Consider the following 57,671-nt stretch of genomic DNA (forward strand, 5'->3'; position numbering starts at 1 on the left):
AGACCGCAGAAAATCACGACTCCCGCGTATGAGATAATCCAGTAAAGACCTTCGCTCTGCAGAAACAGGTTGACAAGCGATGCGACGATCAAACCGATCAAACCCATGAACATCATGCTTCCCATTCCAGTCAGATCTGCCTTGGTGAGATGTCCATAAACTGCCATTGCGCCGAACATGGCCGCAGTGACAAAAAAAGTGGCTGCAATCGAACCGGCTGTATAAATGTAGAAAATCGGAGCAAGCGTGATGCCGTTGAGCGCGGAATATACCAGAAACAGAGCTGCTGCAGTACTATAGCTCAGCCTGGTGACAGCACCGGAAATCGCGAACACGATTCCCAGTTCTGCGATCATCAGGATCCAGACGAAATTCGAGAGCACCATTGTCTTCATCAGTTCCGGATTCGCTGCGACAAAGAACGAGACCAGGGCAGTAATCAGAAGGCCCAGAGACATCCAGTCATAAATTTTAGCCATAATTGACTGAATCCCCTGCCCTCGGGTTTCGTCGATTACTTGATATTCCGGAACATATGCAGATCCATATTTTCTGAATTCCATCGATTCCTCCTGTTGTTTTATATTTAAAAGCCCTTTACAAGTTCCTTCTAATTATATCTCCATGGAATTCTATGTCAAATCCCGATCTCTATCCTGCGGCTATCGCCGAAAAAACGGAAAATCACTTCATGGCAGGAAGTTATGAAAAGTTGTGAACCGGAAAATTGCGCTTTAAGAATGCCGGCTTTTTCTTCATCCAGGGATTCCAGAAATTCATCGATCAACAGGATCGGGTTTGTGCCAAGCTCTTTTTTAATATATTCGGCCTGCGCCAGTTTCAGCCAGAAAACAGCCAGCTTCGTTTCTCCGGATGAAGCAAAAAATCTCGTGTCACGCCCCTCATATATCAGACGGAAATCATCCAGTTGAGGCCCGATCAGAATCTTCTTTTTTTCACGCTCTTCCCTCTCCTTCTGCCGCCAGCAGTTTTCAAACCCGTCTGCAATCTGTTTCTGATCCACACTCTGCGGCTGTCCGGCTGTAGTTGCATACCCAAGCAGCAGCGGATAGCCTCTTTTACGCAGAATCCGATTCAGTTCATTAAGATAAGAAATGCGTTTTCTTACGATTGACGAACCAAGCCGCATCCATTCCGCCAGATAAATTCCGTCGTCTTTCTGCTGATACATAAGAAAACGCCTTGTTCTGCATACTTTATCATAATCGATCAGCATCTTCTCATACTCGGAATCTACTTCCTTCAGACTGCGGTCAAAAAAAAATCTCCGCAGCTTGGGCTCATTCCTGAATACTGCTTTGTCTTCCGGTAGAATCGTCAGTAACGGATACTTCCGCTGAAAATCGGATTTGATCACCCGTTTTCCGTTCCTGAAAAAGTTTTTTTCCCCTTTTTTCAGGTGCATTCCGATTTCTTCTGAAAATCCTTCCGGATTTGTAAATTCAAGCATTGTCTGGGAAGATCCGGCTCCGTTCTTTATCAAGGGCTGACTGTACTGATAAAAACTTCTTCCCTTGTAGATCGTTGCATAGACTGATTCCAGCAGATTTGTTTTACCTACACCATTAGGTCCGAATATCACATTTGTATTTTCAGAAATCTCGAACTCAGCCTTGTCGAAATTTCTGAAGCTTGTCAGCCTGATCCTGCGGAGAGCAGCCATTGAGAGCACCTTTTAGATAATCATTATTAGATTACAGACAAACACTTTTTCATACATAGGTATTTTCAGACTTATTCACATTTTCCACAGAGTTATCCACAGCCGCCTTCTGAAAATCACCCGTTGAACTGTTTAATGATGTTTTCCAGCTCCTTCTTGAACTCCAGGTCTGTTTTCAGCATTTCAGAAATCTTACTGCAGGCATGCATTACAGTGGTATGATCTCTTCCCCCGAATGATTTGCCAATTGCAGGCAGAGATTCATTGGTGAATTCTCGTGACAGGTACATGGCAATCTGTCGTGGAAACGAGATGTTCTGACTGCGGTTTTTTTCCTTCATGCCCGTCAGTTTGACACCAAAATAACTGGCAACTGCTCTCTGGATCTCCTCGATGCTGATCCTTTTCTGATTGGTAGTCACCATATCGCGCAGCACTTCATCCATCAGCTTGGTGGTGATCTTTATATTATTCATCGAAGCATAGGCGCAGACTCGGATAAAGGCTCCCTCGAGTTTCCGGATATTGGAAACAATTTTCTTGGCGAGGTGCACAACACATTCATCTTCTATCACTACACCTTTTTTCTCAGCCTCTCTCCTCAGAATGGCCTCTCTTAACTCCAGATCAGGCGTCTGGATATCAGCGATCAGGCCGGATTCGAATCTTGAAATCAGCCTCTCTTCAAGATTGCCAAGCTGGATCGGAGGGCGGTCTGAAGAAACGACGATCTGCTTTCCATGTTCGAAAAGATCATTGAAAGTATGAAAAAATTCTTCGATCGTCCCTTCCTTTTTTTCCAGGAATTGAATGTCATCAATCAACAGCAGATCGATCTGCCTGAATTTGTTTTTGAACTCATACTGTTTCTTTTCCATGAGCGACCTGATGAACTCATTGGTGAATTGTTCCGAAGAAACATAGACAATCCTGGGTTGAGGAGTTTTTTTTATCACTTCGCTCGCGATGGCTTTCATCAGATGTGTTTTACCCAGTCCGGCCCCTCCGTATAGAAAAAGAGGATTATAGGTTTTTCCTGGATTTTTAGCTACTGCAACGCAGGCTGCATCGGCAAATTCATTGCTCTTACCAGTCACAAAATTTTCGAATGTGTATTTCTGGCTAAAAGTACTGTCTTCTGAAGGTTTAAAATCAGGGACATTTTTTTCTTCTTCTTTAATTGTTTCGTCTATTTCTTCGTCATACTCTTCATTTACCCTGAAATCCAGATTATCGACATTAGCCCATTCAGGAATATCCCTGATGTAATCCAGAATCAGATCCTGATGCTTCTCCCTGATCCGCTTCAGGACAACATCATTAAACACACCGATCAAAATGGTGTTTCCCTTTTTTTCCAGGAACTTCATGTTGCGCAGGTAGCCTTCAAATGCAGCTGCACTTGTTATGTTTTTCAACTTTTCCAGTACCTGATCCCAGTTATTCATATAGCCCCCGCAGAAAATAAATAGTTTCCCACAAAATTATCCACAAGTTGATTCTCCTAACGATTTTAACAGAAGAGCTTCTTTTTTCAAAGCAAGTTGTCCACACAATCCACAGGTTTATCCACAAGCTGTTTGGTCTGGATTCTCCCCTTAGCTCTAATAGTTTTGACTGATTCGAACTGCTGGTTGTGGATAGAGGAGGATAAAGGTCTGTGGAAAAGACATTGTTTGTCATTCTATGCACCTGGCTCCACCAGTTATCCACAAGAAATCAACTTGTGCTTGTGCTCTGTATTGCATTCACCTGCAGTCTTAAAAGACAGGTTATCAACAGTTCCAACAACCCTTATTACTATTACTTCCTGTTAATTCCTGTATTTTATCCTTTTTCTTTCCGCTGTCCAGACTTTCCTTGACGACCTGTAACCTTGTGGGATAATATTTAAATGAAGGAAGCTCGTGCAGAATTTTCAAACAAATGAGAATTTTATCCACTTCCTGACCCTGGAGGAAAAGTGACTGCTGCGTTATTAACACTTGGAGTGCTGGGACTGCTGTTTGGCTTACTGCTTTCGCTTGCTTCTATTGCTTTCCATCAAAAAAAAAGTGACAGACAGGAAGCAATACTTAACTTACTTCCTGGATCCAATTGCGGGGGATGCGGTTTTGCGGGCTGTTCCGGTTATGCAGAAGCCTTGTCAATCAATGCAGCATCAGCAGGGTTATGTCTTCCAGGAGGAGAAAAGACGATTTCTCGGATTCAGTCTCTACTTGGACTTACAGGTGGAAAAGCTGCTGCCAGGAAGGCTTATGTATTCTGCTATGGGAGTAATGAATCTGCGAAAAAAGAATGTATCTATTCAGGAATTCCAGATTGCATGGCAGCAGACCTGATCTCTGGCGGAGAAAAAAGCTGTCAATCTGGCTGTCTTGGTTATGGGAACTGTGCCAAGGTCTGCCGATTCTCAGCAATTACGGTTTCCAGTGAAGGGCTGGCTGAGGTGAATCCTGAAAAATGCACTGGTTGTGGGAAATGTCTTCCAGTCTGTCCCAGACAATTGATTAAAATGGTTCCTGCTGGGAAAAAGGTATTTGTAGGCTGCAATTCACATGAAAAAGGAGCACAGGTAAAAAAAGTCTGCGATATAGGGTGCATAGGATGCAAAGTCTGTGAGAAAGTGTGCAAAGTACAGGCGATTAAAGTCTTTGATAATCTGGCTGTAATTGATTATGAAAAATGTACGGAATGCATGCTCTGCTGCGAAAAATGTCCGGTCGGAATGATCAAGGGAATTCCTAAAGTCAGGTCACAGGCCATTATCGGCAACGACTGTGTTGGTTGCGGATTGTGCATAGTTGAATGTCCGGTTAAAGCCTTGTCAGGGGAGAAGAAACGCAAACCGGCAGTAGACCCGACCCTCTGTACAGGATGTGGAATCTGTGTAGTCAAATGCCCTAAACAGGCCATTTCATTAAAGAGACAAGATGCCTAAGGAAGCTCTACATTATCGGCGTGGAGATGTGATCTGCCTTCTCTGCCCGCATGAATGCAGGTTGAAAAACGGACAGACCGGTAATTGCAAGGCAAGGACTGCCATCGACGGCAGACTATACTCTGATAATTACGGAAGTGTGACCGGAATCGGCATGGATCCGGTGGAAAAAAAACCGCTTTATCATTTTTATCCGGGATCCGAAATTCTTTCAATCGGCACTTTTGGCTGCAACCTTCATTGTTTTTTCTGTCAAAATTATTCTATTTCTCAAGCGGTAGCGCAAGCAAAGGAAATACAGCCTGAGGATCTTGCTGATCTATTGAGGGAATATGGCGGGATTGGAGTGGCATATACTTATTCGGAACCGCTGATCTGGTATGAATTTGTATCGGATTGCTGCAGGATAGTCAGGAAAAACGGCAAGAAAAACGTACTGGTAACGAACGGATTTATCAAGCCAGAACCTCTTGCCGAGCTGCTGCCGTCTATTGACGCAATGAATATTGACTTGAAAGCGTTCAGTGATGAATTCTATCGGAAGCACTGCGGCGGACAACTGGCGCCTGTGCTGGAAACCATTCGAATTTCAGCCAAGTCCTGTCATGTGGAGTTGACCAATCTGGTGGTCACGGACTTGAACGACAATGAAGAAGAATTCATGGAACTGGTTGAATTTGTGGCAGAGATTGACAGAGAGATTCCGCTGCACATTTCACGTTATCATCCCTCATATAACTGCTTGAATCCAGCAACCAGTCAGGTGACGCTGCAGCGGTTTTATCAGATTGCCAAAGAAAAACTTCAATTCGTTTATCTTGGCAATCTGATGGATAAGGAAGCCTCTTCCACTTTCTGTCCTGGCTGTGGTAAGATGGTTGTTGAAAGATTAGGCTATAATGTCAGAAACCGGTTGAAAGGGAGAAACTGCCCTTTCTGTGGAACCGGGGTCAAAGGAGAGTATTTTGGCTAACTCCTCCTTCGAATGGGAAGGCCACAGCAGGAAACCCAAGACTACCGACAGGATGATTGTTTATATCATCTGGTTTGTTACACTCGCCCTGATCGTGAGCGTGGGAGTGCTGATCAACAAAAAAATCGAAAAGAATGAGCAGGCAAAGCAGATACTGTTTTCGGCTCATTACAGGGAAGAAACTGTTAAAACACCCGAAAAAAAACAGGACAGACCGGATCTGAAAACCCCTGAAAAGACGGTTGCTGAGAAAACCGAAGACTTCGGGGATTTAAAAAAGCCCTATTCTCTAAGAATCCTGGAAAGCTTTGACAGCTTCCGCCATGCAAATCAGAGAGCGCTGGAGTTTGAATCAAAAAACTTCATTGTGCAGATAGTGCCCGATGAATCAAAGTATTTCCTGGAACTGGAATCATTCAAAGAAGAAAAGGATGTGCTGGCTTTGAAGGAAACGCTGCAGACTGGTAATATACAGAGTAAAATTGTTTCAAGGAGCACGAATGGATTGAATCCCCAGCGTGACCTGGAGGATGAAATTATAAAGCTCAAGGAAAACTTGAAAACAGAAAAAACTGCGGAAGTTGCTGCACAGGCTGATGTCAAAACCACAGAAGAGTTGAAAACCACAAAGGAAGTGGTTTTGGCGGGTGAATCTTCCAGGCCAGGAAAAACTTCCGAAGCGGTTGTAGGGAAGCCAGCCAGAGAAATGACAGCCGAAAAGAAAGAAACTGCCTTGGAAAAGGTGGCTTCTCCGTCTAAATCCGCAGATAAGATAGGTTCAGACAATGAGAAGGCTATAGAAAAGAGCGTGAAGCACACTGAGACTTTAGAGAGCTCCATTCTAGCGAAAACCGTGGAAACTTTTGTCAACAGCGTGCTGATTGATAAACCGACGGCAGCTGAAACTCCAGTGAGCGGATACACACTTCAGGCTGGGGCATATTCTGATAAGATCGGTGCAGAGAAGCTGAGAGATTTTTTAAATGGCAGAGAAGGACAGAACGCCTTTATCCAGGTTCGTGGCAGACTTTTCAAGGTCTGTCTGGGTCAGTTCATGAGTTATGATCAAGCTAAAACCTTTTCTCAGAAGCTGGATTCGATCAGTTTCGAAGGCTCTTTGCTAGGATTCTTTGTGCTGAAGATCAGTCAACCCTGAAGATTTTTTTCTTGATATTTAACTTAAATCATGTAAAATCAGTTCAAAAAATCATTGATTTGGAGGAAGTATGACCAAAGACAAGAAGGAAATCGGCAAAGAATACAAGCCCACCAGCAACTACATGATTGACGATGTGATTTTTCATCCTGTGTTCAATGAATCCGGCGTAGTGGTGGAGGCCGGAATGACCACTGACGGAATCAAGAAGATTACAGTTGATTTTCCTAAAGTCGGAAAAAAAAGGCTTGTTTACGGAAAACAGGATAAATAGCTGAATCTCAAAGAATGGATATTATCCGGGAGCTGAAAAAGCGCATCCTGATCGGGGATGGCGCCATGGGGACCGTATTGCAAAAATACGGACTTCTTAATGGACAGGCCCCTGAATTATTGAATTTGCAGCGTCCGGATGAGATTGAGGGGATTCACCTTCGTTATTTAAAATCCGGCGCAGATCTGATTGAAACAAACACATTTGGAGCTAATTCCGCCAAACTTGCCGGCTATGGACTGTCGGACAGAGTTCGCGAATTAAACTTGGCGGGAGCCAAACTGGCAAGAGCTGCCGCTGGAACCAAGGCTTTTGTAGCAGGCTCAGTCGGTCCAACCGGGTTGATGGTGAACAGCAATCCGGCGATTCTCGATGAAATTTCAGGTATTTACAGGGAACAGATCAGGGCTTTGTGCGAAGGCGGGATAGACCTGATTCTTTTTGAAACATTCAGCGACTTGTCGGAACTTAAAGCCGCAGTAGTTTCCGCCCTGGAGTTCGTTAAAATCCCTGTTTTCGCTCAGATGACTTTCGACAGGGACGGGAGGACCTTGACCGGAACGGATCCATCGACTTTCGCCTCCACCATGGAAACACTGGGTGTTTCAGGAATCGGAATTAATTGCTCAGTAGGTTCAGGGGACATGATTCGGATTATCGAAGAAATCTCAGATAATACCCGTCTGTTTATCTCTGTCTTCCCGAATGCCGGAATTCCATCTGTCAGGGAGGGAAAGACGATTTATCCCGAATCTCCGGCGACATTTGTAGAAAACGCACTGGTTTTTGTAAAAAAAGGCGCGAATCTGATCGGCGGATGCTGTGGAACAGACGAATCACATATCAGGGAGTTGAGTCTTAGACTGAAGGATAAACTGCCAAAGTCTCGAAACAGCAATGTTTGCAGTTCGGTTTGCAGTATTTCCAAAACATACCGCTTCGGTTCTTTTGGGTTACCACCACTTCTGATCGGGGAGCGGCTGAATCCCACCGGTAAAAAGAAACTGGCTCTGGATATCGGCAATCGGGTTTTTTTCAGATTGAGACAGGATGCTGTAAAACAGGAGCGGGAAAAAGCCCAGGTGCTCGATCTGAATGTCTCTGTTCCTGGAACAGATGAACTGACTTCGATGAAAGAAGCTGTCAGGATTGTACAGACCACCAGCAAGTGCGCTCTCTGCGTGGATTCCCCAAATCACCAGGTGCTTTCAGCGGTGCTGCCTTATCTGACAGGCAGGGCGATCGTGAATTCAATTAATGGAGATCAGGATGTACTGGAGCTGATACTCCCGCTTTTGAAAAAATGGGGATGCATGGCAATCGCCCTGTTGCTTGACAAGCAGGGTATTCCTGAAACCGCCGGCAAGAGAGTTAAGATAGCGGAACGGATTCTTAAAACAGCAGAGAGATACGGGCTTGATCAAAGGCATTTTCTGTTTGATCCGCTGGCTTTGACGATAGGAGTAAACCGGAGTTCAGCTCAGACCGCCTTGGAGTCCCTCAGAATTTTAAAAAATTTAGGTGTGTTTACCAGTCTTGGAGTCAGCAATGTTTCGCACGGACTTCCCGGTAGGTCTGGATTGAACGCAGCTTTTTTATCTCAGGCCATTGACTGTGGTGTTTCCGCTGTGATCATCAATCCGGGTGATTCCGAAGTCATGAAGGCATACTGGTCGGCATCCGCTCTTTCCGGCCGGGATGAAGGATTTCTGAATTTATTCCGGAGTGTTGAAATCCCCATGGATGGAGTGAATAGAGGAAAGTTGCATCTGGAGAAACCCGAAGAAAGAAATCTCGAGGAAGAACTTGCCGAAGCAGTGGTCAATGGAGCAACCAAGACCGCGAATGATCTGGTGGAATTTCTAAGCCGCGAGAAAAAACCGCTGGAAATTTTGAATCAGATACTGATGCCGGCAATGACCCGGGTGGGAAAGCTATTTGAGGAAAAAGAATTCTATTTGCCTCAACTGATCGCGGCTGCAGAAACAATGTGTTCCTGCACCGGATTTATTGCCAAACTGATAGCTGAGGATGGAGTTCAGCAGGTCGAAAAAAAGATCTTACTTGCCACAGTAGAAGGTGACATCCACGATATTGGCAAGAACATCGTGTCAGCGTTGCTTCGGAGTAACGGATTTACCGTAATAGACCTGGGGAAGGACGTAAAAAAGGAAATCATTTTGGAGCGGTTACAAAGGGATCAGCAGATCCGGGTGCTTGGATTGTCCGCACTGATGACAACCACTATGGTTAAAATGAAGGAAGTCATTGAGCTCGTAAAGAGGGAAATTCCGGCAGGATCAGTCAAGATCGTGGTGGGAGGAGCAGTGCTGACTCCGGAATACGCGAGTGAAATTGGAGCTGATTACTGTGCTTTGGACGCCCTCCATGGAGTGAAACTGATCAAGGAGATTTTTGAATGATTATAACCCGTCCGAAAGATTGCTCGGAAATCATCGTTCATATTGAAGGCAAAAAACTGGCATTGATCGGTTGTGATGTCTGCGCTAAGCTTTGCCATACTGGCGGAGAAGAAGAAGTCAAAGGTTATGCGGAATTTTATGCGGGACTCGGGTATCAGATCGTGACCTGCGCACAGGTGGAGGGTGTCTGCAACGAACTTCTGACTGGTAAATTCGTCAGAAGCAACAAGCTGCTTGGTCAGGCTGAAACGATTCTGCTGGCTTCCTGCGGCAATGGAGTCCAGGTTTTGAAGGATTTCCTGCCAGGAAAAAATGTGCTTCCGATTCTGGACACGCTTTTCCTGGGTTCCTTGAAAAACCACCATCTGTTTCAGGAACGTTGTTCATTGTGTGGGAACTGCATTCTCGGCCGGACCGAAGGAATCTGCCCCCTTACGCAATGTGCCAAGTTCATCCTGAATGGCCCCTGCGGTGGTTCCATGAACGGCAAATGCGAAGTCGACCCTGGAAAAGACTGCGCCTGGTACCAGATATATGAACGCATGAAAAATCGGGGAAAAGAGCATCTTCTGGAAGGAATTTTTCTGCCCACAAACCATTCTGAAGAGCTGATCCCTAGAAAGTTGAATACTAGAAAATGAATGAGAGCAGACTGGAACAGAAATTACGGAACAGAGAATTTCCAATTACTGCTGAACTTTTTTCAATTAGAGGGACAGATGTTTCCACGATTATGAAAAAAGCGGAGCTCCTGCGGGATTATGCCGATGCTTTCAATATTACAGACAATCACAGAGCCACGATGAGGGTCTGCCCTCTGGCTGTCTGCTCTAAACTGGTCCAGACTGGCCTGGAGCCAGTCTTTCAGATCACATGCCGCGACCGGAATCGCCTGGCTCTCCAGAGCGACACACTCGGCGCTTATCTGATGGGTATCAGGAATATTTTTGCTGTCACAGGAGACCATTTATCAGTGGGAGATTACCCGATGGCTTTTCCGGTGTTTGATCTGGATTCAGTCCAGTTTCTGAGGAATCTGACAGAATTGGAGCGGGGCAGGGACTCGGCAGGGAAAAAGCTGAGAGGGGCACCCAAATTTTTCAAAGGGGCAGCGGTAAATATGACAGCAACCCCTGAGTGGATACATCTGGCGAAGCTCAGAAAAAAAATCGTGGCAGGTGCGCAGTTTTTTCAGTCGCAGCTGATATTTTCTCCTGAGCTTGCACTGAGCATGCTTGAAAAAGTCAAAGGTCAGGCTTATTTCATTGCCGGGATCACGATCCTGAAAGACTTGACATTCACCAGATTTTTAAAGGAGAAAGTTCCTGGAATTTATATCCCGGATGAAATGATCAGACATCAGGAAAAGGCCGGAGACGAACTGAAAGCTGGTTTGGAAATCGCAGTCAGCGTAATCAGGGAACTCAGGGATCATTTTGACGGCTTGCATGTGATGGCACTCGGCCTTGAAGAATACATCCCTGAAATCCTGAAAAAATCAGGGGTTCGATGAGAACAGTAACGATTCGCTGATCATTTTCCCTTTTTAAGCAGTGATCTGCTTTTTTCCAGGGAAAGATTTTGGAGTATCTCAGCCGCCTTCTTATCTTTCATTTTCGAAATAACATCTGAGAGAAGTATGGGATCAAGGGTCTCCAGTATTTTAGCTGCTGAAGCAGACTCCATTTTTTCAAAGATCTTTGTCATCCGCAACACTTTGTTCTGATAGTCCAGCAGAGATTGTTCAGATTCGGAAAGGGCTTTTCTTTTCGCATCGATTTTGATTTCCTGTGACCTGAGTTCCTGCTCTTTGCAGTTGATTTCAACTTCCCTGGATGTCAGATTTCCCTGGTTTTTTTTGAATTGTTCCTCCAGAGCCAGCAATTGATTTTTTTTGAGCTCAATCTCCTGTTCCTGCAGCTTAAGTTTTGAAATTTTTTCATCAAACAGCTGCTGCTGCTCATGCATAATTTCTTTGAGCTGGTCCGGGTCTGACAGGGAGAGCAGGGTAAGATTTTTCAGGTATCTTTCCACAGTGTGATTTTTTTTTACGGAATCCGGAAGGAATTGATGCAGGTTGATAAATCCCGTGGAATCGAAGAAAAGTCCGAGAACTCCCAGCAGCGCAATAAAAATGAGCAGCAGGAGCAGTGTAGTAAAAGGACTCTGGAAACGGCGGGATACCTTTGTTATGACGCGCCTCCTTCTAAGTTATCGTCAATATCGAATGGATCGTCCACACGCATCCGGAAAAACGGTGTATCCGCAAGTGATCAATCATTGCGCAGGAATCTTTGCGTTCCCTGCTCATCCAGGGTTTTCTGCTCAGTACGGCCGCGCGATTTTTCGAATTCCCGCAGTTTCTTATCCCGTAAATTTTCCATGATTTTCAAGTCTCTCATTGCCTGCATGAATTTAGTTCTGACATTTCCGATCTGCAGTTCAAGATTCTGCAGTTCGAGCTCTGCCGCTTCTTTCGCCCCCTTCAGGGACAAAAGGCGCTCCTGCCTGTCGCGGATGTCGCTGATCGTCATCCGGTCCACTTTTTTCAGATCTGAAAGAGAAGAGAAAACCAGTGAATTGAGAGATTCGATTTTCAAAATGAGGGTGGCTTTCTGTGAGAGTAATCTGGCCATTTCCGTCTTGATTTCGTCGGATTTAGCCTGCCTCAGTTTCAAAATATTGTCCGGTTTGAATTTGAATTTATTCATTTTTAATCAAACATTCCCACCAGCTGTTCGAGAGTTTCGTCATAATCACACTTCTCAAAGATCCCCTGGATCAGGAATTTATTGAATCTGTCCTTCATCGCTACAGCCTGGTCTATTTCGGCGTTTGATCCTTTGACGTATTCGCCGATATTGATCAGATCTTCCGCTTCACTGTATGTGGCGAGCAGGGCTTTCAACCTGTTTGCAGCCTTGAGATGGGATTCATTGACTACCTCTATCATCAAGCGGGATAGGCTCTGCAGAATATCGATTGCCGGATAGTGATTGAGTGAGGCGAGTCTTCTGGATAAAACAAGATGGCCATCCAGGATCCCTCTGACGGTATCTGCAACCGGTTCGTCCAAGTCATCCCCTTCAACCAGTATCGTGTAAAGACCTGTGATGCTGCCCTTTTCCGAGGTCCCTGCGCGTTCCATCAGGCGCGGCATCAAGGCGAATACTGAAGGTGTATAGCCTCTGGTGGCTGGAGGTTCGCCGACGGCCTGGCCGACTTCACGCTGCGACATTGCAAATCTGGTTACTGAATCCATCATCAGCATTACATCCAGGCCCTGGTCACGGAAGTATTCAGCCAGTGTGGTGGCAACAAAAGCAGCCTTGATTCTGCATAAAGCCGGCTGCTCGGAAGTGGCGACAACCAGCACCGAGCGTTTCAGCCCTTCTTCGCCAAGATCGCGTTCAATGAATTCACGCACTTCCCTGCCTCGTTCACCGATCAGGCCGATGACATTGATGTCGGCCTTGGTGTTGCGGGCAATCATTCCCAGGAGTGTGCTCTTTCCCACGCCGGAAGCTGAAAATATTCCGATTCTCTGGCCTTTACCCAGGGTACAGAGCCCGTCAATGGCTCTGATGCCGACACTGAGTGAATCCTTGATGCGAGTGCGCTTTAGAGGGTCAGGGGGTTGATTGTATATTTCGTAATACTTAGCGTCTTTGAGAGGTGGCTTGCCGTCGATTGGAAATCCAAGTCCGTTCAGGATTCTTCCTCTGAGCTGGTTGGATACAGCTATCTTCAAAGGCCCCCCCGTGGCGGCAACCCTTGCGCCGGACCCGATCCCGCCCAATTCTCCCAGAGGCATCAGCAGAACTTTGTTATCACTGAAACCTACCACTTCGGCCCTGATGAACTCCTGGCTGTCTTTAGGGAAAATGCAGCACAGATCTCCTACAGAAACCTGGGGTCCCAGTGATTCGATTCTAAGGCCGATGACTTTAGTGACCCGGCCATTCTGGATGATCGGATTAAAATTAGTCAGAACCTGGTCAAAAGGGGCCAGAATTTCTGTCTGATAAGGGTCAGAAGTCACAGTTCCTCCCTGGCGGGAGCAATGTCCTTGTCTAGAGCCTTGTAGATTGTTTTCTGCAGTTCGTGGAACTGACCTTCGATGGTGGCGTCGATTGAACCATAATCGGTTTCCACTATGCAGCCACCGCTTTTGAGATTCGGCTCCTTGAGGTATTTGATGTTCAGGATGCCTTTGACTATTTTTCTCAGTTTCTCCGAGTGATTCAGGATCAGATCGTAATCTTCTTCCGAAAGTATGACGGTAATGTTTTCCTTTGAGTTTGTTTTTGCCAACGCTGCTGAAATGTTACTGATGATGATCTCTGGCTGCAATTTCAGCTCGATTTTGATAATCCGGCGGACATAGCTTGTGATCAGTCTGCAGAGATCGTCTTTGAGACTAAAGATGATCTGATCTCTGGAATTGTTGATGGATTCCAGAAGCTTACCCGCTTCTTCAATCAGGGCTGCGGTTTTGGCTATTCCTTCTTGGTAGCCTTCTTCCTGTCCTTTTAAAAGTCCATCAGCATAAGCTTTTTTTTGGGCTTCATCAGAGGACTGTTTAATGAGTATGGTGGATTCTTCGCTGGCTTTTTTCCGGAGAGCATCGCTGTTTTTCAGCTGCTCTTCCGCAAACTGTCTGGCTTTAGTCACAATCTCCCGGGCTTCTCTTTCCGACTTTTCCTTAAGCAGAGAGCTTTCGGAACGGAGCTTTTCAAGTTGCCTCTCGGCTTCTTCCAGCTGCCGGTGGAGGTGATTGAGCTTCTCTTCTTCGCTGAACATTGGCCTGGCCAGTGAGCCGGAACCAACCAGAATCCTCTGGTTTATGATGTTGTCCAGCTTGATTACCTTAGGTGCCAATCAACCTCCTCAGGATACCAGTTCTTCTTCGCTGCCGCGGGCAATGATGATTTCGCCGGTTTCTTCCAGGCTGCGGATTACATTTACGATTTTCTGCTGTGCTTCCTCTACATCCCGGACACGCACAGGACCCATATATTCCATGTCTTCCTGCAGCATCGCGGTAGCGCGCTTCGACATGTTGTTCCGAAACTTTTCCAGCACGTCATCATTCGTTCCTTTTAGTGCCACGGCAAGTTCTCGCATGTCGATCTCGCGCAGGACTCTCTGAATGCCGCGGTCGTCTATGGAAACGACATCTTCGAAGACGAACATGCGCTTCTTGATTTCCTCCGCCAGTTCAGGGTCCTGCACTTCGAGGGCTTCGATGATGGTGTTTTCTGTGCCGCGGTCGACTTTGTTGAGAATCTCCACAGTGGAATCGATACCGCCCACACTGGTGTAATCTTCCGGCAGTATGGAGGAAAGTTTCTTTTCCAGCAGGCGTTCAACTTCGCGGATGACCTCAGGAGAAGTGCGGTCCATAACAGCCAGTCTTTTGGTCACATCCGCCTGTACTTCTTCGGGCAGGGAAGCAAGAACAACTGCGGCTTTCTCCGGTTGCAGATAAGCCAGGATCAGCGCGATTACCTGAGGATGCTCGTTCTGGATAAAATTGATCAGCTGGGATGGCTCAGTGGCGCGCACAATTTCAAAGGGGCGGACAGGGAAACTGGAAGTCAGCTTGCTGAGGATTTCAGCAGCCTTTTTAGAGCCGAGAGCTTTTTCCAGCACGTCTCTGGCATAGGAGATACCTCCTGAAGACAGATATTTCTGAGCTTTCAGCATAGAATTGAATTCTTCGATCACCTGGTTTGTAGTTTCTGAATTGACGGTCTGCATTCTGGCAATTTCAAGAGTGAGCATCTCGATTTCATCGTCGCTCAACTGCTTGAAAATGTCCGATGAAACATCAGGACCCAAAAAAATCAGCAGGACTGCAGCCTTCTGGCGGCCGGTAAGTTCAAGTTTTTTTCCTTTGACCATAATTTATTGTGACTCCTCCATGATCCAGAGCCTGAGTAAATTAGCCATGTCTTTAGGATTTTTTCGAGCCCGTTCGCGGATGTCTTCTTCAGTCTGTTTCCGCGTGCGCTCTTCGTTGGACAGGGTATCTTCGAGAATATCTTCGATTACAATATTTTCATCGTCATCGGCTTCGGAGAGGATTTCTTTTTCTTTTCTCTTACGGATCAGCCATAACAAAAGGAATATAGTGACCGAGATCAGCAACACTGATACCAGGATTTCGATGGTAATCAACAGCTTTTTCTTCTGGTTTGATTCCCAGTTTTTGAAGGTTTCATTCATAAGTTCCTTAGAGAAAGTCATTTGGGTGAACTGGATGCTGTCTCTGTTTTCAACAAAACCGACAGCGTTTTTAACATTGTTGGTGAGGGCGGCGAGATTTTTTTCGTCCAGCGAGACGTCAGCAATCACTGAAATTGACAGGTGTTTGATGGTACCGGGAGCATGCACTTCCCTCTTTTCGGTCTTGTTATAATCATAGTTGCTGACTGTGCGGTTACGGTTGTAGTCCAAGTTTTCCCCGTTCACCACTTTATTTACAGCCGGATTGCCTTTTATTCCAGGAGCTCCTGGTACTGCACTTCCTTTATACTGTTCTTTCTCGGTTTCCTCGGAGGTCTTGACCCCGGTGTCTTCACCGGCAATCGGGGGAGCCAGTTCAGTACTGGTGGTTTCCCGTTTGTTGAAATCCAGTTCCACCACCACCCTGACCACAGCTTTTCCCGGTCCCAGTACTTGCTCCAGCATGCTCTGGGCTTTGGCTTCAAGCTCTTTTTCAGTTTGCTTCTGAAGCTTCATGGCTACAGTGGTCCTGCCTTCGTCCGTCTCTTCATATACAACTGAATCGGAAATGATCCGTCCCAGCATGTCAATGACCTTGACGTTCTGCGGTTTCAATCCTTCGACTGCGTAGGCCACCAGATTCTGGATTCCCTTCACCTGGTCCGGCTTGATGTCTTCAGTGAACGGTTTGAATTTAAGCACCACAGAGGCTGTAGGCTGCTGCTGGTCTTCTTTGAACAATCGCTGCTCGGGAACTACGATCAGGACCCGAACCTGATCCACTATGTCGATTTCGCTGATCGTACGTTCCAGTTCTCCTTGAAGGCCGCGGAGAAAATTGAGACGCTCTTTCTCCCGGGTTTCTGTCCAGATACCGGATTCCTGAAAGATTTCCTTATAACCTGAGGAAACTTCGGGAAGGGAATTGCTGTTGGCAAGTTCGATCCGGATCCTGGCTTTATCTTTGATCGGAACATAGATCATTCCGGTGGTTTCGTCCACTTTGTAGCGATATGACGGCAGTTCTTTCAGTTTTGCGATCACTTTACCTGCGGACTTGGCATCCAGTTTATCGAAGAGAGGGGTCCACTCTGTTTTGAAAGACCAGGCCAGCAACAAGGAAAAGGTTACTGTAATCAGTGCGAAAATCGCAATCAGGAACAGGCGCTGCTCTTTTTTTAATTTCAAAAAATGATCACGGATCTGTTTCCAAAACTCCAGCATGAACTCTTACCCTCTCTATTGTCGGGATTTATTATCCCTGTCCTAATCTATAATTCGCCAAAGATAATCACCTTAAACGGACATGCTCTCTAAGGTTTGATAGGCTTCCAGCAGTTTGTCCCGGACTTCGACCGTGAGATCCAGCACGATCCTGGATTTTTCCGCGTCCAGCATCATTTCATGGGCTTTTTCAAGTTCGCCGGACAGAGAAAGTTTTTCTTTCTGCTCTGTGGTTTTCTGAAGAAAATCCACTTTGTTCAGGGAAGCAGAAAAAATTTCACCAAAACTGGTAGGTGGATGTTGGTTAGCTGTCTGGCGCGACTTTTCGGGTACGATCTCTTTGGGCTGCAAGTCCCAGGCGTTGATGGTTATCACCCTGTCACCTCGTAAAGTCACGCCCGCTTGAATTTCTTAAACCGTCAGCCAAAATTCCTATTTATTATATCCTCAGCAGTATGAATAGTAAAAAGCTTCCCAATACCTCATGACCAATTTTTTCACGATCTGCAGTGATTTAAGGATTGGCAGAAAAATCGGGTCGAACGAGCGAAAGCCTGGAAAACATCACGACATCAGTCTCTCAAGATATGCTTTGGTATCGATTTCTTCTTCTGTGGCATGGCCAGCCAGAAAATTCTGAATCCTGGAATCTTTGCTGTCCCTAAGCTCTTCCGGTCTTCCGGTGACCAGAATTTCTCCCTTGAAAAGCAGGGTGATCCTGTCAGCAATCTTGAAGGCGGATTTGAGATCATGAGTCACAACGACCATGGTGGTCTTGAAGGCTCTGGAAATCTTCAGGATCAGGTTGTCAATGCCGTCGGCCACGATCGGGTCTAAGCCGGAAGACGGCTCGTCGAAGAAAAGAATTTTAGGATCCATCGCCATGGCTCTCGCCAGACCTGCCCTTTTTCTCATGCCTCCGGAAAGTTCACCAGGCATCAGCTCTTCGAAACCGGCCAGGCCAACTGATTCCAGTTTCATTTTGGTCATGATCTGGATTACTTTCTCGTTCAATGCCGTATGTTCTTTCAGCGGCAAAGCCACATTTTCTCCGACCGAGATTGAATTGAAGAGAGCGCCACTCTGGAACAACACGCCCATTTTAAGTCGTACTTTGTCTATTTCCTCTTCCGGAAGCTTTGCGATGTCTGTGCCGTCGACCACGATCTGTCCTTCTGCAGGACGCAGTAAGCCTATGATGTGTCGCAGGAGGGTGGTTTTACCGCAGCCGCTGGCCCCCAGGATCACCATCCTCTCTCCTTCCAAAATCTCCAGATTGATTTCCGAGAGAATTTTCCGTTCTCCGTAATAGGTGGACAGATTTCGGATGCGGATCATCGGATTCATTTTCTGGCGCTCCTCAAAAGGCGAAGTAAAACAGGGCAGTAAAGAAACAGTCCGCAGCGATGATCAGGAAGATGGATGCTACCACGGAATTGGTAGTATTGCGGCCGACACCGGCAGCGCCATTTTCCACGGTAAAACCTTGAAAACAGCCGACGAATACAATTATCAACGCGAAAAAGAAGCTTTTGATCAGTCCTGTGATGATATCCTTGAACACCAGGGCGTTTATCACTCTGTCCCAGTAGATTGCAGAAGAAATTCCCAGGTTGTAATAGGAAATGAAGAATCCACCCAGGATTCCCATGATGTTCCCAAAAATGGTGAGGCAGGGAAGCATCACGATCATCCCCAGCAGGCGGGGTGAGACCAGGAACCGGATCGGATTGAGTGCCATGCTGCGCAGGGCATCGATTTCCTCGGAAACCTTCATAGTACCGATCTCGGCAGCGTACGATGCCCCGATTCTGCCTGCCACTATAATAGCCGTGATCAGTGGTCCCAGTTCCCTGGTGATGGATACTGAGACTAAATCTCCGACCCGCTGGACTATCCCGTATTTTTTCAATTGATAGGCTGTCTGCATTGCCAGAATCATGCCGATGAAAGTGGAAATTGTAAGTACGATCGGTGTTGAATCCAGGCCGACATTTATCATTTGCGAAACCGTGTCAGTGGCAGAAGGCTTCTTCTTGCCGGATAAAGGAGCAAGAAAAGTGTGGTAAAAGCCATCCCTGATGAAACAGTAAAATTCGTTCACTTTTCCCAGTAAAGAAAAGAAGACAGATCCGATTTTACCGGGCCATTTGACTAGAAGAGTGTTCAAAGACAGTTTGCGCTTCCAGCAGGAGTCATCATGAGGTTCTCGCTTTCATTTTTCAGGGGGAGCTTTGGAAATTTCGTCGAATTTCTGATCTTCGTAAATCGTGAAGACTTTTTCCAGCCGGGCCAGGCTGAATACATCTCTCACTTTAGCGGTGAGATGGACCAGGGAGAATTTTTTGGAAAGTTTTCCCGATACCTGCAGGCCTTCGACAAGAGTGGCAATTCCTGAACTGTCTATGTAATTCACTTCACCCAGGTCGATGATGATTTCCCGGAAACTCTTGCTCTTGAGCTGTGACTGTATTTCTTCCCTCAATTCCGGTGAAGAATAGAGGTCGACTGTCCCCTGCACCTTAATCAACAGTTTGTCGTTCAGATTTTTCAAGATGATTTCCATGTTTCCTCAAATGCCTTTAAATGTATTTTGTCATCAGAAGTTCAGTCCCTGTGTCCAGGGGGTTGAAATTTACTTCGTCCATGATCTGGTAAATGAAATTCAACCCCAAGCCTCCAGGTGAGACATCGTTCAGATCTTTCAATTTCAACTTTGCGGTATCGACGGGTACTCCAAAATCCCTGATCTGAAATTCAATTTTATGTTTCAGCGCAGTCAGGGTGAGTTCAATCGGCATCATGCTCCGATTCTGGTAACTGTATTTTATTATATTGCTGATGGCCTCGTCAACAGCAAGTACAATTCTCGCGACAGTCATTTCAGGCAGTCCGTTTCTCCTCAAAAAATTTTCGATGGTTGCCCGCAGGTCCCTGACAGTGGTTGCTGAAGATACGATGTTGAGTTTGCAGAAATCCGGTTTCAAACAGTTGGAAAGAGCGAACAGTGTCACATCATCGTGAAAATGTTCGGACTGGCAGAAAATCAACAACTCTGAATAAATCTTCTCTACCATCTCCTGGGATGTGAAGTTCCGCTTCGGCAGTAACGAGCAAAGCTTCCGCAGGCCAAATTCTTTGCCTTTCCGGTTTCTGGCTTCAGTCACACCATCCGAAAACATCAGGATCATGTCTCCCTTTTCAAACTCGATTTTTTCGCTGTGGAAAAGAGTGTCAGGCAGTATCCCGAGCGGGATATTCTGTTGTGTTGAGAGCAGTTCCCAGCGGTGTTTTTTTGACTGAAAATATCCCAAGGGAAGATGTCCGCAGTTCATGAACTGGATCTGCCTTTTTTCCAGATCAATGAATCCTGCCACCAGAGTTGTGAACATGCCGCGCTGGCTTGTCTGGTGGATTTCGTTATTCAGGCAGCTCACAAAATCCGATAATTCCTGATATCTGTAAACCAGATAGCGGATTTTCGAAACAAGGTTTGCCATGAAGATTGCGGCAGGTATGCCTTTGCCTGAGATGTCGCCGAAGATGAAGAATTGTTTTTTCTGGTTGACGTGAAAAATGTCGAAGAAGTCTCCGCTGACGTTGAAGGCACCTTTTTTCATGATCCCGACATCGCATTCTTCGCAGAGATTATCCTCGATCCTGGGCAGGAAGCTGTTCTGGATCAGTTGCGCCAGGTTCAGTTCCTGTTCGATCAACTGCACTTTGAGAGTTTCATTGTGCAGTTTGGCGTTTTCCAGGGCTATCGCCGCCTGATTGGCGAAAGTACTGAAGACTTCGACATCTTCTTCAGTGAAACCGCCTTTTTTTTTGTTCAGAACCTGGGCTACTCCAATCAGCCTTTTCTGGTATACCAGGGGAACACAGGCGACAGAGCGGGTTATAAAGCCGGTTTCCCGGTCTACGTTGGAAAAAAATCGGCTGTCTTTGCTGGTGTCGGATACCACAAGTGGTTTCCGGTTTTCTCCGACCCACCCGGCAATCCCCTGACCCAGCTCGATCGTGATTTTTCCCTTTATTTTGTGGCTGACCCGGCCATAGGCGATTTCAGCGTTCAGCTTCCCTGAGACCTCGTCATATAGGAAAAGAGTTGCCGCTTCAGCCATCATGACCTTTTTTGCCGACCGCATGATGATGTTCAGGATTTTGTCCAGGTCCAGAGTGGAATTCAGAAGGGCGCTGATCCTGATCAGGCTGGAAAGGCGTTTAATTTTTTGATTGAGCTCTGAGATTTTGCAGGTGTTTTTCGTGGCCATAATTTTTTATGTAGTTTTCAACGCTCATTACACAGCGGAAACCGATATCTATATTTTTCAGGTCCGGCTTGCCGCATTTTCTGCTTGAACAGAAGGTTTCCAGGTGACCATAGAGAAAAGAACCTCCCCGGATTACGTAATAGTTCCGGCCATACTTGCGGTTGAATACCCCATTGCCGGGATATTTGAGGTAAAAACTCCCGGTCCATTCGCAGGCATTGCCTCCCATATCATAAACACCATAAGGGCTGATGTCCTTTTTAAACATTTCCACAGGCACCAGTCCGTTGTAACCCGGAACAATCAGGGATTTGGTATGGGCTGACTGAAAATCAGGCTCATCTCCCCAGGGGAAAATTCTGCCGAATGAGCCGCGAGCTGCCTTTTCCCATTCTTCCTCCGTGGGCAGGCGCTTGCCGGCCCATTTGGCGTATTCGCTGGCATCGTACCAGGTAATGTTGGTCACAGGCATGCCCGCTTCCTGATCCCTGTAATAATGATTCGGTTCAAAAGCCTTGTATTCAGCACGGGTCACTTCATACCTGTCGATATAGTAGGAAGCTAGATAAACTTCGCGCTGCGGGGTGCAGTTGGCGGTCCAGGTGATGTCCCCTCCATTCTGGATTAAAAATGAGGCCTTAGCATCAGAAAGGCCCTGCTTGAAGTTTCCTTCAGGGATGTAGATCATCCTTGATTCAGCGTACAGGGAAACAGCCAGGGACAGGCAGAAAAAAAGGATAATCTTCATATCACCTCCGCAGCAGATTGATCAGTTTTCATCGATTCCTGCAAAAATCTGCGGAAAAACGCAGTAGAATTCGCAGGCTGACAGCACATGCTCTACAGGCACCTGATCCTTCGGACTGTGTGCATAAATCTCATTGGCAGGGCCGAAACCGATGCAGGGGATTCCATGCATTCCCATGATGGCGACTCCGTTGGTGGAGAAGGTCCATTTGTCGACAAGGGGCTGTTTTTGGAAGATCAGCTCAAATGCGGTTCTGGCCTTGGCAAGGTAGGGGTGGTCGTCAGGAAGGGTCCAGGTCGGATAATATTTTTCCGTAGGATAAACGAGGCCAGTGTAGGCTGGGTTCTGGTATTTCAGGATTTCCACGCGGCCGCCGTGCTTTTTGACTGACTGGAGAGCCTGGATTTCAGCTACTGCCGTGTCTTTCGTTTCGCCTGTGGTCAGGCGGCGGTCCAGCTGGATCGTGCATTCATCAGGGACTGCGCACTGGGAAGGGGAGGAAAAAAAGATCTGTGTGACTGTGACTGTACCCTTGCCCAGAAAATCATTCTGTCTGAGTCTGCCGTTCAGCGCTTCGATTTCCTTGACAATGTCGGCCATTTTATAGATGGCATTGTCCCCGCGTTCAGGTGCAGATCCGTGGCAGGACAAACCTTTCACAACCACCCTGATTTCCATCCGTCCACGGTGGCCGCGATAGATGTTCAGATTTGTCGGTTCTGTGATCACAACCAGATCCGGTCTGAGTTTTTCTTCATTGATGAGATACTGCCAGCAGAGACCGTCGCAATCCTCTTCCATCACGCTGCCAACGAGATAAAGGGTATAGTCGCCGGACAGCCCCAGCTCCTTGATGATTTTGGCGGCATAGACAAAAGACGCGACAGGCGCTTTCTGATCCGATGCCCCCCGGCCGTAAATGATGCCGTCCTGAAGCTTTCCCTTGAAAGGGTCCATTGAGTCCCAGAGAGAAGGGTCTCCGACTTCCACGGTATCTATGTGGGCATCATAGGCTAGAATTTTCGACCCGCTGCCCAGACGGCCGATAATATTGCCAAGGCCGTCCACTCTGATCTCGTCCAGACCGACTTTCTTCATTTCCTTCTGGATGCGCTGCACGACTTTTTTCTCTCTGCCGCTGTGAGAAGGAATCGAGATGATATCTCTCAGAAAAGAAACCATGTCTTTTTCGTATTCGTGAACTTTTTCTTTGATTAATCTTACTTTTTCCTGCATGAATCCCCCATTAGAGAATCTAATAAAACAGTAGTTTTAAAGAGTCTCTTAATCATCTCACTATCCTTGTACCCGACTTTCCTTCGATGGCTTCTTCCATTTTTTCCAGCGAGGTGATAATGGCCGGTTTCCCGGTTTTTTTGACAAAATCGCAGGCCGCAATGATTTTCGGCCCCATTGATCCTTTGGGAAATTCACCCTGTTCAAGATAGTGCATGGCTTTATCCACACTCAGTTCGGAAAACAGTTCCTGATTTTTTTTGCCGAAATTGATGGCAACCTGATCAACGCCTGTCGCGATCAGCAGGAAATCCGCCTCGATTTCCTGGGCGAGGAGCGAAGAGGCGTAATCTTTATCGATTACAGCTTCCAGTCCGTCCAGGATCCCGTGATCGAGCTCGATTACAGGAATTCCCCCACCTCCGCATGCAATCACGATCACATCATCTGCCAGCAGCCTTTTTACCACAGAAGCCTCCACGATCCGGAGCGGTCTTGGCGAAGGCACAACCCGCCGCCATCCTCGCCCCGCATCTTCGACCATGATCCATTTCTTTTCCCTGATCATGGTTTCTGCTTCCTTGGCCCTGAAAAAACGGCCGATCGGTTTGGTGGGATTTTTGAAAGCCTGGTCATTTTTATCGATAATGACCTGTGTAATGACAGTTACAACATCTTTCGGGGTAATCTTCTGCTTCAGAAATGTATTTCTCATTTCCTGCTGAATCATGTATCCCATTCCACCTTCGGTGTCAGCAACACAGATTCCCAGGTCCAGCGGATAAATTTCATTTTCTGCCAGTTCCACTCTCCTGAGGGCGTTTCCAACCTGGGGGCCATTGCCATGGGTCAGGCAGAGCTGAAACCCTTTTTCCATGAATTTGAGCACATGCAGACAGGTTGCTCTGGTATTTGCAAATTGCTGTGGGATGTCGCCGATTTCGCCAGGTTTACTGAGCGCATTTCCCCCAAGCGCAATCACTGCGATTTTCTTTTTCCCCATGGAGTCCTCCTATGCAAAATCTGAAATTATTGATCTTGAACGTATTATCCCTGAAAAAAACATAAGATTCAAATTCAGAGCGTGATTCATTACTGGATCGGTGTCACATTAGATCCGTCTTTATTCATGAGAACTATACCCTTGCTGCCTGATGCAGCCACCAGCTTTTCCCCTTCCTGGAAATAAAAGCCGCTGGAGAAATCCCCTCCGTCAGTGAGCTGGGTGAGATTATTCCCATCGGCTGATACCAGGAACAGATTGCCTCCCCTGGTAAAAATGATGCTGCTGCCATCCGGAGAAAATGAGGGATATGTATTTTCAACATTGGTATATGTAATCTGAACCTGGTTGTTCCCATCAGAGTCCATCGTGAAAATTTCCCAGTTGCCGTCCCGGTCTGACGTGAAAGTTACGCGGTTGCCAAGCGGGGAAAAGCTGCTGTATTTATCGTTGTAATTATTGTTTGACAGATTTTTTTCGCCACCCCCGGCCGAGTCAACCACATATAACTGGTAATTCGAACCGCTAGAACGGGTGAAGATTATTTTTCCGTTATCCGGACTGCAGCAGGGATAATTATAATCTACTCCCGCTGGAGCGGAAGTCAGGCGCTTCAGATTGCTCCCGTCCGAACTTATGCTGTAAATGTCGAATGAAGACCCGTTTCTGTTGGAAGAGAAAACTACCATGGACCCGTCCAGCGAAAAATATGGGTTCTGGTCTATCTTGCCGGAGCTTGCTGTGAGGTTTCTGAGATGCTCCCCTGACATGTCAGTACTCCACAAATCATGCTCTGAGATCTTCGTGATGACTATTTGCTTGCTATAGTAATCAGCAAACAAATCATCTCCATTTGATGGGGTTGACGAGTTCGGATCGATCCAGTGGCTGCCGTCCGGAATTGGCTCGCCTGCTGCCAGTCCGTTGGCTGCGTCCGCGCCCCCGAACTGGACTTCCAGAATTCCGTTAGGACCTTTGCTGACGATTCTGCAGAAAAATGGATCAAGCAGGTATTGATTGTTCCAGGAGTCAAAAAATCCCTGTGAATCCGTCATTCCTCTATCCGTACTGCTGCTGAAGTAATTTCTCAGGTCTAAAATGCTGGTGGGCCAGTGGGCTTTCTGTTTGAAGTAAAGCCTGCAGTAATCTGACAGTTTGGCAAGATCCGCCTTGACTTTCAGGTTACGGCTCTGATCGATTGCTGACTGGTAATGCTGATATGCAACTGCCAGCAGGATGAAGATCATGGTGACCACGATCGAGAGCTCAATCACTGTAAAGGCACGCCTGCCGGATTTCTGAGGGTTAGCTTTCGGATTGTGAAAGAAATTGGACACCATTTTGGGAGGCCTCTGTGAAATTGAAAGTCCAGATCAGTATCCTGTAAAACGCTAGGTTTTGCAAATAAAAAAGTCCTGCATAGGCAGGACTTTTTTGATTCAGGTAAAAAAACTTAATTCACGTTGTAGCTGTAAGTTCCATTTTCGGGAGCTGATGAAGGCAGGGTTTTATAAATACCGGTGGAATCTTCAGCTTCCAGATAATAATAAATCGAAATTCCAGACTGCTGCGCAGGAATCACGCCTTCGAAAGTTCCGCTGCCGCCTGTCAGTTTGATCTGCTTGAACACGCCTTCCGGGCTGGTGGACCAGTAAGCGCAGACTCCATCCTGATTTAAGGGATTGATGCTGTCGATGGAGACACGGATCTGAGTCTCTTCGCCGGCTCTGGAATCTCTGACTGCATCGTGCCGGAGGGTTACAGGTGCTTTCGCGACCAGCTTGGTAATGCAGTGAATCGCACCATTGGCTGTGATGATGTCATTGCAGTCAAAGCCCTTGACGTCGTATCCGGGAAGGATTTTCTTGTAAACATCAAGTGCAGCCTGGTCCTGGGCTTTTCCGTAAATCGGCACCAGCACCTTTTTATTGAAAATAAGCGAGTTGGTATAGGAATAAGAGGTGGTTCCATATCCGCCGTCGTGGACATTGGGCATCGGGATGCGGACGACTTTGAAGGGATTGCCCAGGCCGTTGGTTTCTGAAGCCAGTGTCTTGGCGTTTTCATCCAGGACCGCGGCATTACCTGTGGCACCGTCTGAAGCCGGATTATACTGGCCGACGATAAAAGTGTCGTCAGTCAGAAGTTTGCAGAACATGTCGACATGACCTGTGCCGTCTTCCACCATTTTTTTGAGGACGATCACTTTTTTAACTCCGAAGTAATCCTTCATATACTTGCTGAGCTGTTCTCTTGTCAGGTTGGGGTCGCAGCCTTCGCCGGCATCAAAAACCACGTCTGTCATGATGGCTACGCCGTGGCCGTCCAGGATCAGGTTGCCGCCTGCAGTGATCAGAGGGCAGAGATGGCTTTTTAGTTTCAGGTAAGCGGCAAGTTTGGTCGGAAACTGGTCGTCATTTGGTCTGGGGCGATTATAATCCAGGTCAATCACTTCTCTGTTGCCATCCTGAGTGTAAATCCACCATGGTCCGTAGTCGCGCATCCAGACTGAATCCAGATTGCAGGTGAAAAATTCCACGTTCGCCATGTTGACTCCATAGCTTGTCAGAGCGCTTTTAGCGGAACTGAGTGATGAACTGTCAGAGCTGACGATCACTTTGCCGTCAGCAGCCGCATACTTGATCAGATCTTTAAGCAGCGAAGTGTAACCTTCCCAGCCAAAGCAGACGGCATCGGCCGGATCGAATTCAGAAGGTGCGGAGGCTATATTGGCCGGAGCTCTCAATGCACGTGTATCAACGTGCTTGGTGGCCAGATATTCATCAAAATGATTCTGGATGTACGCTTTTTCTTGCGGAGTGAGATTGTTGGGCAGGCAGGCGGCCTGCAGTACGATTGTTCCGGTGATCAGCAAAAGCAGCAATAGGCTTCTTAACATGCGCTCTCCCCCTTAAAAATACATTCTCGACTTAGTCTAATTATAAAATTATTCAGAGAAATTGCAAGAAATTTCCTGAAACTGCCTGTTACATTTCGCTGCGGTGACTGTCGTCTTATTCCGGAAGAATAGAATCAGACTCCTGATTTTTCGATTGAAATAGACGTGATTAGAACTTATACTATAAGTTAGCGTATATTTTACGGAGGTCGGTAATTGAGGTTCTTTCTTTTTACCCTTCTGCTGCTCCTCCAGTTCCAATTTTCACTCCCCCCGGTTACAGCTGCGCCTTATGGCAGCGTTGACTTGTCTTTACTTTACAGACTCCATCCATACAATCTTTTTTTCTACCTGGATGATTTGGGGACATATATTCTTCCTACTACACTTTCCAAGCGGAAAGGAGGATATGATCTCGACAACCTGTATCTGATCCAGATTAAACTGCGGAAAAAACTTAGCGAAAAGCACCAGAGCCAAATCCGCGAAGCCCGAAAAATCTTTGGCGATATTGCGGATCTGGAATTTAATCTGCAGGCTTTAGCCGAGCAGTATAAATCCGCACAGGCTCAAATGACCGATGAAGCCGTGATCAGCGAAAATGACCGGAATTATTTGCAGGCAAAGAAAACCATTGAAGTCAGGATCAATGATCTCTACGAAAAGCAGCGAAAAGTAATGGACGAATTAAGCAGGGTATACATTGCCGGAAAAAAAGAGGAAGACTCCATGAAAAAAACTATTCAGGAGGACATTGCTTCAGCCATTGAACAGATCAGGAAAGAAGCCAGCATCGGGAAGCTTTTTTTTCTTCCTGAATCTGACAGGAGAGAAAAAAAGATTTCAGCCAAAGCAGATATCCGTAGTCTATGCGCCGGACGCAGTAAAGATCTGGCTGAAGCAGATCAGAGTCTGGTAGACTGCCTGGTTGGAGCTTTGAATGATTATCCGGATTTCTGCCGGGCCAGGGATACATTCATTCTTTATGGGGGTGCGGATTTCACCTGCGAAATACTGGGAAAAATCTATGACAGATACTCTGTTTCTCTTGAAATCAGGGAAATTGTACTTGGAATGGTTAGGGGAGGAAGCAATTGAGGAAAGTAATTTTGATTGTCAGTTGTGTTTTGATGCTGCCGATTCTGGAGGCCGCCACCGGCGTGGTGGATCTGGGAATGGCTTTCAACTGCCATCCGCTGGTTCTTTTGTATTATTATCCGCAGTATCAGGCTTTTCTCAGGCCGCTGACCGTGAAACTGTCCGAAGCGAGCATTTTAACGGCGCAGAAAGACCTTAAAGAAGCGAAGGCCAAAGCAGAGGCAGAGAACCAGGCTAAAATCGCGGAACTGACAAAGAAAAAAGAGGCGCTGGATGCCGCTAAACAGGGCCTGCAATGCAAAATGGACATGGCCAAGAACAATTATTCCCAGGAGCAGGCGAGAGTCTGTTACGGAAAGAGTCCGGAGGAAATAATGAAGATAAATGTGACTGGCAGCCAGCAGCTGGAACGCACTTTATCTCCGTTGCAGGCACAGGTGGACTCCATCGATCAGGAGATCGCCGGTCTGCAGAAAGAGGAAAAAGCTTTGAAAAACAGGACTTTTTATCTGGAATTCACCACTCCGGAAGAAACGTCCAAGCTGCTTGCCAGGGTCCGCGCAGATGTCCGGGAGGCGGTTAAAAAAGTTGCTGATGCCAAGGGCATAGACCTAGTGATCAACAGTGCGGTCTACAAAAAAGCGAAAAACAATGCTGTGGCCGGCAGGGATTACGCGGCGCCCAGTTTTGACCGGATCCTGGCAATGTCCGGCATCTTCAGCAAGGAAATGCTGTCCCGCAATGACCTGAAATCGTTCACCGGGATCTATGTGCAGAGGCTGGAAAACGAAGGAGGACCTCCGCCTGGAGAAGGCTATTTTCAGGGTTTCCTGGCTGGGGAAACCACAGACCTGACTGCTGATGTGGCAGCTGCATTGTTGAACGGGAGTGAAATTCATTCCAAGGTTCAGGAATCCATTATTACCAATCTGAGGGAAGGCTTGAAATGAACCCTGCGCTCAAATCGCATGAAACAAATTCATCCGGACATAAGTATTTTAATATAAAAGTCTATAAACCTGGGGGAAGTATGAAAAGAATCTTTCTCTTTTTCCTGCTTTTCGGCCTGTTCTGCAATCTTTATGCATCGAGTAACGGCGATATATACAAGCGGAACGGACTGCTTTATGTGATGATCGGGGACGGAAAGAACAAAGGAGTTTACGGACCTTTCCGTGCAACCCAAGAGACAGTCGTGGTCACAGACGGGCATGCCAAGAATGCTCAGTATCTATTCAGTCCAGGCACGTTCGGCAAAGCCATCGGTGCCGACCTGTTCGGCAACGTCTACTGCCTGTCTGCTGACAATGCGGGTAAATTCGGACCGCCCAGACTTACAAACAAGGAATTAGCCAGACTGGCTGGAGAGGGCTACCCTGAGATGGGCGACCTCAATGCCGGTAATTTTTATCGCATCGGCAAAGGCCTGAACAAAGTGCCGATTTATGCGGCCTATGGCGGACCCGGCGCTGTGGCCAACGGAACCCCTGCCGGAGGAGGCACCTGGGCCGGCCACTGGGGCCACGGCTATCAGGCTGCCGCGCACGGCAAGAACCGCGGGCGCTGGCCTCTGTCCGGTGTGGGAGACTTTGCCAGGGTTTACAGCTACGGCAACAACTTCTGGAAGGATGACAGGCAGTATGTGGTCATCCCCAATGGTTTCGGCATGGACACCAGCGTCAACGGCATTCTTCCCAACGGACGCCCCACCCACATGAGAACTGCGAGCCATTACGGCTGCTCCCAGTTCAGCTGGATCCTCGACTTTGTGGAACGGCATATTACTTACTGGGATGCCTATTACCAGGATCCCAAGCATATCATTCAGGATGCCGGCGACTGGGACGTGTATGCCGACACTTTTTCCGGCTTTGAGAAGGTTTTCAAAGACTTTCAGGACAATTACAAATATCAGTGCGAGGCATCGGCCTGCAACGACTCTCCTCCGGGCGAGGATTACGGCGCTCAGCCCATGCCGACCTGCGGCCTCGGGTACATGTGCATCTGCATTACCTGCACAGGACACAGGTATTTTTACCAGGACGTACCTGAACCGATCCTGAAAGTGGGTCTGATGGAAACAGACGTGGCCTCAGGAGCTGAGATGGACCCTGTCAATCCCAATCTGCTCGCTTACTGTCCGCCCAGGATGATGCCGGATAACGGCTCCGCCGAGCAGATCGGCGCTGGAATGCTTGCCCAGAACGGGCTGCAACTGAATCCAGGCAATGATCCGAACGGGAATCCGCCTGATTACACGCACCGCACCACTTCGATCGGAGCGGCCACCAGAGACAGGTCAGGTGACTGGATCTACCTTTCCGAAGCACCGGACATGTCTGTAGCCGACCAGTGGGATGGACACGGTGGAATCATCTATGAACTGCAGGCGGCAGGCGATGACAACACCCCAGGCCAGATCCGCATGAGAAACATGGAAGGCAATCCTACCGGCATGGGCAATCAGCAGACCTGCACCAATGACATGACCTTCGCTGCCCTGAATCCGGGCAAGATTTACTCGATCGCCGGAGACGGAATCGGCAACCTCTACTACATGATCAAAAAGCAGGAACTTCAGCCCCCAGGCTGGGATCCGGATAATTCCCCCGGTGTGATCGCAAATGTCAGGAAATATGTGCCGGCTCCTGGTGATCCTCCGATTCCCGGCGTCACCCATATGTGGGATGTCTATCTCGGCGACGGCTGGTTCGGTACAGTCTACAGATGCAAAGAAAATGCTCAGACCACCAACCAGAAGAGGGTTTTCAAGATCTTCCTCGGCGGTAATGTCTACCGCAGGCAGGAATTCGGCACCTATCTCAACGGCGTGGCAAACTGTGTGGTGAAAGCCAAGGCCGCACTGGACGTCAGCAGTTCTGTCGACGCCAGCAAGATCGATGTGGACCTGGCTGTGATCAATATCGCAGGACCGCCGATCGCTGATGATGATATTGCGCATATCGATATTATTGGTCCGCTCGGCAGGGATATCGACGGAGCCAAACCGGATGAGGATTTTGTGGAAGAAGACAACTGGTATGAATTCAGCGTGGAAAATCCGCCTTCTTTCCGTGGAGACCCGCTGGACAAACAGGACAATTTCGGCGAGTCCGAGCTTCAGAAACGGCCCACCAACAACCACAACCCGTTCACAGGCGGTTATCCCATCAGCCTGGTGGAAAAGGCCAAAGACGGCAGACCCGGACTTGTCTACTACTTCAGGGTTCTGGATTCCCTGACCGGAAAGCAGCTGCTGGAATGGTGGATGCCCAATGCCACCCCGACGATTCCGGGACAGGTAAACGGCGGACTTCCTGCCAATGAAAACGTCAAACTTGTCACTGAAAAACTGGACCGCACTGTCTTGAACACTCCTGACAATTATGTTTATGCCGACGGCACAGACATTGAGAAGAAGGGTTTCTCCCTGTACTTCAAGGACCCGGGTGTTTACTATGTCCAGGCAATGGCGGTCTATCTGAGATATAACTACGAGGAAATGCCATTTCCTTCCTTCATGAATGAAAGAATCGAACTCGGCTATTACTATGCCACTTCCGATCGCGCCACTTTCAGCTGGCGCGACAAGAAATGCAAGCTCAAAGGAGGCTGGACAACAGACAGCGGCCTTCCGGACGCATGGGGAACTGCTACGATACCAGGTGACCCGAATTTCATTGCCCAGCGCACCTTGCATGTCAAGCACCGCTCGATACAGGTGGGGCAATACATTACTCACATCAAGATCAGGACTACAGCCGGAGGTCAGGATGCCACAGGACTGTCCGGAATGCCTGGCGGAAATTACGGGTTCAAGGTCATGGAAGACGTTGTGACCCCGATCCGCGCCTCATTCTATGTACAGTGGGCGAAATATCTCCAGCCTTATCAGGCGGGTCCTCCACCTGCCCCCACCACCAATGACACAGAAGTCCCCTCTTCCTGGCTCGATGAATACAACGGCATCGGCGTCTGGAACTATGCCGGGGGAGGGATGCCCAACAACGCGGTTCCTGGAGCAGGAGACGCGAACAACATGGCCAACTGTCTCAGGGGCAACCCAGGCGATCCTGTCCCAGGGGGCAAGGATAATAATCTTGACGGCAAGATCACGCTCGAAGATTATCCTTACAACGGTTTCGATGTGCCGAAACCCAACGGAGATGTCGCAACCAGGGTCGGAACTTTCACAGGGGATGAAGATGGCTCAACGCCAAATCCCATCAGTCCTGGTCAGGCCACGCCGATCCCTGGCAACGCCCTGATCGACAAGGACTGGGAGAGCATCAAATTCGCCTGGTATGTAGGAGCATACATCTGGGATTCCAAGGCTAATCCGCCTTTCTTCAGATGGTTCCAGACAAAGGTCAGGGACGGAAATCTGACTGACCGCAACCTGGTGGTCTCCAAAGTCAGGGCTAAGGAGATCGATGCTTTCGACAGAATGCCTGAAGAAGGCCAGCCACCCGCTGACATGAATCGCAGGAAGCTTTACAGGGTTGAAATAAAACTGGATCCCGCAGACATCCACAAATGGGTAATGCCGCTTTCGCCGGCTGACGACCAGAAAGCCCCATTCTATTATGTCTGGGTCGAATTCAATTATCCCACGCTCGACTGGCAGCCCAGGGACATGCAGCCCCCAGAAGCCAACGCAACCCCTGTTCCCTCGTATTATGACCTGGTGTGCGGGGCTGATGCGAGGAACTCCTACAGGAACATCGACAACACTGCTGCGCAGTATGTCCCGCCCGAAGGCGACGTGAGCAAGTTCAAATCATATCTGGTTGAAGTAAAAGACAAGGAAGGACCTGCTCTTTACTACAAACACCGCTTCATTGCGAAGGGCGATGGATCGACAACAGGAGATATCTTTCCCAGAAATCTGGATTACCTGGTTGTGGACAATAACCCGAATCACAAACTCAACCAGAGCGATTTCAACATGCTGATCCAGATTGCCAACCCTTCAGCCAGGGATGGCAACGGGAAATATGACAACAACCCGGATTCCGAACAGAGGAACGTATACCACGACTACCAGTGTGGGATTCCAAATCCTACGGAACTCGGGGGGATCAACTTCGAAGGAGCTCTGATAGATACCGAGAGCGGAGATTATAACAAAGATGTCTGTAATATTTCCGGCGACGGCAAGATACAGAATGACTTCGACAAAATGGTGATCAATGAGCGGGACGACACTGACTATTACCAGAAAACCGGCGCAGAATTGGGACTGCTGAGGCATATCCACCGCTACATGTATCTGCGGATTCCTAAGGACACTGTAGGACCGATGGCAGCCAACTATGACAATCTGCTCTACTGGTTTGTCTGTGGAAAAGACGCGACAGGCAATACTATGAACATGCAGGGTTCGAGCTGGACAATCCCACCCAGGGATGTCGTAGCCAATGTACCCTGGAGCTTCCTGGCCAAAGTCGACAACCAGGACAATGACGCCCCTGAACTGATGTTCCTGATTTCCATCCCAAAACTGGGGCGGGTGATCAACTTTATCCAGGCAGACGACGACCGCGACAATATCTTTGACGATCCGAAATACGGCTTTGCTGACGAAAGCATGAACAGCGCTGTGATCTCTGCCGCTTCACCTGAAAAAACGGCGCTGTCAGACACGATGGTCTGGGACGAAAACACAAACACTCTGCTTGAGCTTGACAACCTGAACGGAACGAAGCGCGGCAGAATCAGGATCACTGTCACAGGCGATGGCGTGGAAGAACCCAAACTCGAGCGGACCGTACTTTCGGATTACTTCCTGACTCCGACTAAATATGAACTTGATCCTGCAGACAAGCCTTCTGGTGCCAGCTGCATGGAAAGTCCATTCTTCAACTTCATGGAATACTTGAAGCTGAAGCCCGAAGCCGGCGGAGCAGGCAAACCGTATGTGATCGGAATCGACGAAGACATGCGCGTGATGTTTGAAGTCAGAGCAAGAGACAATGTGGATTACATTGAACCAGAGAAACTTGTCAGCCACAACCTGATGCAGGAACATGGAGGGTCCGGCAACTTCCCATTCACATTCCAGAATGCGGTGAAGGAGATCACTCATAATTTCACCCAGGGGATCGAGGGAGAGCTCAGCCTGCCTAACCAGAACATCAGCATTGACAACATCTACCCTGACCAGTTGAGACATGCTGTCTGTTTCTTCCAGTTCAGGGACAGCACGAGGATTGATCTGAACGATGTGGACAGGACTGTGGAATGGATCAAAGTCGAAGTCAAGGACAAAGCTGGAAATATCAGGGCTTTTGAGATCCCGTTCAGAATCCTTGATACCAAGCTTATGGACGAATTGCTGAAGAGAAAGAAAATGGACATCAAATTCAACAATCCAGACGGTCTGTAAGCACTTTTCAGTGAGCACTAACACAAAAGGCCCGCCGCAAGGCGGGCCTTTTACGTTTGCAGGTATCTCCTTTTTCTGTTAAGATTTTCAGGATGAGAAAAATCAAAGTACTGCATATAATCACGCGGCTGATTCTGGGAGGAGCCCAGGAAAACACACTTCTGACTATTGAAGGCCTGCAAAAGACCGACAGGTATGACGTCAGACTTCTGACAGGTCCTCTTGAAGGTCCGGAAGATGATCTGCTTGCCTTCTGCAGGGAGCACGAGATTCATTACACTGTTTTTTCGCAGCTGCAGATGGAGATAAATCCGTTCAAGGATTTGATCACTCTCTTTGAACTGTACTTTTTTCTCAGGAAAAACAAATTCGATATTGTGCACACCCATTCCGCCAAAACAGGAATTATTGGACGACTTGCGGCCAAAATGGCGGGAGTGCCGATCCGGGTGCACACGATTCATGGCCTGCCCTTCCACCCCTATCAGTCAGAATATTTAAACCAGCTTCAGATAGCTCTGGAAAAAAGCGTAGCTGGAATCACAGACCTGATCCTCTGCGTGGCAAAAGCCATGATAGACAAATCTGTCCAGGCCGGTATCGCAGGGAGAGAAAAATTCTATCTGGTGCGCAGCGGTTTTCCGGTTGATCCATACCTTTATGCTAAAAAAGATGAAGGTCTTGCCAGGAGACTGGGAATCGAGCCCGAGGATGTGGTAATCGGAAAAGTGGCCAGATTATATGACCTCAAAGGGCATAAATATCTGATCTCAGCTTTTCGGGAAGTGCTGAAGAAAATTCCCAGTGCCAGATTGCTGCTGGTGGGAGACGGCATACTCAGGGATGCCTTGACAGCCCAGGCTGAAGAACTGGGAGTGCTTTCCAGAGTGATTTTTGCAGGAGAGGTGCCGAATTCGGAAATACAGCGCTATATAGCACTGATGGATTTACTGGTTCACGCTTCTTTGCGCGAGGGACTGGCAAAGATACTGCCGCAGGCTCTTCTGATGGGAAAGCCAGTCGTCAGCTTTGATATTGACGGCGCGTCAGAAATAATAGTTGACCATACTACCGGCCTTTTGACTCCTCCTGAAAATGTGGAGGCACTTATTGATGCATTGATTTTCATGATGGAAAACAAGGCTGAGGCCAGCATGATGGCGATCAGGGGAAGAAAACTTGCGCTCAGCCTGTTCCCGGTGGAGCGGATGGTCAATCAGATCGATGAACTATATCTGCATCTTCTCAACGCAAAAGCAATCCACATCTGATCTTTGGAAAGCCATGCCATTGCCTACCGTCTGCGTTTGGCCACTAGTGGACTGTTACTTCAATTGCTGTAATAAAAATGTCCCCCCACCTGAATCTTGCGGGCTTTGATGTACTTTTCACTGGCGTTTTCACAGACATATCCCCAGGCCTTGACCTGAACTCCCAGTTTGTCGTAGCCGAAATAGTTTACGTCATCACTGTGCAGGTCTACTTTGATTGTGCCGGTTTTGTCCTGGATGAAAAGATACTGGCCGATATAGTCAGTCTGAAGCAGAGTGCCCTGGACACTGACAAACTTTCCTGTTTTTGAAGCCAGCACTTCCTTGACGGTTAAAAAGCTGTAAGCGAAGGCTGTTAGGGACAATAGAACGAGCAGGAAAAGAAATCCTTTTTTCATGTTTGCTCCTTGACAGAATATTGACAGCAGATTACCATAAAAGCCTGAAAAACAAAAGAATCCGGCCGAGTATTTGCTTTTTGAAGATTCCTTCCTTAAAATAGGATGAATTTAAAATTGTGTAACGACAAAACCATAAGGAGTGACAATGAAGTCTTACAAAACAGACCAAATCCGCAACATCAGTTTTATTGGAAACGGGGGAACCGGTAAGACATCACTCCTGGAAGCGATCCTCTTCAATCTCGGCGCAAACAGCCGGCTTGGACGCGTTGATGACGGAACATCAGTCTGTGATTATCAGCCTGAAGAAACCAAGAAAAAGATGAGCATGGTAGCTAAACTCGTCACCCTGGAAAAAGGTGAACTGAAATACAATTTTTGTGACACACCGGGTTTTGATGATTTCCAGGCTGAAGTGAAACGCGTGGTACCGGTAACCGAGAACATTGTAATGGTGCTTGATCCGGGAACCGGGATTGTCGGACATACTGAAAAAGTCTGGGAGTTTGCCGCACAGACAAAGAATTTCAGATCTTTTTTCATCAACAAGCTGGACAAGGAGCGGGCAGACTTTTTCCAGATGCTTGGCCTGGTGCAGGAAACTTTTGGTAAATACGCCCTGCCGGTGTTTATCCCGATCGGCAGAGAGCAGAATTTAAAGGGTGTGATAGACCTGATCCAGATGAAAGCGTATCTAACTGAAGGGGATAATTCAAAGGAAGCTGAGATCCCGGCTGATCTGAAAGAAGAAGCGGCAAAACACAGAGAAAAATTGATGGAAACCGCTGCCGAGACTAATGAAGCCCTGATGGAAAAATATTTTGCTGATGGCACCCTGTCTTCCGATGAGTTCTTGAACGGGCTCCGCTTGTCCTATCAGCAGGGGACGTTCTTCCCAGTGTTCTGCGGCTCTGCCTATAAAAACATTGGTGCCAGAGAGCTGTTTCTGAACTTCGAACTGCTGTTCTCATCACCTGCCGCGATCACCGAATGGAAGGGAATCAATTCTGCCACTCACGAGGAAGCTGTGCGGAAGCTCAGCGAAACCGAACCTGTGTCACTTTTCATTTACAAAACCCAGCAGGAGCAGCATACAGGGGAATTGGTCTTCTTCAAGGTGATCTCAGGCCTGCTTAAGACCGGCATGGATCTTTTGAACACCTCAAACGACAATTCCGAGCGCATTAACCAGGTGCTGTCTTTACGCGGCAAGGAAAAAGTGGATATCTGCGATCTCTGCCCTGGAGATTTAGGCATCACCATGAAATTGAGGGGTTCATACACGAGCCAGACTCTTTCTGATCCTAAAAATCCAATTTCCTACCCGAAAATCGAATTCCCGAACCCTGTCCTTTCCATCGCGATCGTCCCCAAAACAAAGGTGGACCAGGAAAAATGCTCAGCAGCTCTGGCGAAGATTTCGGAAGAAGATCCTACTTTCAGAATGCAGTTCATGGCTGAATTCTCTCAGCTGGTGATTTACGGAATGGGCGAATCTCATTTGAACAATATCATCGACAAGCTGAAAACCCGCTACAATGTCCAGGTGGATGTGGATAAGCCCAGGATCACTTATCGCGAAACCATCAAGAAAAAGACAGGTTGCGAGAAGAAATACAAGAAGCAGTCAGGCGGACGCGGACAATATGGCCATGTAGTGATGGAAATTGCGCCGATGCCCATCGACAAGGTTTACGAATTCGAAGAGAAGATCTTTGGCGGGTCTATCCCTGGAAAATATATTCCGTCCATAGAAAAAGGAGTCAAGGAGGCCATTGAGCACGGCGTGCTCGCCGGATGCCCTGTGATCGGCATTCATGTGGCTGTTCTGGACGGATCTTACCATGATGTAGACTCTTCAGATATCGCTTTCAAGATCGCCGGATCCATAGCCATGAAGGATGGGATGGAAAAAGCCAATCCGGTTCTGCTTGAGCCGATCATGGAGATCGAAGTCAAAGTGCCAGAGGAATTCATGGGAGATATCATGGGGGATCTGAATTCCAGGCGTGGCAGGATCCTTGGCATGGGATCCCACGGAAAGAGCCAGACAGTCAAGGCGCTGGTACCAGAAGCTGAACTTTATAAATACATCAACAATCTTAAATCCATGACTCAGGGAAAAGGCACCTTTGCCATGAAATTCGATCATTACGAGGAAGTGCCTGCAAACCTTGCGCAGAATATTGTGGAAGAACTGAAGAAGTTCAGGGTAGCAGAAGCAGAAAAATAATTTTTAAAACACGCGCCTGTAGCTCATTTGGATAGAGCGCAACACTCCGGATGTTGAGGCAGGTGGTTCGAATCCACTCAGGCGCACCATCCCAGAATGTTGAAAAACATCGGTCTGCTGCGTTGCACTAGGCCTGCGCGGCTCACCGTACGTTTAGTACGGTTTCGCCTTGCTCGGTCTAGTGCGCCTTGCATACCTCGTTTTTGAACATTCTGGATAATGGGTTTAATTTTCCAAAACAGCTTGCCGCTTTTTAAAAATTCCAGTTTCGGAAAAGCATGTTTGCATTTCAGTCTAAACCTGAACCAAACTGCTTAATGGTGAGAAAAGTAACCAGAATAATGAATTTCAGTTCGGAATCATATATCATGTTATGGGAGCAGATTTGTCCAGAAAGACAGAGCCGGTTAAATTAAAAGTCACGATTCTCGGCGGGTTTGAGAGTCGGCTGAATCAGTCGTTCCCTCTTTTCGCTGCCGGAGTGGCTGCAGGCTTCCCTTCCCCGGCAGACGATTATATAGAACGAAAACTGGACCTGAATGAGCACCTGATCAGACATCCTGAAGCCACATTTTTTGTGCGGGTGGAAGGTGATTCCATGATCAATGCAGGCATCCATTCGGGCGACATCCTGATCGTGGACCGTGCGATTGAGGCTGCTGACGGAAAGATAGTGGTAGCCTTGCTGGACGGAGAATTCACAGTCAAACGCCTGCGCTGTGCGGAAGGAAAACATTATCTCCTGCCTGAAAACCCGAAATATGCCCCGATCCCGGTCAAGCCGGATTCAAACTGCGAGATCTGGGGAGTCGTGACGTATTCGATCCATCAGGCATGAATAAAATATACGCCCTTGTGGACTGCAATAACTTCTATGCCTCGTGCGAACGGGTGTTCAACCCTGCCTTGCGGGGAAAGCCGGTGGCAGTGCTTTCCAACAACGACGGCTGCATTGTGGCAGCTTCGGCAGAAGCAAAAGCACTTGGGCTGGGCCTGGGTTATCCGGTTTTTGAATTCGACCAGCTGCTGAAAAAACACGATGTCAGATTGCTCTCTTCCAATTATCCGCTATACGCTGATCTTTCGCAGCGTGTGATGAGCACTCTGCGCCGTTTCAGCCCTGAAGTCGAGATCTATTCGATCGATGAGGCCTTTCTGGGGTTCGAGGGTTTCGGGCTGAACCTCACTGAATACGGATTGCGGATGCGCGAAACCGTGCTGAAATGGACCGGGATTCCGGTTTCGATCGGGATCGCGACTACCAAGACCCTGGCCAAGCTTGCCAGCAAGTTCGCCAAAAAGAATCCTGTTTTGAGAGGGGTTTTTAATCTGCTGGACCGCAGTGACCTGGATCAGATTCTGGAAAAGGCTGATGTCGGTTCTGTCTGGGGTATAGGCCGCAGATTCGAAGAACTGCTGAAACGTAATCGAGTCCATAATGCACGACAGTTGCGGGACAGCCGCGACGGCTGGATCAAAAAGCACATGGGAGTAGTCGGTTTACGTACAGTGTATGAACTGCGGGGAATTTCCTGCATCGCTCTGGACCATACTCCGCACGCCAAAAAGGGCATCTGCGTCTCCCGCACTTTCGGCCGCTGCGCGATCGAACTTTGCGAACTGCGCGAAGCGATTGCCTGCCATACTGCCAGAGCTGCGGAAAAGCTCAGGCAGCAGAAGTCTGTAGCCGGATTCATCACAGTTTTCATCTCCACCAACCGTTTCAAGGACAATTACTATTCCAATGCCTGCACCAGAGGCCTGCTGGAACCTTCCTCGTTCACGCCGGATCTTTTAGCCGAAGCTGAGATCGGACTTCGGAAGATTTTCCGGCCGGATTTTCCTTACAAAAGGGCAGGCGTGATCCTCTCAGAGATCTGTCCGGAAAATGCTGTGCAGCAGGACCTGTTCGAGCCGCAGGGGAGTTCACCCGAAAAACTGAGACTGATGGAAACCATGGACAGGCTCAATAAAAAACTCGGCCGGGATACAGTGCGCTTCGCGTCCACAGGCATCAAACGGGCCTGGAAAATGAAGCAGCAGAGGCGCTCGCCTTCATACACCACTTCCTGGGCTGAACTGCCTGTGGCGAGAGCAAAGTGAACTGCTCTTCAGTCAGATAGACAACCGAAAGAAAAAACCATATTATTAGTGACATATGCGATTCTACCTGATGGATAGAATAACTGAGTTCAATATCGGCAAATCCGCCCAGGGTATCAAAAATGTGACCTTGAGCGAGGATTTTTTCACAGATCATTTTCCACGGCACCCGATCATGCCGGGCGTCCTGATCCTGGAAGCTTTGGCGCAATTATCCGGGCTGCTGCTGGAAAAGTCGGTGGAGTCCGAATTCAAGATCTCAATCAAGGCTTTTCTGACAATGATGGAAAAAACCAAATTCAGACATGTTGTCGAACCTGGGGATGTTCTGGTCCTCAAGACCGAGATCCAGTCTCTGCATGAGGATTCGGGTAAAGTGAAGGTAAAGGCTCTGGCCGGAAACAGGGTGTCTGCCGAGTCTGACATGATCTTTGTATTCAGAAGCTTCCACGATCCTGCACTGGAAGAAAAAAGAAAAAAGATCGAGGAATTCTGGCTGAAAGGTATACAAAAGGCTTGAAAAGGCGGGTCGCTGTCACAGGGATCGGCATGATCAGCCCGTATGGAGTCGGCAGAGAGATCAACTGGAGCTCACTCCTCGCCGGCAAGACTGCATACGGTGAATTGGATTTTCCTGAAAAATACGGCATACCGTTCCATACAGGCGGGAAACTGACCTGTTTTGAACCGGAAAAGTACATTTCCCAGCGCAAGCTTCTCAAATACATGAATCGCGAAATGCAGATGTCTGTGGTGACCGCTCTGGAAGCAGCATCCGACTCAGGCCTGGCTGTTAAAGAAGTTCCGCCTGAGTCGATCGGCATTTATCTTGGCACAGGCATCACCTCAGTAGAGATTGAAGAAATACTCTCCATTGCCGGGAACTCCACAAGGGACGGCAGGATGGATCTTGAGCGATTCGGAAGCAATGCCCTGCCCAAGTGCGATCCACTGCTTTCTTTCAAGACCCTGCTAAACATGCCTGCCTGCTTCATTTCCATCCTGCTCGGGATCAGGGGCCAGAATCTGGTATTCAATTCATTTGGCGGGCAGGTACTGCAAAGCATCAGCGAAGCATTTCTTGATATTGAATCCGGACAACTGGAGTCAGCTATTGCTGGTGGTGTTGATGCCAAGGTCAGCTTTACCGGCTTCATGACTCTGAAATCTTTCGGTCTGATCAACCAGAATGCTTCCGCATCCAAACCATTCGGTACGCACAGGAAAGGAATGATTGTTTCAGAAGGCGGTGCATGTCTGATGCTCGAAAACCTGGAGAACGCACAACGTAGAAAGGCAAAAGTTTATGCTGAACTCATCGGAGCCAGCACCGAAAACGATCTGGACTCAGGGTTTATTCCAAGGAAACCACTATATCTTGTGAATACGCTGAACAGCGCCCTGAATAAGGCAGGATTGAAACCCGGAGAAATCGACTGCATACTATCTGGCGCCTGCTCTGATCCTTGCGGAGATGCTGCAGAAGCTGCCGCGATCACTGAAGTTTTCGGAAGTAACAATCCTCAAGTCTGCTCAGTAAAGGGATACACCGGGGATTTTATTGCCGGAGCAGGAACCTTTGATCTGGCGGGCAGTGCCTTGATGCTGAACGAACAGACTATACCCCCGGGATTCGATCCTGCTGAAATCGATACTGATCTAAATCTAAATTTAGCTGGAAGAAACCTGCAGAAAAAAAAGATCGATACAGTCCTATGTACTGCTTTTTCCGGCGGGAACCCCAAAACCTGTTTTATATTGCGGAGATGTCCATGAACAGGGTGGTGATAACAGGACTGGGAGTTGTTTCCCCTGTCGGCGGAGATAAGGTCGAACACTTCTCGTCTCTTCTTGCAGGACGTTCCGGGATCAGTATGCTCAAGCACTTCAATGCCAGCACAATCCCGGTCAGGATCGGCGGAGAAGTAAAAAACAGAAAGCTGATTCCTGAAGCAGTCTCAGAACTGGCTGACACTGGCGATGACAAGATCGGTTTCGGATATTCCGCATTTCTGCAGGCATATCAGGATGCCGGTTTTACCGGGGAGATCGACGGAGGGCTTAACCTGGGTGTAAGCCTGGAAATGCTGCCTCTGGAAAAGGTAGTGTTCAATTGCGAGGAAAAAATCCGCTATGCCGAATTTTTCAGGCGTTATTCCCAGCCAGGACAGTCGATTCAGATTCCCCTGGATACTTTGAGCCGCTACCTGATCCGGAAATTCAGGCTGTCAGGCCCCTGCTTCCTGAACTGCTCTGCCTGCGCCGCAGGCACTCAGGCCATCGGCCATTCTTTCCGTAAAATCAGGAGAGGCGATGTGAAGCTTATGTTTGCAGGAGGGTTTGACTCCATGCTCAATCCTCTCGGTATCGGCGGATTCAGCCTGCTGGGCGCGCTTTCACAGAAGAATGAGCTTGGTGCAAAAGCCTGCAGGCCGTTTGATCGCAGGCGTGATGGAGCAGTGCTTGGAGAAGGTGCCGGAGTCATAGTACTGGAGGAGTTGGAATCCGCTTTGAACCGGAAGGCGAAGATTTACGGGGAAATCATCGGTTACGGCAGTTCGCTCGATGCCTACCGCGCCACTGACCCTGACCCGGGCGGCGAAGGAGCGGCGCTTTCCATGCGCCAGGCGCTCAGGGACGCAGCCATTGAACCTGCTGATATCGGATACATCAATGCCCACGGCACTTCCACTCCCAAGAACGATGTGATGGAAACTCTGGCCATCAAAAAAGTCTTTGGAGAGTCAGCTGGAAAAATCCCGGTCAGTTCCACTAAATCCATGATCGGGCATCTGATCGCTGCAGCAGGCGCAGTGGAAACTATTTCCAGCCTGACCGGATTCATTCACAACAGGATTCATCCAACGATCAATTACGAGCATCCTGACCCTGAATGCGACCTGGATTATGTGCCGAATCAATCCAGAGCTTGGAACGGCAGATACATTCTCAAGAATTCTTTCGGTTTCGGCGGCCAGAATGCCTGCCTGATTCTCAAGCGCTGGGAGGAAAAATGAAACTCATTGATAAAATCGCACTGGTTACAGGCGGCGGCCGGGGCATAGGTCTGGCCATTGCCAGGGAACTGGCGGCCCAGGGAGCAGATGTAGCGATCGCTTATCTCAAGGAAGACGATCAGGCAGAAGCTGCCTGTGAATTGATCAGGGAATGCGGGAGACGCGCCCTGAAAATCAGATGCGACATCAGGAAAGAGGAAGATTGCGGGAAAGCAGCAGAAGAGGTTTTCCAGGCTTTCGGGAAGATCGACATTCTGGTGAACAATGCGGGAATAACGAGGGAATACAGCTTTGTGGGCATGAGTTCAAAGGAATGGCAGGATGTGCTGGACACAAATCTGACAGGAACTTTCAACATGTCCCGTGCGGCTGCCAAATTCATGGTGATCCAGAAATCAGGCAAGATCATCAACCTGTCGTCAGTGCTCGCCCAGAAAGGCGGCCGTGGTCAGGCCAATTACATAGCCAGCAAAGGCGGGATAGAGTCGCTCACCAGGGCTCTTGCAGTGGAGCTTGCCGTAAAAAATATCACTGTGAATGCAGTTGCTCCGGGAGTTGTAGAAACCGAGATGAGCAGGGAAGTTCTTGCCAGGAATAAGGAAAAAATCATGGAAAAGATACTCCTGAAGCGGCTCGGTTCCCCTGAAGAAGTCGCGAAACTGGTGGCTTTCCTGTCCGGCCCTGACTCTGATTACATCACAGGACAGGTGATCTCCATTGATGGCGGATTCGGGATTGTGTATTGATAATCAAGAAGCTTTGGACACGAAAAAAGCAGGAAATATAATGGACGAAAAACATTCCCTTAATGTGGTTGAGAAACAGCCTGTTACACAGTCACAGCACGAAGAAAATGAAAGTCTAGCCGTATTTTGCATGACTGTTGTGATTTTTATCACTTATCCCATCTTGGTTATCGGATATTCGATCATGGCAGGCATGGATATGGATGTAGGAAACAAGGCTGTTCCAGTTCTATCTCTTCTGGCCGCATTTATACTTTGTCCTGCACTGGGATTTCTGACTGGTAAAAAAATTTCCGCTGCTGTTTGGAGCAAAAAGGCAAACATCGAGCAGGAAGATGAACACAATGGTCAAAGTTACGGTTCAATGTTTGGATTGCTGATAGGTGGCATAGTGGGCACTGCAATCTGTCCGGTACTAGTAATGGGAGTTGCAACATTAAACTACTCAATGTTGTCAGGCGCGATTGTTTTAGGTACCGGCCCTGGGCTGGTAATTGGGATGGTCATCGGCAGTATCGTCGGACGGCTTCTGGAAAGTAAAGAACTCAAGAGAAAGCAGAAACTTATCGCAGATCATGGTGATGAAAATGGATGAAAACAGGCAAGAAAAAACAGTTTGTCTGAAGAAACAGCAGAACTATTGGCCAGATAATCTGCGGACAGTGGATGGAATTTCTGGGTTATGCTTGTTTTTTGGATATTTCATTAACCAGATGTTTTACGGAAACAGACACATTATTGCACGCGCAATGTCTTTTTACATTGCATTTCTTGTCTGCCATTACATCGGCATACATGTCGTAAGAAAAATCTATTCAGCAGTAAATGACGATATTAAAAATCAAAAAAAAGGATATTCAATAATTGGTATAAAACATGGAATTGTCTTTGGAGTTCTGATTGGTGGAATAATCGGAACTGTAATAGCGCCAGTCGCATTCATCAAAATATTTTCTTTGAATTTTGACGTAGTTTGGGAAAATCTTTCATTTTGTACATTCGTTGGAACCGGTCCTGGCATGTTGATAGGGTTGATAATCGGCATTTTTGTAGGGCCAATATTAGCAAAGCAAGAAGCCATAAGATTATCGGGATCTAGGGAATAAAATGAGTAAAAACCAGCAAATCAGTCAATCGAAGCGGAACCATGGTGTAAATCTTGCAGTTGATTGCATGATGACAGTAATTTCGATTACGTATCCATTTTTATGTATCGGATATGTTGTTATGAAAACCTTGGATATGGATTTAGGGAACGATGCTATCCCTATCATATCAATTATAGGTGCATTAATTTTCTGCCCTATTTTCGGATATTTTGCTGGATGGGAAATACTTATTGCAGTTAGGAATAAAATACTAAACAAGAAGAAGAGTTCCATTTTTTTCGGACTTGTAATTGGTATGTCGCATGGCATGCTGATCGGGGGAATTGTAGGAACTGCAATCTGCCCAGTTCTTGTAATGGGAATTTTAACTCATGATATGCAGTCTATATCTGAGTCCATAATTTTCGGAACAGGCCCTGGTATTTTACTTGGGTTGATAATCGGTAGCATAGTAGGGCCGAGACTCGCTATGGAAGAATTCGAAAGGCACGAAAAAAAAGCAAGAGTTCGCAAAACAAACACAAGACACGTTAAAAAAGAGATAAATCATGATTTATAAAAATGTTTTGACTGAACTTATGAAAAGTCGCAGGAGTGTGCGCAAGTTCAAGCCTGACAAGCCACCCCTTGAGCTGATCAAACTGGCTGTGGAGGCGGCAGTGGCTGCGCCGTCAAACAGCAATTCACAGCCCTGGCGGTTTATCTATCTGGAAGATGCTACGAAAATCTCTGCACTTGCGGATCTTGTGGAAGCTGCTGTAAACAAGCTGAGCCAGAAAATAGAGGACCAGGAAAAGCGAGGGGAATATTCGCGTTATGCCACCTATTTCAGCTTTTTCCGGCATGCGCCTGGATTGATCGCTGTTGCCTGCAAAGAAGCCAATTACCTGAATTATTTCCTGCCGACTGAACTGCAGCTAGTCCAGACTGTAAATCCGGAACTGTGCAGCGTTTCCGCAGCAATCCAGAATCTGCTGCTTATGCTTCACGCATCAGGTCTTGGTGCCTGCTGGATGACTGGGCCTCTGATCGCAGCCCGGGAGATATCCGGTTACATTGGGTTGAAGGAACCGTATTTTCTGGCAGCCCTGATCCCTGTGGGTTATCCTGCCGAGGAACCTGCAATACCCCGCAAAAAAGAACTGGACAAGATTTTTGTGATAAAATAATGAATGAGGGCAAATTTTGGTGGTGTGCAGCCAGAAGTCGTGCGTAAAATTTGCCGAGTATTCATGCCCACAGACTGGCTCCTGCGGAGGAGTTCAAAGGCGTTGCTGAAAACCTGGCTTGTGGTAGAATCCCACCGAAGCAGGATGCTGAGGTGCGCGCAGCCGCAGATAAGTGAAGTCCTGCAGCCGGCACTGGATGCAGGACGAAACGACCGGAGCAGGAGTCTGTCTGTGGGAACAGCGAAATACAGGCTGATTTTCATGTAAGCAAAGCTTTCTGAGGTGAATAAATGCAAGACAGCGAAATCATGGAAAAAGTCAAAGACTGCCTGGTGACTGCGCTGGGAGTTGACCGGAAAAAAATCGAGCTTGACAGTTCCCTGGTCAATGACCTGGGCGCAGAATCCCTGGACCTGCTGGACCTGGTTTTCAGGCTGGAACAGACTTTCAAAATCAGGCTTTCCCGCGGGGAAATGGAAAACAAGGCGAGAAAAACCCTGACTGACGAAGAATTCGAGCAGGACGGGATTCTGTCTGCTGCAGCGCTGGAAAAACTCAGGGAACAGATGCCGGAAGTGGCGGCGGATAAATTCAAGCCAGGCATGAGGGCGAGCGATATTCCCACTCTCTTTACTCCCAGGACCTTTTTGCGCATTGTGGCCGAAAAACTCGAATCAGAAGATAAGGCCTCATGATACTCAAGGACAAACGGGCTGTGATCACAGGCGGGACCGGAGCCCTGGGCGAACTGATCTGTGAGGTGTTTGCCCGCGAAGGCGCATCTTTTGTCTTCACCTATCATCAGAACGAAAAAAAGGCGCAGACTATTATTGAAAACCTGAAAAAATACGATTGCAGAGTCATACCTTTCAAGCTCTCCCTGCTTGATTCTGCTGCGATCCGTGAAATGGCAGGAATGGCTGAGAAAGAGCTGGGCGGAGTCGACATACTGGTGAACAATGCAGGAGTCACCCAGGTGATGCCTTTTCCCCTGATCGAAGAGGAAGACTGGGACAGGATCATGGACGTGAATGTGAAAGGCTATTTCCTGGTCACAAAGGAAGTGGTGCGCGGCATGATCAGGCGCAAATCAGGATCGATTGTGAATATCGGTTCGCTGGCAGGCCACAGGCTGCTGGAAGTGCCTGTGCATTACGCAGCAGCCAAGGCTGCGATCAGCGGATTCACTTTGGCCCTGTCGCGCGAACTCGCCAGATACAACATCCGGGTAAACAACATAGTGCCGGGCATGCTGGACAGCGGGATCGGCAAGAATGTGCCTGAGAAGCAGTATCAGGAATATCTGAAATACTGCATGGCAGGCAGGCCGGGTAAGCCTGCCGAGGTCGCTGAACTGGTTGCTTTCGTGGCTTCCGACAAGGGCAGCTACGTCAATTCACAGAATCTCTTTGCAGACGGAGGAATCTGAATTGCGCTTCCTGTTCGTTGATTCAATCACAGAAGTGAGTTCAGGCAGATCAATTCGGGGAAAAAAAGCAGTCTCCTATGAAGAATGTTTCCTTTCATCCCCTTACAGCGAAGAAGGGAATTTTCCGATTGTATTTCTGCTGGAAGCCATGGCTCAGCTTTCCTCCTGGCTGATCCAGTACACCCATGATTTCAAATTCCAGCCTTTAATCACAGGCATGGACCTGGTCAGGTTTGGCGGAGACGCCAGTTGCGGGTCTCTGCTTTCCCTGGAGGCGGAGCTGATCAATCACAATGAAGAAGGCGGAGTAGTGAGCAGCAGAGTACTCATCAATGACAGTGTAGTTGCCGAATGCAGCCGCTGCCTGTATTGCAACCTGCCCCTGCAGGAACTCAATGACCCTGACGAAGCCAGGCAGAATTTCAGATCACTCTGTGAAAAGGCCAAATTCCTGTGAAAAAAGACGGAAGGGCACTCAGATCATACAGATTTCTGGACCTGACTCAGGGTATGTGCCGCAAATGCCGGAAAATAGTGGACAGCCAGATCATTGTCAGGGACGGAAGCGTATATCAAAGGAATATCTGCCCTGAGCACGGAGAAAGCGAGTCCATGCTTGCCAGAGACGCAGGATGGTATCTGAAAGTGATAGAATCCCGGCAGGTCACAGACAGACCGAAAGCAGTGGCAAGAAAAATCGACAAAGTCTGCCCCTTTGATTGCGGGCTCTGCGCCTGGCATGAAAAAGGCCTGAATCTTCCCGTTTTTTCCATCACCAATGCCTGCAACCTGGACTGCCCCATCTGTTTCACCTATAACCGCAATGACATAAAGTATTTCATGAGCAAAGAAGAGTTCGGGAAGATTATCGAAAATATCGTTTTGGCGCAAGGCAAAGTGGATCTGATCAACATTACCGGGGGCGAGCCTACCCTGCATCCGCAGCTTTTCGATCTGCTCGACCTGTGCAGAAGGCCTGAGATCGGCAGGGTGACCCTGAATTCCAATGGCCTGACCCTGGCCCAGGACGAAAGCCTGGTGCAGAAACTATCGGAATACGGTATTTACGTGATACTCTCCTTCAATTCATTCAATCACGAAACTACTGCGAAAATACACGGCCAGGACATACTTGATCAGAAGATGAAAGCCTTGGAAAACCTGGAAAAACACGGAGTCAACACCACTCTTCTCAATGTCTCAATCAAGAATCTGAATGACAGAGAAATCGGGGATGTCCTGAAATTCTGCCTGAGCCACGATTTTATCCGCAATCTCTCCATCCAGAATATGACCTATACAGGCTTCGGTGGAAAGGACTTCGGGCCGAGGGAGCATCTGCCGATTGACGAAGTGATAGGAAACATCTGCTCCGCAATGCCGGATGTGTTTACTCCAGATGATTTCACGCCCCTGCCGGGTTCGCATCCTCTGTGCTATTCAGTCTGCTATTTCTTCCATGGCCAGGCCGGCACTTTTCCGCTGAAGCGGTTGTTTTCTAATGAGGAATACCGCAGACTGCTGGGCAGCGGCTACCTGATCAGGCCTGACGAATCGTTCCAGGAACTGCTGAACTCCAAGATCGGGGAAATTTATGCCAACAGAGACACCTTTCCTGAAGCAGACAAGATCCTGAAAATACTCAGGGACATGATTTTACGACTGTTTCCGGAAAAGAGGCTGTCCGAATTCGAGCGCCAGAAAGAAGCTGAGAAATGCATCAAAAACATCTACATCCATTCGCACATGGATGAGGACAATTTCGACCTCTCCAGGATAGTGCGCTGCGGCGACCTGGTGCCTGACACTGACGGCTCTTTCACTCCTGCCTGCAGTTACAATCTTTTTTACCGCATGCATGACGAGCGGTTCTGGAAAAAGGACTGAAAAATGGACGATTATCTGAAAACTTCAGGGAAAAAAATCAGGGATTTTCTGAAAAGCGATGACCCTTTTGTAAAGATCAAGGGGCCTGCGGCCAATTTCCGCGAAAACAGATTCTGCTGCCTGTGCTGGCCGACTCCTGCGAAGCGGGTGCGGCTGCTGAAAAATTATTTTCTCAGCATGCTGGCCTTTGTGGCGCCCACATCTGATCTCAAAACCTTTATCTTCAGGCTGATGGGCGTAAAGATCGGGAAAAACGTGGAATTCGCGGTCTGGGTTTCGATTGAGCCGTCCTTTCCAGAACTGGTCAGCATTGATGACAATGCCCTGATCGGCCTGGGTGTGCAGATCGCCACTCACGAGATGACACACAGCAGTCTGCGCATCGGCAGGGTCAAAATCGGGAAGAACGCGGTGATCGGCGGAGGCACAATCATCCGCGGGGGAGTGACTGTCGGCGACAATGCGGTGACCGGGATTGGCGCTGTGGTGTTGAACGACGTAGCACCCGGAACAACGGTAGTCGGTAATCCGGCCAGGCCGCTGGCAGAGGTGCTGGCAGAAAATGATGACTGACGTTAGAATGGCAAATTTTCCTTATCAATCCGCAGTATCTTTTGTGGGGTGGCCGGGTGTCCGAAGCTGTAACAAAACCCGGAGGGTTTTTCAACAGCTTCAGATGCCAGGACAGGACCCGCCACAAAGCAATGATCTGGCACAACTTTTGGCTGCACATCACTAAAATTTGCCGAATTAGGTGATTGCAGGTGAGGACTCATGGACTACGAATACTTTAAAATCACGCGCAGCCTCTGCCCTGAATGCGGGAAAATCGTTCAGGCTAAAATCGTGTTTGAAAACGACTGCGTATATCTTCTCAAGCATTGCCCTGTACATGGCGAATCCCTGGCCCTGATCTACAGGGACAGGGAAACCTATCTCAGGAATCTGCGCATCAACAAGCCGGCCCTCTATCCGCTGGAATTCGAAAAAAAATATCAGGGCTGCCCGGACAGTTGCGGGCTCTGCAACGAGCATCAGCAGCACACCTGCCTGCCGATCATTGAGATCACTGATCACTGCAATTTCAAATGCCCGATCTGCATAGCAGACAACCGCAGCTCATTCTTTATGGAACCAGCTGAATTCAAGAAAATAATCGAGCGGCTGGTCAGGACTGAAGGAAATCTCGAGCTGATCAACCTGAGCGGAGGCGAGCCGACTCTGCATCCTCAGCTTACTGAGCTGCTTGACATTGCCCTGCGCCAGGAAATCCTGGGTGTATCCATCAGCACGAACGGCAGGCTGTTTTTAAAAAAGCCGGAGCTGCTCGCTGAGCTGTTGCGCCGGAATATTTTCATTTCCCTGCAGTTCGACGGGTTTTCGGACGCTTATTATCAGGCTTTACGCGGTGAAAACCTGCTCGACGAAAAGCTGAAGATCCTGGAAATGCTGGAAAAGAGGAACGCCCCTTCCTCGCTGGTGATGACAGTGGCCAGAAATGCCAATCTCAAAGGTATCTCTCAAGTGCTGGAATTCTTTCTGCAAAAGGACTTTCTGCGCTCGATCATGTTCCAGCCCCTGTCTTTCGCGAATCCGGGAGTGAAATACGATTTTCAGGATGTGACCACAATCCAGGAAGTGATCGCGGAAATTGCCGCAGGTTCCAGGGGAATGATCAGGGAGGAAGACATAGTCTCTCTGCCCTGCTCGCATCCTGCCTGCTTTTCACTCACATATCTGCTGAAGCTCGGCCAGGGCGAATTCATACCTCTCAACCGCCTGGCCAAGGCAGACGATTATCTGGACCTGATCAAGAACAGGGCAATGGCCGGATTCGAACTTGAGACATACGAAAAGATCAGGGAATGCATTTATGATCTCTGGTCTTCTTCAGGAATTCAGCCTGAGTCGCAGAAAATTCTTGCCACGATCAAAAAAATCATCTGCGAAGTCGACGGGGAATCTTCCTGCGAGGCAGGCAGGCTTTTTTCCATTGCAGGCAGCCATGTGAAATCCATTTTCATCCATCATTTCATGGACCGCCATAATTTCGACCTCAGCAGAGCCATGAAATGCTGCACCCAGTATCAGATAAACGGGTCAGGCTCATATCCCTGCTGCGTTTTCAACAATCTCCAAAGGAGAGGCACATGATTTTCAGGCGCAAAGTGTATCTCGACTACAATGCCACCACTCCGCTCGATCCGCAGGTGAAAAAGGCGGTCAGGGAAAGCCTTGATTGCTTCGGCAATCCCTCCTCTCTGCACGCCACAGGCAGGATGAGCAGGAGCCTGATGGAAGAGGCCAGGGTCCATGTCTCGCGCCTGATCAATGCTTCTCCTGAGCAGGTGCTGTTCACTTCCGGCGGCTCAGAAGCCAACAACGCGGTCATCAAAGGGATTGCAGCTGCCATGCCCGGGAAAATCATTACCAGTCAATTCGAACATGCCTCGATCTTCGACACCTGCAAATTTCTGGAGCGCAGGGGCACTGAAGTAGTGTTCCTGGCGCCGGACAGGGATGGAATCATCAGGCCTGAGGCGCTTGAGGCAGTAATTACGAATGACACTGCCCTGGTTTCGGTCATGACGGTGAACAATGAGATCGGCACGATCCAGGATATAGCCAGGCTAGTGGAAATAGCGCACAGTCACGGAGCACTGTTCCACACAGATGCAGTACAAGCTGTGGGGAAGATCCAGGTGGATGTCCGGAAAACCGGCGTGGATTTCCTTACTTTCTCAGCCCATAAGATACATGGACCCAAGGGGTGCGGAGCCCTGTACATCAGGAACCGCAGGCAGTTCACCCCTCTCCTGCACGGCGGGCATCAGGAAAGTCTGCTGCGCGGTGGGACAGAGAATTTCAGCGGGATCATCGGATTCGGGGAAGCCTGCCGCATTGTCTCTGAAAACAGTCTGGCTGACATTCCCAGGCAGAAGGCACTCAGCGCATACTTTCTTAGAAACATCCGCAAATTCCATCCTGCCGCCACCCTGAACGGATCAGCAAGGGAAAGAGTTCCTGGAACTATGAACATCCGGTTTCCCGGCTTCGACAACCGCAAACTGCTGTCCTTACTGGATTATTATGGAATCTCCGTCTCCATGGGATCTGCCTGCTCAGAGGGCAAGAAGGACATATCACACGTTCTCACAGCCATCGGGCTAAGCGAAGATGAAGCCAGGAGCTCACTAAGATTCAGCCTCGGGAAATACACAACTCCGGATGAGCTGAAATACTGCCTGAAGCGCTTGAAAAAGATCCTGCAGGAGGACAACACTGAAACCACTCTGTTAAGTCCTGTTGCGCTTGATGAAACCATACTGATCAACAGCGATTATTACATTGTGGACCTGAGATACGGTTTCCAGCGGGCTCTCAGCGGCATGCTGCCAATGGCGGACAAGGCAGACATTTTCAAACTGGAAGAGGAGTCTGCCCGCTTTCCAAGAGACAGGAAAATAGTGCTGCTCTGCGAATACGGAGCAGACGCCTACAGGAGCAGCTTTCTGCTCAGAAAACTGGGATTTTCAGAAGTTGTGGTGCTGGCAGGCGGGTTTGCCTCCTGGATCGCAGCGCATCCTTTTTTGTATAAAAAATACGTCATGGAGGGCCGGACAATGAAGCTTGTGAACCGCAGGCACGAAGATCAGGCCAGATATTATGACATAGGCATGAAGCTGCACTGGCTGTGGAAATACAAAAAGTTCAGACAAGCGCTGCTCGATAATCTGCCAGGGCTCTCAGGCGGGACACTGCTTGACTATGGCTGCGGCACAGGGCTGATGCTGGAGTATATCCTTGCAAATTCGGATTTCAGCGGCACATACATAGGCTGCGACCCAGGCTTCGGCATGCTGGAAGTGGCTGTGGGCAAGAAGATCAAGCACAAACTCATGGCTTTTGTGCAGGTGGCTGAGACGCCCGAACTGCCGGTCCGTGATTCCTCTATTGACGCGATAGTGCTGAGCCTGGTGACGCATCAGATCTCAAGGGAAGGCAAGCTCAAGCTGTTCAATGAATTCTTCCGCGTGCTGAAACCAGGAGGAATGGTCAGCATTGCGGAGTTTGGGAAGCCGGTGGGCATTTCCGGGAAAATAAGTGCCTGGTACATACGCAAACTCTGGGGCAATATCCTGACAGGAGTGGAATTCAATTCCAGGGACAATTTCGCGGGAAAAATCCCGGTTTTCCTGGAAAAAAGCGGATTCAGAGATGTCAGGATCACCGGCAGTTTCAGCGGGATGATCGACATCATCGCCGCCCGCAAGCCAGCAGTCTAGCTTCAGCAAATTTTCCCGATTTATCTGCTGAAATCCATGTGGGGTGGCCAGTGGCAACTTTTTGGCGCACTGAGCGAAGCGAAGGAGGAAAAAAGTTGCCACAGGACAGGACCCGCCACCAATCAAAGAGTATGCACAACATCTGGCTGCACACCACGAAAATTTGCTTAATAAATTTAAGTTTCTAATTACTCTTCGCTGTCGTCCAGCATGTACTTGAAGCCCATGTAGCCGAGAAATGAGCCGAACAGGGTTCCGATTACTGCTCCTGAAAATACTGAGGACACGAGTATTTTATTGGCTTTATCCGGATTGCTGGATGAAATGAATCCTGTCAGCGGCGGGACAATGGCAGTGGTGATCCCTGCCAGCAGGCCGCCCACAGCTCCCTGTTTCACTGCTTTTTCCAGGTTTTTTTCCTTGATCAGCTTGAGCCAGGCCTTGACAGCCATCTCATTGGACATGGCGCCGGCCAGGCCGCCGAATCCGAGGGAAAGCAGCAGGCGCAGCAAATAAACAGGCCTGAATCTGCAGTTGAAAAGAATGTAAATCGAAGTGGCCACAGTTGGGATGATAGACATCAGGGCACCGATGAGTCTGATGTTCTTTACATACGCCTGGCATACCGGTTTCATCGTTTCACACTCCATTAGATATTGTTGATCTAAAATTAACAAAAAAATTCCTATTTTGCAAAATCGCGGATAAAATATTATGTAGAGTTACAGTGGAATCTGTGAACAAGTTTAAAAGGCAGGAACATGAAAAACAGTTGTCTCAGAATTCCTCTTCCGGTCGCAGCCACGTTATACGCCACAATATTATCCTGGAGTGTTCTTTTTTTTGGCGAACTCGCATTCACGGATTTTATTCAATCGAGCGATTTCTACTGGTTTGTGATTCTAAGCCTGATGATCAATCCCATGATAGGATTTTATGCTGGGCGGGAAATGGAGAAAAAACTGCTGTCAGGTATCGACAATTGCGTTGGTATCGGAACTTTGGCTGGAGCGGGTATCGGCTTCTTCACAGGTACAGCGGTTTTCCCGGCTTTGCTTACAGGCATCAGCAGCGGCAGGATGGATGACGTCATGTTTGCCATCATTCTCGGAACAGGTCCGGGAATTATCGCAGGGCTGATCATAGGCGCGGTTTCAGGGAAACTCATCCGATACAGTTATGCGGAGAGGATAGCTTCTTCAGAGATCTACGGCCAGGCAGGAGGAAAACATTTTTCAGGTTGTGAATTATCTGCAGCAAACCTGTCTGCCAGGTATTCGACCATGCCGCTGATCCTGGCTGCCGCCCTGCAACTGGCATTTTCGTTTATTGTGTTTAAAAACATAGATTCTTCCGGAGAATTCTCACTCTCAAAGCAACTGGTCTTTTCCTTGAAATACCTGATCCCTTTTGCAGTCATTATATTCGAAACAAACAGGGTGATGATTCCAGGATTAAACAGTTCTTCCCTGAAAAAGCTCATGCTGTATTGGTGCATCTTTATCGGCTTCTCATACAGTTCAGGTACCCTCTTTTCCAACATTATCTATTTCTTAATCTTTTTTGCAGGCAGGAGTTTTTTCTGTTATCTCATTCTTTACTGCGGCCTCTTCAGCCAACCTGACCTTTCAGATGCAGGAATTTATCGTTCCCTGATCATCAGAGGAATTACCTTTAATCTTGTGCTTTCCCTGGCGAGTTATATTCCCATGGGAATTTCCCTGCATTACTACTTAGTGCAATATCCGGCTCAAAATGTCTTCAACCTGGTCTCAGATATAGTATTCGGGAGCCTGACCGGCATAGCCACAGGCATGTATCTGCTTCCGAAAATCAGGCCCGACAGACTTGAACAGGCTCATCCAATCGAGGAGACGAAATGACCTGGAAATGCCGGGCGGAAAAATCAATCTAAATGCCGGTAAAAGAGATGCGGGAAAAAACTTTCTGCCTTTTCAGCAATTTACTAGGCGTTCGACTTGAGAACGATCTTCGGAAGCAGGTACAGGCCTGTGGCGAGGCCTGTAAGAGTTCCGCAGATGATGATATGCGATATCGTGATCAGATTGAAAGCAGGATACTGGGTTATGAAATAGTATAAGTTAGAACCCATGGGCACATTGCCTAAAAGAGTATTGGCAAGTTCAAAGATCATGCCTCTGATTATCAGCGAAAGATACAGCGCAGATTTGTTCTGAATCCTGGAAACTTTGAAAAGCCTGTAAAAAAACAATACAAAGCCATAACTGCTGCTGATCAAGAAAGAAATGAAAAATCTGGCAGGATTGTAAAAAATCAGCATGGAATTACAGGAAAGTCCTACAAGCAGACTCCATAGTAGCATGATTAGCGGAACAAAAAAGATCTGTGTATTCCCCACTCTGCACATTATCAATTTTTCCAATGGATAGATGATCAATAAAATTAATCCCGGCACACATAACAAAAGTTGCCTGCTTATAGGAAACTCGTTGGATTCGCTCATGATGGTGAAAAGCAGATAAGAAAAAAGAAACTGGATCACAGCAGTTAAAATTAATGGAATCATCGAATAGCTTGATGATAATTTCAGAGTTGAAAATCCGAATCCGGTTTCTGTGCTTTTATCTCTTAACTTACTCAGGTAATTCTCACTGACTTTGATGATTAATTTTCCTGATTTGCTATAAATTTTCTCCGCATAGCTCTGTGCTAACAGGCCGCCCAGCCAGCGACCGAGCCACATGCCTATAAGCAATCCGGGTCCTGAGCCAAACATAAAAAAAGCAAGACCCCAACAAATACTGGGATAAATAGCTGTGCCTGTAATAAGGCCGATCACAGCTCCATATGAAAAACCAATCTTCTTCCCGATTTCTGAAGAGTTATGGCGTTGCTGAGGATTTTCCAGCAGAATATTGATTATCTGTTTGCCGGCAAAATAGCCTGTGATTGCTATCAGAATCTCTGCTATCAAGTAAACGAAAAACGTATATGCGCCGTAAAGTGGAAAAATAAATCCGAAAACCAGAAAAAAAGGCAATGTCGCGAAAAAAGCGTATTCTGAGGCACTGAATCGTAAAAATTCTATCGTCTCAATTGTAAATAAAGGTTTTATATTGAATTTGGCATAATGCAATGTACCGCAGGCCGAGCATTTTTCCCTGTCTTCATTGACGGTCCCGCACAGGCATTTCCATTTTATGGGCTGCTGCTTCTTATTCATTCCGGCCTTTTCATTACAACCAGGTTCAATCAATTCACACACTTCAAAATTAACAAAAATGTTCCGGTTTTGTAAAATCAGGGATAAAATAATATGTAGATAACTGATAAGTTTTGGAAGATAAAAGGAGACCTCTTGGATTCGGGAAAAATCATCCGTTCATTCCATATCAAGGCAGGTTTATACTCTCTTGCCTGGTTTTATCCGCTGCAGACTTTTGTTTATTATTTAACATTTGGGCGATCCTCAGGGCTTTCATGCCC

At 47.9% G+C, this 57,671-nt stretch carries 54 protein-coding genes and 1 tRNA gene (2 of these 55 cut by a window edge); 33 read left to right on the forward strand and 22 right to left on the reverse strand.

Annotated elements, in window-relative coordinates; translation table 11 throughout:
- The 3 genes from PHW04_06300 to dnaA all read right to left on the reverse strand — a co-directional run.
- Window positions 1-479, reverse strand: the 5' portion of a protein-coding gene (locus PHW04_06300; GenBank protein ID MDD2715489.1) for a Bax inhibitor-1/YccA family protein. Its footprint begins 151 nt before the window's first position; 479 of the gene's 630 nt are visible here — the first part of the coding sequence; the start codon lies at window positions 477-479; its stop codon lies beyond the left edge, outside the window.
- Between the two features lie 158 nt (window positions 480-637).
- Window positions 638-1,684: a DNA replication and repair protein RecF gene (recF, locus tag PHW04_06305; protein ID MDD2715490.1), complete on the reverse strand. Its 1,047-nt coding sequence runs from the start codon at window positions 1,682-1,684 to the stop codon at window positions 638-640.
- A 116-nt stretch (window positions 1,685-1,800) separates the two neighbouring features.
- A complete protein-coding gene (gene dnaA / locus PHW04_06310; protein ID MDD2715491.1) occupies window positions 1,801-3,132 on the reverse strand; it encodes a chromosomal replication initiator protein DnaA in 1,332 nt (443 codons plus the stop codon).
- Window positions 3,133-3,647: 515 nt separating this feature from the next.
- Between dnaA and PHW04_06315 the strand changes: the two genes are divergently transcribed.
- The 7 genes from PHW04_06315 to PHW04_06345 all read left to right on the forward strand — a co-directional run bounded on the left by PHW04_06315 (window position 3,648) and on the right by PHW04_06345 (window position 10,964).
- Window positions 3,648-4,625, forward strand: coding sequence for an RnfABCDGE type electron transport complex subunit B (locus PHW04_06315; GenBank protein MDD2715492.1), 978 nt, complete (start codon window positions 3,648-3,650; stop codon window positions 4,623-4,625).
- Window positions 4,618-5,598 (forward strand): AmmeMemoRadiSam system radical SAM enzyme, encoded by a 981-nt coding sequence (gene amrS, locus PHW04_06320; GenBank protein ID MDD2715493.1) that lies wholly within the window; start codon window positions 4,618-4,620, stop codon window positions 5,596-5,598. Before PHW04_06315 ends, amrS begins: the two co-directional genes overlap by 8 nt.
- A complete protein-coding gene (locus PHW04_06325) occupies window positions 5,591-6,754 on the forward strand; it encodes an SPOR domain-containing protein (GenBank protein MDD2715494.1) in 1,164 nt (387 codons plus the stop codon). The genes amrS and PHW04_06325 overlap by 8 nt, the downstream gene beginning before the upstream one ends.
- A 70-nt stretch (window positions 6,755-6,824) precedes the next feature.
- On the forward strand, window positions 6,825-7,028 hold the full coding sequence (locus PHW04_06330) for a hypothetical protein (GenBank protein ID MDD2715495.1): 204 nt from the start codon (window positions 6,825-6,827) through the stop codon (window positions 7,026-7,028).
- A gap of 14 nt (window positions 7,029-7,042) precedes the next feature.
- Entirely contained in the window at window positions 7,043-9,451 is a 2,409-nt protein-coding gene (locus PHW04_06335) for a homocysteine S-methyltransferase family protein (GenBank protein ID MDD2715496.1), read from the forward strand.
- Window positions 9,448-10,092, forward strand: coding sequence for a methylenetetrahydrofolate reductase C-terminal domain-containing protein (locus tag PHW04_06340; protein ID MDD2715497.1), 645 nt, complete (start codon window positions 9,448-9,450; stop codon window positions 10,090-10,092). The genes PHW04_06335 and PHW04_06340 overlap by 4 nt, the downstream gene beginning before the upstream one ends.
- Entirely contained in the window at window positions 10,089-10,964 is an 876-nt protein-coding gene (locus PHW04_06345; protein ID MDD2715498.1) for a methylenetetrahydrofolate reductase, read from the forward strand. The genes PHW04_06340 and PHW04_06345 overlap by 4 nt, the downstream gene beginning before the upstream one ends.
- A 20-nt stretch (window positions 10,965-10,984) precedes the next feature.
- Here the strand turns inward: PHW04_06345 and PHW04_06350 are convergent, their stop codons facing one another.
- The 16 genes from PHW04_06350 to PHW04_06425 form a co-directional block, all read right to left on the reverse strand.
- Window positions 10,985-11,485: a hypothetical protein gene (locus PHW04_06350; protein ID MDD2715499.1), complete on the reverse strand. Its 501-nt coding sequence runs from the start codon at window positions 11,483-11,485 to the stop codon at window positions 10,985-10,987.
- 239 nt (window positions 11,486-11,724) lie between these two features.
- Complete coding sequence (gene fliJ / locus PHW04_06355) at window positions 11,725-12,162, reverse strand: flagellar export protein FliJ (GenBank protein ID MDD2715500.1); 438 nt, start codon at window positions 12,160-12,162, stop codon at window positions 11,725-11,727.
- 2 nt (window positions 12,163-12,164) lie between these two features.
- On the reverse strand, window positions 12,165-13,466 hold the full coding sequence (gene fliI / locus PHW04_06360) for a flagellar protein export ATPase FliI (GenBank protein ID MDD2715501.1): 1,302 nt from the start codon (window positions 13,464-13,466) through the stop codon (window positions 12,165-12,167).
- Window positions 13,467-13,489: 23 nt separating this feature from the next.
- Window positions 13,490-14,332: a FliH/SctL family protein gene (locus tag PHW04_06365; protein ID MDD2715502.1), complete on the reverse strand. Its 843-nt coding sequence runs from the start codon at window positions 14,330-14,332 to the stop codon at window positions 13,490-13,492.
- Between the two features lie 9 nt (window positions 14,333-14,341).
- Window positions 14,342-15,358 (reverse strand): flagellar motor switch protein FliG, encoded by a 1,017-nt coding sequence (gene fliG, locus PHW04_06370; protein MDD2715503.1) that lies wholly within the window; start codon window positions 15,356-15,358, stop codon window positions 14,342-14,344.
- A gap of 3 nt (window positions 15,359-15,361) precedes the next feature.
- On the reverse strand, window positions 15,362-16,906 hold the full coding sequence (gene fliF / locus PHW04_06375) for a flagellar basal-body MS-ring/collar protein FliF (GenBank protein ID MDD2715504.1): 1,545 nt from the start codon (window positions 16,904-16,906) through the stop codon (window positions 15,362-15,364).
- A 72-nt stretch (window positions 16,907-16,978) separates the two neighbouring features.
- Window positions 16,979-17,302: a flagellar hook-basal body complex protein FliE gene (locus tag PHW04_06380; protein MDD2715505.1), complete on the reverse strand. Its 324-nt coding sequence runs from the start codon at window positions 17,300-17,302 to the stop codon at window positions 16,979-16,981.
- A gap of 168 nt (window positions 17,303-17,470) precedes the next feature.
- Window positions 17,471-18,253, reverse strand: a complete 783-nt coding sequence (locus PHW04_06385; protein MDD2715506.1) for an ABC transporter ATP-binding protein — start codon at window positions 18,251-18,253, stop codon at window positions 17,471-17,473.
- 13 nt (window positions 18,254-18,266) lie between these two features.
- Window positions 18,267-19,076: an ABC transporter permease gene (locus tag PHW04_06390; protein MDD2715507.1), complete on the reverse strand. Its 810-nt coding sequence runs from the start codon at window positions 19,074-19,076 to the stop codon at window positions 18,267-18,269.
- A gap of 45 nt (window positions 19,077-19,121) precedes the next feature.
- Window positions 19,122-19,472, reverse strand: a complete 351-nt coding sequence (locus tag PHW04_06395; GenBank protein MDD2715508.1) for an STAS domain-containing protein — start codon at window positions 19,470-19,472, stop codon at window positions 19,122-19,124.
- Window positions 19,473-19,488: 16 nt separating this feature from the next.
- A complete protein-coding gene (locus PHW04_06400; protein ID MDD2715509.1) occupies window positions 19,489-21,180 on the reverse strand; it encodes a SpoIIE family protein phosphatase in 1,692 nt (563 codons plus the stop codon).
- Window positions 21,131-21,928, reverse strand: a complete 798-nt coding sequence (locus tag PHW04_06405) for an SUMF1/EgtB/PvdO family nonheme iron enzyme (protein ID MDD2715510.1) — start codon at window positions 21,926-21,928, stop codon at window positions 21,131-21,133. The genes PHW04_06400 and PHW04_06405 overlap by 50 nt, the downstream gene beginning before the upstream one ends.
- A 21-nt stretch (window positions 21,929-21,949) precedes the next feature.
- Window positions 21,950-23,164 (reverse strand): YgeY family selenium metabolism-linked hydrolase, encoded by a 1,215-nt coding sequence (locus PHW04_06410; protein MDD2715511.1) that lies wholly within the window; start codon window positions 23,162-23,164, stop codon window positions 21,950-21,952.
- A 52-nt stretch (window positions 23,165-23,216) separates the two neighbouring features.
- A complete protein-coding gene (gene arcC, locus PHW04_06415; GenBank protein MDD2715512.1) occupies window positions 23,217-24,167 on the reverse strand; it encodes a carbamate kinase in 951 nt (316 codons plus the stop codon).
- Window positions 24,168-24,256: 89 nt separating this feature from the next.
- A complete protein-coding gene (locus PHW04_06420; GenBank protein ID MDD2715513.1) occupies window positions 24,257-25,507 on the reverse strand; it encodes a DPP IV N-terminal domain-containing protein in 1,251 nt (416 codons plus the stop codon).
- A gap of 113 nt (window positions 25,508-25,620) precedes the next feature.
- Window positions 25,621-27,066, reverse strand: a complete 1,446-nt coding sequence (locus PHW04_06425) for an agmatine deiminase family protein (GenBank protein MDD2715514.1) — start codon at window positions 27,064-27,066, stop codon at window positions 25,621-25,623.
- A 216-nt stretch (window positions 27,067-27,282) separates the two neighbouring features.
- Here PHW04_06425 and PHW04_06430 point away from each other — a divergent pair, with 216 nt between their 5' ends.
- The 4 genes from PHW04_06430 to PHW04_06445 all read left to right on the forward strand — a co-directional run bounded on the left by PHW04_06430 (window position 27,283) and on the right by PHW04_06445 (window position 35,823).
- The gene (locus PHW04_06430) at window positions 27,283-28,164 is read left to right on the forward strand and encodes a hypothetical protein (protein MDD2715515.1); all 882 of its coding nucleotides are present in this window, start codon (window positions 27,283-27,285) and stop codon (window positions 28,162-28,164) included.
- Entirely contained in the window at window positions 28,161-29,114 is a 954-nt protein-coding gene (locus tag PHW04_06435) for a hypothetical protein (GenBank protein MDD2715516.1), read from the forward strand. Before PHW04_06430 ends, PHW04_06435 begins: the two co-directional genes overlap by 4 nt.
- An 80-nt stretch (window positions 29,115-29,194) precedes the next feature.
- Window positions 29,195-34,552, forward strand: coding sequence for a hypothetical protein (locus tag PHW04_06440; protein ID MDD2715517.1), 5,358 nt, complete (start codon window positions 29,195-29,197; stop codon window positions 34,550-34,552).
- 92 nt (window positions 34,553-34,644) lie between these two features.
- Entirely contained in the window at window positions 34,645-35,823 is a 1,179-nt protein-coding gene (locus PHW04_06445; protein ID MDD2715518.1) for a glycosyltransferase family 4 protein, read from the forward strand.
- Between the two features lie 59 nt (window positions 35,824-35,882).
- Here PHW04_06445 and PHW04_06450 read toward each other — a convergent pair whose 3' ends face one another.
- Complete coding sequence (locus PHW04_06450) at window positions 35,883-36,221, reverse strand: hypothetical protein (GenBank protein MDD2715519.1); 339 nt, start codon at window positions 36,219-36,221, stop codon at window positions 35,883-35,885.
- Window positions 36,222-36,369: 148 nt separating this feature from the next.
- On the opposite strand from PHW04_06450, the gene fusA reads away from it, so the two are divergent.
- The 20 genes from fusA (at window position 36,370) to PHW04_06550 (ending at window position 54,203) form a co-directional block, all read left to right on the forward strand.
- Window positions 36,370-38,457, forward strand: a complete 2,088-nt coding sequence (fusA, locus tag PHW04_06455; GenBank protein MDD2715520.1) for an elongation factor G — start codon at window positions 36,370-36,372, stop codon at window positions 38,455-38,457.
- Between the two features lie 12 nt (window positions 38,458-38,469).
- Window positions 38,470-38,546: transfer RNA gene (locus PHW04_06460), tRNA-Arg, on the forward strand.
- 359 nt (window positions 38,547-38,905) lie between these two features.
- Window positions 38,906-39,295, forward strand: coding sequence for a translesion error-prone DNA polymerase V autoproteolytic subunit (gene umuD / locus PHW04_06465; protein ID MDD2715521.1), 390 nt, complete (start codon window positions 38,906-38,908; stop codon window positions 39,293-39,295).
- Window positions 39,292-40,560 (forward strand): Y-family DNA polymerase, encoded by a 1,269-nt coding sequence (locus tag PHW04_06470; protein ID MDD2715522.1) that lies wholly within the window; start codon window positions 39,292-39,294, stop codon window positions 40,558-40,560. Before umuD ends, PHW04_06470 begins: the two co-directional genes overlap by 4 nt.
- A gap of 55 nt (window positions 40,561-40,615) precedes the next feature.
- On the forward strand, window positions 40,616-41,080 hold the full coding sequence (fabZ, locus tag PHW04_06475) for a 3-hydroxyacyl-ACP dehydratase FabZ (GenBank protein MDD2715523.1): 465 nt from the start codon (window positions 40,616-40,618) through the stop codon (window positions 41,078-41,080).
- Window positions 41,077-42,336, forward strand: coding sequence for a beta-ketoacyl synthase N-terminal-like domain-containing protein (locus PHW04_06480; GenBank protein ID MDD2715524.1), 1,260 nt, complete (start codon window positions 41,077-41,079; stop codon window positions 42,334-42,336). Before fabZ ends, PHW04_06480 begins: the two co-directional genes overlap by 4 nt.
- Window positions 42,333-43,577 (forward strand): beta-ketoacyl-[acyl-carrier-protein] synthase family protein, encoded by a 1,245-nt coding sequence (locus tag PHW04_06485; protein ID MDD2715525.1) that lies wholly within the window; start codon window positions 42,333-42,335, stop codon window positions 43,575-43,577. The genes PHW04_06480 and PHW04_06485 overlap by 4 nt, the downstream gene beginning before the upstream one ends.
- On the forward strand, window positions 43,574-44,323 hold the full coding sequence (locus PHW04_06490) for a 3-oxoacyl-ACP reductase FabG (GenBank protein ID MDD2715526.1): 750 nt from the start codon (window positions 43,574-43,576) through the stop codon (window positions 44,321-44,323). Before PHW04_06485 ends, PHW04_06490 begins: the two co-directional genes overlap by 4 nt.
- A 40-nt stretch (window positions 44,324-44,363) precedes the next feature.
- Window positions 44,364-44,918 (forward strand): hypothetical protein, encoded by a 555-nt coding sequence (locus tag PHW04_06495; GenBank protein ID MDD2715527.1) that lies wholly within the window; start codon window positions 44,364-44,366, stop codon window positions 44,916-44,918.
- A complete protein-coding gene (locus PHW04_06500; protein ID MDD2715528.1) occupies window positions 44,911-45,429 on the forward strand; it encodes a hypothetical protein in 519 nt (172 codons plus the stop codon). The genes PHW04_06495 and PHW04_06500 overlap by 8 nt, the downstream gene beginning before the upstream one ends.
- A gap of 1 nt (window position 45,430) precedes the next feature.
- A complete protein-coding gene (locus PHW04_06505; protein MDD2715529.1) occupies window positions 45,431-45,991 on the forward strand; it encodes a hypothetical protein in 561 nt (186 codons plus the stop codon).
- A 19-nt stretch (window positions 45,992-46,010) separates the two neighbouring features.
- Window positions 46,011-46,601 (forward strand): nitroreductase family protein, encoded by a 591-nt coding sequence (locus PHW04_06510; protein MDD2715530.1) that lies wholly within the window; start codon window positions 46,011-46,013, stop codon window positions 46,599-46,601.
- Window positions 46,602-46,745: 144 nt separating this feature from the next.
- On the forward strand, window positions 46,746-46,868 hold the full coding sequence (locus PHW04_06515; GenBank protein MDD2715531.1) for a hypothetical protein: 123 nt from the start codon (window positions 46,746-46,748) through the stop codon (window positions 46,866-46,868).
- A 23-nt stretch (window positions 46,869-46,891) separates the two neighbouring features.
- Window positions 46,892-47,296, forward strand: a complete 405-nt coding sequence (locus tag PHW04_06520) for an acyl carrier protein (protein ID MDD2715532.1) — start codon at window positions 46,892-46,894, stop codon at window positions 47,294-47,296.
- The gene (locus PHW04_06525) at window positions 47,293-48,030 is read left to right on the forward strand and encodes a 3-oxoacyl-ACP reductase FabG (protein MDD2715533.1); all 738 of its coding nucleotides are present in this window, start codon (window positions 47,293-47,295) and stop codon (window positions 48,028-48,030) included. The genes PHW04_06520 and PHW04_06525 overlap by 4 nt, the downstream gene beginning before the upstream one ends.
- 1 nt (window position 48,031) lies before the next feature.
- Window positions 48,032-48,487, forward strand: coding sequence for a hypothetical protein (locus PHW04_06530; protein MDD2715534.1), 456 nt, complete (start codon window positions 48,032-48,034; stop codon window positions 48,485-48,487).
- Complete coding sequence (locus PHW04_06535; GenBank protein MDD2715535.1) at window positions 48,484-49,917, forward strand: radical SAM protein; 1,434 nt, start codon at window positions 48,484-48,486, stop codon at window positions 49,915-49,917. The genes PHW04_06530 and PHW04_06535 overlap by 4 nt, the downstream gene beginning before the upstream one ends.
- A gap of 3 nt (window positions 49,918-49,920) precedes the next feature.
- Window positions 49,921-50,490 carry a DapH/DapD/GlmU-related protein gene (locus PHW04_06540; GenBank protein MDD2715536.1) on the forward strand — a complete coding sequence of 190 codons (570 nt, stop codon included), beginning with the start codon at window positions 49,921-49,923 and terminating at the stop codon, window positions 50,488-50,490.
- 201 nt (window positions 50,491-50,691) lie between these two features.
- Window positions 50,692-52,071 carry a radical SAM protein gene (locus tag PHW04_06545; protein ID MDD2715537.1) on the forward strand — a complete coding sequence of 460 codons (1,380 nt, stop codon included), beginning with the start codon at window positions 50,692-50,694 and terminating at the stop codon, window positions 52,069-52,071.
- On the forward strand, window positions 52,068-54,203 hold the full coding sequence (locus PHW04_06550; GenBank protein ID MDD2715538.1) for an aminotransferase class V-fold PLP-dependent enzyme: 2,136 nt from the start codon (window positions 52,068-52,070) through the stop codon (window positions 54,201-54,203). Before PHW04_06545 ends, PHW04_06550 begins: the two co-directional genes overlap by 4 nt.
- 188 nt (window positions 54,204-54,391) lie before the next feature.
- On the opposite strand, the gene PHW04_06555 is transcribed toward PHW04_06550, so the two are convergent.
- Window positions 54,392-54,838, reverse strand: a complete 447-nt coding sequence (locus tag PHW04_06555; GenBank protein ID MDD2715539.1) for a hypothetical protein — start codon at window positions 54,836-54,838, stop codon at window positions 54,392-54,394.
- Window positions 54,839-54,964: 126 nt separating this feature from the next.
- On the opposite strand from PHW04_06555, the gene PHW04_06560 reads away from it, so the two are divergent.
- On the forward strand, window positions 54,965-56,086 hold the full coding sequence (locus tag PHW04_06560) for a hypothetical protein (protein MDD2715540.1): 1,122 nt from the start codon (window positions 54,965-54,967) through the stop codon (window positions 56,084-56,086).
- An 83-nt stretch (window positions 56,087-56,169) separates the two neighbouring features.
- On the opposite strand, the gene PHW04_06565 is transcribed toward PHW04_06560, so the two are convergent.
- Entirely contained in the window at window positions 56,170-57,408 is a 1,239-nt protein-coding gene (locus PHW04_06565) for a hypothetical protein (GenBank protein ID MDD2715541.1), read from the reverse strand.
- A 135-nt stretch (window positions 57,409-57,543) separates the two neighbouring features.
- Here PHW04_06565 and PHW04_06570 point away from each other — a divergent pair, with 135 nt between their 5' ends.
- A protein-coding gene (locus PHW04_06570; GenBank protein MDD2715542.1) for a hypothetical protein crosses the window boundary here: on the forward strand, window positions 57,544-57,671 show its 5' portion. The gene runs 826 nt beyond the window's last position; the window shows 128 of its 954 coding nt (coding positions 1-128); the start codon lies at window positions 57,544-57,546; its stop codon lies beyond the right edge, outside the window.

The organism is Candidatus Wallbacteria bacterium, from assembly GCA_028687545.1.
GTDB lineage: Bacteria > Muiribacteriota > JAQTZZ01 > JAQTZZ01 > JAQTZZ01 > JAQTZZ01.

Excerpts from the sequence above, each read along its gene's own strand:
- PHW04_06510 (MDD2715530.1), top strand. The coding sequence starts at position 46,011 with ATGAAAAGTCGCAGGAGTGTGCGCAAGTTCAAGCCTGACAAGCCACCC.
- fabZ (MDD2715523.1), top strand. The coding sequence starts at position 40,616 with ATGCGATTCTACCTGATGGATAGAATAACTGAGTTCAATATCGGCAAA.
- PHW04_06335 (MDD2715496.1), top strand. The coding sequence starts at position 7,043 with ATGGATATTATCCGGGAGCTGAAAAAGCGCATCCTGATCGGGGATGGC.
- PHW04_06490 (MDD2715526.1), top strand. The coding sequence starts at position 43,574 with ATGAAACTCATTGATAAAATCGCACTGGTTACAGGCGGCGGCCGGGGC.
- PHW04_06400 (MDD2715509.1), bottom strand. The coding sequence starts at position 21,180 with ATGGCCACGAAAAACACCTGCAAAATCTCAGAGCTCAATCAAAAAATT.
- PHW04_06495 (MDD2715527.1), top strand. The coding sequence starts at position 44,364 with ATGGACGAAAAACATTCCCTTAATGTGGTTGAGAAACAGCCTGTTACA.
- PHW04_06555 (MDD2715539.1), bottom strand. The coding sequence starts at position 54,838 with ATGAAACCGGTATGCCAGGCGTATGTAAAGAACATCAGACTCATCGGT.
- PHW04_06445 (MDD2715518.1), top strand. The coding sequence starts at position 34,645 with ATGAGAAAAATCAAAGTACTGCATATAATCACGCGGCTGATTCTGGGA.
- recF (MDD2715490.1), bottom strand. The coding sequence starts at position 1,684 with ATGGCTGCTCTCCGCAGGATCAGGCTGACAAGCTTCAGAAATTTCGAC.
- PHW04_06550 (MDD2715538.1), top strand. The coding sequence starts at position 52,068 with ATGATTTTCAGGCGCAAAGTGTATCTCGACTACAATGCCACCACTCCG.
- PHW04_06395 (MDD2715508.1), bottom strand. The coding sequence starts at position 19,472 with ATGGAAATCATCTTGAAAAATCTGAACGACAAACTGTTGATTAAGGTG.
- PHW04_06520 (MDD2715532.1), top strand. The coding sequence starts at position 46,892 with ATGCAAGACAGCGAAATCATGGAAAAAGTCAAAGACTGCCTGGTGACT.
- PHW04_06560 (MDD2715540.1), top strand. The coding sequence starts at position 54,965 with ATGAAAAACAGTTGTCTCAGAATTCCTCTTCCGGTCGCAGCCACGTTA.
- arcC (MDD2715512.1), bottom strand. The coding sequence starts at position 24,167 with ATGGGGAAAAAGAAAATCGCAGTGATTGCGCTTGGGGGAAATGCGCTC.
- PHW04_06425 (MDD2715514.1), bottom strand. The coding sequence starts at position 27,066 with ATGTTAAGAAGCCTATTGCTGCTTTTGCTGATCACCGGAACAATCGTA.
- PHW04_06545 (MDD2715537.1), top strand. The coding sequence starts at position 50,692 with ATGGACTACGAATACTTTAAAATCACGCGCAGCCTCTGCCCTGAATGC.
- PHW04_06505 (MDD2715529.1), top strand. The coding sequence starts at position 45,431 with ATGAGTAAAAACCAGCAAATCAGTCAATCGAAGCGGAACCATGGTGTA.
- fliJ (MDD2715500.1), bottom strand. The coding sequence starts at position 12,162 with ATGAATAAATTCAAATTCAAACCGGACAATATTTTGAAACTGAGGCAG.
- dnaA (MDD2715491.1), bottom strand. The coding sequence starts at position 3,132 with ATGAATAACTGGGATCAGGTACTGGAAAAGTTGAAAAACATAACAAGT.
- PHW04_06565 (MDD2715541.1), bottom strand. The coding sequence starts at position 57,408 with ATGAATAAGAAGCAGCAGCCCATAAAATGGAAATGCCTGTGCGGGACC.
- fliF (MDD2715504.1), bottom strand. The coding sequence starts at position 16,906 with ATGCTGGAGTTTTGGAAACAGATCCGTGATCATTTTTTGAAATTAAAA.
- amrS (MDD2715493.1), top strand. The coding sequence starts at position 4,618 with ATGCCTAAGGAAGCTCTACATTATCGGCGTGGAGATGTGATCTGCCTT.
- PHW04_06345 (MDD2715498.1), top strand. The coding sequence starts at position 10,089 with ATGAATGAGAGCAGACTGGAACAGAAATTACGGAACAGAGAATTTCCA.
- PHW04_06540 (MDD2715536.1), top strand. The coding sequence starts at position 49,921 with ATGGACGATTATCTGAAAACTTCAGGGAAAAAAATCAGGGATTTTCTG.
- PHW04_06330 (MDD2715495.1), top strand. The coding sequence starts at position 6,825 with ATGACCAAAGACAAGAAGGAAATCGGCAAAGAATACAAGCCCACCAGC.
- PHW04_06405 (MDD2715510.1), bottom strand. The coding sequence starts at position 21,928 with ATGAAGATTATCCTTTTTTTCTGCCTGTCCCTGGCTGTTTCCCTGTAC.
- fliG (MDD2715503.1), bottom strand. The coding sequence starts at position 15,358 with ATGGTCAAAGGAAAAAAACTTGAACTTACCGGCCGCCAGAAGGCTGCA.
- PHW04_06440 (MDD2715517.1), top strand. The coding sequence starts at position 29,195 with ATGAAAAGAATCTTTCTCTTTTTCCTGCTTTTCGGCCTGTTCTGCAAT.
- PHW04_06470 (MDD2715522.1), top strand. The coding sequence starts at position 39,292 with ATGAATAAAATATACGCCCTTGTGGACTGCAATAACTTCTATGCCTCG.
- PHW04_06450 (MDD2715519.1), bottom strand. The coding sequence starts at position 36,221 with ATGAAAAAAGGATTTCTTTTCCTGCTCGTTCTATTGTCCCTAACAGCC.
- PHW04_06485 (MDD2715525.1), top strand. The coding sequence starts at position 42,333 with ATGAACAGGGTGGTGATAACAGGACTGGGAGTTGTTTCCCCTGTCGGC.
- PHW04_06500 (MDD2715528.1), top strand. The coding sequence starts at position 44,911 with ATGGATGAAAACAGGCAAGAAAAAACAGTTTGTCTGAAGAAACAGCAG.
- PHW04_06525 (MDD2715533.1), top strand. The coding sequence starts at position 47,293 with ATGATACTCAAGGACAAACGGGCTGTGATCACAGGCGGGACCGGAGCC.
- PHW04_06420 (MDD2715513.1), bottom strand. The coding sequence starts at position 25,507 with ATGGTGTCCAATTTCTTTCACAATCCGAAAGCTAACCCTCAGAAATCC.
- PHW04_06410 (MDD2715511.1), bottom strand. The coding sequence starts at position 23,164 with ATGCAGGAAAAAGTAAGATTAATCAAAGAAAAAGTTCACGAATACGAA.
- PHW04_06340 (MDD2715497.1), top strand. The coding sequence starts at position 9,448 with ATGATTATAACCCGTCCGAAAGATTGCTCGGAAATCATCGTTCATATT.
- PHW04_06385 (MDD2715506.1), bottom strand. The coding sequence starts at position 18,253 with ATGAATCCGATGATCCGCATCCGAAATCTGTCCACCTATTACGGAGAA.
- fusA (MDD2715520.1), top strand. The coding sequence starts at position 36,370 with ATGAAGTCTTACAAAACAGACCAAATCCGCAACATCAGTTTTATTGGA.
- PHW04_06515 (MDD2715531.1), top strand. The coding sequence starts at position 46,746 with ATGCTGAGGTGCGCGCAGCCGCAGATAAGTGAAGTCCTGCAGCCGGCA.